The sequence below is a fragment of the Acidisoma sp. S159 genome (assembly GCF_009766125.1).
Taxonomy (GTDB): domain Bacteria; phylum Pseudomonadota; class Alphaproteobacteria; order Acetobacterales; family Acetobacteraceae; genus Acidisoma.
The window spans coordinates 1-41,562 of the sequence record NZ_LMUG01000012.1 but is presented as its reverse complement, the minus strand read 5'-3'; the positions used below and the strand labels follow the sequence as shown (position 1 = coordinate 41,562).

At 59.9% G+C, this 41,562-nt stretch carries 52 protein-coding genes and 1 pseudogene; 28 read left to right on the top strand and 25 right to left on the bottom strand.

The window, feature by feature from the left end; translation table 11 throughout:
- Positions 1-147: 147 nt before the first annotated feature.
- The 3 genes from GSQ92_RS06820 to GSQ92_RS06810 all read right to left on the bottom strand — a co-directional run bounded on the left by GSQ92_RS06820 (position 148) and on the right by GSQ92_RS06810 (position 2,419).
- Entirely contained in the window at positions 148-648 is a 501-nt protein-coding gene (locus tag GSQ92_RS06820) for an SRPBCC family protein (RefSeq protein WP_158805447.1), read from the bottom strand.
- A gap of 10 nt (positions 649-658) precedes the next feature.
- Positions 659-868 (bottom strand): hypothetical protein, encoded by a 210-nt coding sequence (locus GSQ92_RS30015; protein ID WP_216850550.1) that lies wholly within the window; start codon positions 866-868, stop codon positions 659-661.
- Between the two features lie 453 nt (positions 869-1,321).
- Entirely contained in the window at positions 1,322-2,419 is a 1,098-nt protein-coding gene (locus GSQ92_RS06810; protein ID WP_158805446.1) for a glycosyltransferase, read from the bottom strand.
- Positions 2,420-3,001: 582 nt separating this feature from the next.
- Here GSQ92_RS06810 and GSQ92_RS31605 point away from each other — a divergent pair.
- Positions 3,002-3,541, top strand: a complete 540-nt coding sequence (locus GSQ92_RS31605) for a nitronate monooxygenase (RefSeq protein WP_371418069.1) — start codon at positions 3,002-3,004, stop codon at positions 3,539-3,541.
- A gap of 492 nt (positions 3,542-4,033) precedes the next feature.
- Here GSQ92_RS31605 and GSQ92_RS31400 read toward each other — a convergent pair whose 3' ends face one another.
- Entirely contained in the window at positions 4,034-4,159 is a 126-nt protein-coding gene (locus GSQ92_RS31400; protein ID WP_256367081.1) for a hypothetical protein, read from the bottom strand.
- A gap of 1,152 nt (positions 4,160-5,311) precedes the next feature.
- Between GSQ92_RS31400 and GSQ92_RS06800 the strand changes: the two genes are divergently transcribed.
- The 12 genes from GSQ92_RS06800 (at position 5,312) to GSQ92_RS06745 (ending at position 13,201) form a co-directional block, all read left to right on the top strand.
- Positions 5,312-6,553, top strand: a complete 1,242-nt coding sequence (locus tag GSQ92_RS06800; RefSeq protein ID WP_159013234.1) for a site-specific integrase — start codon at positions 5,312-5,314, stop codon at positions 6,551-6,553.
- A 78-nt stretch (positions 6,554-6,631) separates the two neighbouring features.
- On the top strand, positions 6,632-7,468 hold the full coding sequence (locus tag GSQ92_RS06795; protein ID WP_159013233.1) for a hypothetical protein: 837 nt from the start codon (positions 6,632-6,634) through the stop codon (positions 7,466-7,468).
- A 101-nt stretch (positions 7,469-7,569) separates the two neighbouring features.
- Positions 7,570-7,758, top strand: coding sequence for a helix-turn-helix domain-containing protein (locus tag GSQ92_RS06790; protein ID WP_216856761.1), 189 nt, complete (start codon positions 7,570-7,572; stop codon positions 7,756-7,758).
- A gap of 119 nt (positions 7,759-7,877) precedes the next feature.
- The gene (locus GSQ92_RS06785) at positions 7,878-8,072 is read left to right on the top strand and encodes a hypothetical protein (protein ID WP_159013232.1); all 195 of its coding nucleotides are present in this window, start codon (positions 7,878-7,880) and stop codon (positions 8,070-8,072) included.
- Positions 8,069-8,539, top strand: coding sequence for a hypothetical protein (locus GSQ92_RS06780; protein WP_159013231.1), 471 nt, complete (start codon positions 8,069-8,071; stop codon positions 8,537-8,539). The genes GSQ92_RS06785 and GSQ92_RS06780 overlap by 4 nt, the downstream gene beginning before the upstream one ends.
- Positions 8,536-8,895: a hypothetical protein gene (locus GSQ92_RS06775; RefSeq protein WP_159013230.1), complete on the top strand. Its 360-nt coding sequence runs from the start codon at positions 8,536-8,538 to the stop codon at positions 8,893-8,895. The genes GSQ92_RS06780 and GSQ92_RS06775 overlap by 4 nt, the downstream gene beginning before the upstream one ends.
- Complete coding sequence (locus tag GSQ92_RS06770) at positions 8,885-11,278, top strand: hypothetical protein (RefSeq protein WP_159013229.1); 2,394 nt, start codon at positions 8,885-8,887, stop codon at positions 11,276-11,278. The genes GSQ92_RS06775 and GSQ92_RS06770 overlap by 11 nt, the downstream gene beginning before the upstream one ends.
- A 215-nt stretch (positions 11,279-11,493) precedes the next feature.
- Positions 11,494-11,802, top strand: coding sequence for a hypothetical protein (locus tag GSQ92_RS06765; RefSeq protein WP_159013228.1), 309 nt, complete (start codon positions 11,494-11,496; stop codon positions 11,800-11,802).
- Positions 11,802-12,269, top strand: a complete 468-nt coding sequence (locus GSQ92_RS06760; RefSeq protein WP_159013227.1) for a DUF5681 domain-containing protein — start codon at positions 11,802-11,804, stop codon at positions 12,267-12,269. The genes GSQ92_RS06765 and GSQ92_RS06760 overlap by 1 nt, the downstream gene beginning before the upstream one ends.
- A complete protein-coding gene (locus GSQ92_RS06755; protein WP_216856760.1) occupies positions 12,253-12,504 on the top strand; it encodes a hypothetical protein in 252 nt (83 codons plus the stop codon). Before GSQ92_RS06760 ends, GSQ92_RS06755 begins: the two co-directional genes overlap by 17 nt.
- Before the next feature lie 251 nt (positions 12,505-12,755).
- Entirely contained in the window at positions 12,756-12,953 is a 198-nt protein-coding gene (locus tag GSQ92_RS06750) for a hypothetical protein (protein ID WP_159013225.1), read from the top strand.
- Positions 12,953-13,201: a hypothetical protein gene (locus GSQ92_RS06745; RefSeq protein ID WP_159013224.1), complete on the top strand. Its 249-nt coding sequence runs from the start codon at positions 12,953-12,955 to the stop codon at positions 13,199-13,201. Before GSQ92_RS06750 ends, GSQ92_RS06745 begins: the two co-directional genes overlap by 1 nt.
- 708 nt (positions 13,202-13,909) lie before the next feature.
- On the opposite strand, the gene GSQ92_RS06740 is transcribed toward GSQ92_RS06745, so the two are convergent.
- From GSQ92_RS06740 to GSQ92_RS06730, 3 genes are all read right to left on the bottom strand, one after another.
- The gene (locus GSQ92_RS06740; protein ID WP_159013223.1) at positions 13,910-14,146 is read right to left on the bottom strand and encodes a CsbD family protein; all 237 of its coding nucleotides are present in this window, start codon (positions 14,144-14,146) and stop codon (positions 13,910-13,912) included.
- Between the two features lie 81 nt (positions 14,147-14,227).
- Positions 14,228-14,740, bottom strand: coding sequence for a phage holin family protein (locus GSQ92_RS06735; RefSeq protein WP_159013222.1), 513 nt, complete (start codon positions 14,738-14,740; stop codon positions 14,228-14,230).
- 12 nt (positions 14,741-14,752) lie between these two features.
- A complete protein-coding gene (locus GSQ92_RS06730) occupies positions 14,753-15,064 on the bottom strand; it encodes a hypothetical protein (RefSeq protein ID WP_159013221.1) in 312 nt (103 codons plus the stop codon).
- Positions 15,065-15,720: 656 nt separating this feature from the next.
- On the opposite strand from GSQ92_RS06730, the gene GSQ92_RS06725 reads away from it, so the two are divergent.
- On the top strand, positions 15,721-16,140 hold the full coding sequence (locus tag GSQ92_RS06725) for a hypothetical protein (protein WP_159013220.1): 420 nt from the start codon (positions 15,721-15,723) through the stop codon (positions 16,138-16,140).
- A 55-nt stretch (positions 16,141-16,195) separates the two neighbouring features.
- Here GSQ92_RS06725 and GSQ92_RS06720 read toward each other — a convergent pair whose 3' ends face one another.
- Positions 16,196-16,555 carry a hypothetical protein gene (locus tag GSQ92_RS06720; protein ID WP_159013219.1) on the bottom strand — a complete coding sequence of 120 codons (360 nt, stop codon included), beginning with the start codon at positions 16,553-16,555 and terminating at the stop codon, positions 16,196-16,198.
- A gap of 516 nt (positions 16,556-17,071) precedes the next feature.
- On the opposite strand from GSQ92_RS06720, the gene GSQ92_RS06715 reads away from it, so the two are divergent.
- The gene (locus GSQ92_RS06715) at positions 17,072-17,308 is read left to right on the top strand and encodes a 4-fold beta flower protein (RefSeq protein ID WP_159013218.1); all 237 of its coding nucleotides are present in this window, start codon (positions 17,072-17,074) and stop codon (positions 17,306-17,308) included.
- Between the two features lie 135 nt (positions 17,309-17,443).
- Here GSQ92_RS06715 and GSQ92_RS31395 read toward each other — a convergent pair whose 3' ends face one another.
- On the bottom strand, positions 17,444-17,566 hold the full coding sequence (locus tag GSQ92_RS31395) for a hypothetical protein (RefSeq protein WP_256367080.1): 123 nt from the start codon (positions 17,564-17,566) through the stop codon (positions 17,444-17,446).
- Positions 17,567-18,004: 438 nt separating this feature from the next.
- Here GSQ92_RS31395 and GSQ92_RS06710 point away from each other — a divergent pair, with 438 nt between their 5' ends.
- From GSQ92_RS06710 to GSQ92_RS06690, 5 genes are all read left to right on the top strand, one after another.
- Entirely contained in the window at positions 18,005-18,220 is a 216-nt protein-coding gene (locus tag GSQ92_RS06710; protein WP_159013217.1) for a hypothetical protein, read from the top strand.
- Between the two features lie 102 nt (positions 18,221-18,322).
- Positions 18,323-18,511, top strand: a complete 189-nt coding sequence (locus GSQ92_RS06705) for a hypothetical protein (RefSeq protein WP_159013216.1) — start codon at positions 18,323-18,325, stop codon at positions 18,509-18,511.
- Between the two features lie 128 nt (positions 18,512-18,639).
- Entirely contained in the window at positions 18,640-18,942 is a 303-nt protein-coding gene (locus GSQ92_RS06700) for an AlpA family transcriptional regulator (RefSeq protein ID WP_159013215.1), read from the top strand.
- 18 nt (positions 18,943-18,960) lie between these two features.
- Entirely contained in the window at positions 18,961-19,356 is a 396-nt protein-coding gene (locus GSQ92_RS06695) for an AlpA family transcriptional regulator (RefSeq protein ID WP_159013214.1), read from the top strand.
- A 73-nt stretch (positions 19,357-19,429) separates the two neighbouring features.
- Positions 19,430-19,846 (top strand): hypothetical protein, encoded by a 417-nt coding sequence (locus GSQ92_RS06690; protein ID WP_159013213.1) that lies wholly within the window; start codon positions 19,430-19,432, stop codon positions 19,844-19,846.
- 67 nt (positions 19,847-19,913) lie between these two features.
- On the opposite strand, the gene GSQ92_RS06685 is transcribed toward GSQ92_RS06690, so the two are convergent.
- The 5 genes from GSQ92_RS06685 to GSQ92_RS06665 all read right to left on the bottom strand — a co-directional run bounded on the left by GSQ92_RS06685 (position 19,914) and on the right by GSQ92_RS06665 (position 22,735).
- Positions 19,914-20,285: a response regulator gene (locus GSQ92_RS06685; protein ID WP_159013212.1), complete on the bottom strand. Its 372-nt coding sequence runs from the start codon at positions 20,283-20,285 to the stop codon at positions 19,914-19,916.
- A gap of 946 nt (positions 20,286-21,231) precedes the next feature.
- Positions 21,232-21,651, bottom strand: a complete 420-nt coding sequence (locus tag GSQ92_RS06680) for a hypothetical protein (protein WP_159013211.1) — start codon at positions 21,649-21,651, stop codon at positions 21,232-21,234.
- A complete protein-coding gene (locus tag GSQ92_RS06675) occupies positions 21,648-22,031 on the bottom strand; it encodes a hypothetical protein (RefSeq protein ID WP_159013210.1) in 384 nt (127 codons plus the stop codon). Before GSQ92_RS06675 ends, GSQ92_RS06680 begins: the two co-directional genes overlap by 4 nt.
- Positions 22,028-22,246: a hypothetical protein gene (locus GSQ92_RS06670; protein WP_159013209.1), complete on the bottom strand. Its 219-nt coding sequence runs from the start codon at positions 22,244-22,246 to the stop codon at positions 22,028-22,030. Before GSQ92_RS06670 ends, GSQ92_RS06675 begins: the two co-directional genes overlap by 4 nt.
- A 156-nt stretch (positions 22,247-22,402) precedes the next feature.
- Complete coding sequence (locus tag GSQ92_RS06665) at positions 22,403-22,735, bottom strand: hypothetical protein (RefSeq protein WP_159013208.1); 333 nt, start codon at positions 22,733-22,735, stop codon at positions 22,403-22,405.
- Positions 22,736-22,806: 71 nt separating this feature from the next.
- Here GSQ92_RS06665 and GSQ92_RS06660 point away from each other — a divergent pair, with 71 nt between their 5' ends.
- The 4 genes from GSQ92_RS06660 to GSQ92_RS06645 all read left to right on the top strand — a co-directional run bounded on the left by GSQ92_RS06660 (position 22,807) and on the right by GSQ92_RS06645 (position 24,799).
- Entirely contained in the window at positions 22,807-23,076 is a 270-nt protein-coding gene (locus GSQ92_RS06660; protein WP_159013207.1) for a transcriptional regulator, read from the top strand.
- Positions 23,077-23,154: 78 nt separating this feature from the next.
- Positions 23,155-23,526, top strand: a complete 372-nt coding sequence (locus GSQ92_RS06655) for a hypothetical protein (RefSeq protein ID WP_159013206.1) — start codon at positions 23,155-23,157, stop codon at positions 23,524-23,526.
- A gap of 112 nt (positions 23,527-23,638) precedes the next feature.
- On the top strand, positions 23,639-24,421 hold the full coding sequence (locus tag GSQ92_RS06650) for an MgtC/SapB family protein (protein WP_371418541.1): 783 nt from the start codon (positions 23,639-23,641) through the stop codon (positions 24,419-24,421).
- Positions 24,422-24,532: 111 nt separating this feature from the next.
- Positions 24,533-24,799: a hypothetical protein gene (locus GSQ92_RS06645; RefSeq protein WP_159013205.1), complete on the top strand. Its 267-nt coding sequence runs from the start codon at positions 24,533-24,535 to the stop codon at positions 24,797-24,799.
- 107 nt (positions 24,800-24,906) lie between these two features.
- Here GSQ92_RS06645 and GSQ92_RS06640 read toward each other — a convergent pair whose 3' ends face one another.
- Together GSQ92_RS06640 and GSQ92_RS31600 are read right to left on the bottom strand one after the other, a co-directional pair.
- Entirely contained in the window at positions 24,907-25,329 is a 423-nt protein-coding gene (locus tag GSQ92_RS06640) for a hypothetical protein (protein ID WP_159013204.1), read from the bottom strand.
- A gap of 942 nt (positions 25,330-26,271) precedes the next feature.
- Positions 26,272-26,571 (bottom strand): Rap1a/Tai family immunity protein, encoded by a 300-nt coding sequence (locus GSQ92_RS31600; RefSeq protein ID WP_371418540.1) that lies wholly within the window; start codon positions 26,569-26,571, stop codon positions 26,272-26,274.
- 153 nt (positions 26,572-26,724) lie between these two features.
- On the opposite strand from GSQ92_RS31600, the gene GSQ92_RS06635 reads away from it, so the two are divergent.
- A complete protein-coding gene (locus GSQ92_RS06635; protein WP_159013203.1) occupies positions 26,725-27,123 on the top strand; it encodes a hypothetical protein in 399 nt (132 codons plus the stop codon).
- Between the two features lie 146 nt (positions 27,124-27,269).
- On the opposite strand, the gene GSQ92_RS06630 is transcribed toward GSQ92_RS06635, so the two are convergent.
- From GSQ92_RS06630 to GSQ92_RS06610, 5 genes are all read right to left on the bottom strand, one after another.
- Entirely contained in the window at positions 27,270-29,897 is a 2,628-nt protein-coding gene (locus GSQ92_RS06630; RefSeq protein WP_159013202.1) for a lytic transglycosylase domain-containing protein, read from the bottom strand.
- Positions 29,894-31,654, bottom strand: coding sequence for a hypothetical protein (locus GSQ92_RS06625; protein ID WP_159013201.1), 1,761 nt, complete (start codon positions 31,652-31,654; stop codon positions 29,894-29,896). Before GSQ92_RS06625 ends, GSQ92_RS06630 begins: the two co-directional genes overlap by 4 nt.
- 3 nt (positions 31,655-31,657) lie before the next feature.
- On the bottom strand, positions 31,658-32,011 hold the full coding sequence (locus GSQ92_RS06620; RefSeq protein WP_159013200.1) for a hypothetical protein: 354 nt from the start codon (positions 32,009-32,011) through the stop codon (positions 31,658-31,660).
- Positions 32,012-32,230: 219 nt separating this feature from the next.
- Positions 32,231-33,394 carry a hypothetical protein gene (locus tag GSQ92_RS06615; protein ID WP_159013199.1) on the bottom strand — a complete coding sequence of 388 codons (1,164 nt, stop codon included), beginning with the start codon at positions 33,392-33,394 and terminating at the stop codon, positions 32,231-32,233.
- Positions 33,394-34,323, bottom strand: a complete 930-nt coding sequence (locus GSQ92_RS06610) for a GNAT family N-acetyltransferase (protein WP_254066582.1) — start codon at positions 34,321-34,323, stop codon at positions 33,394-33,396. The genes GSQ92_RS06615 and GSQ92_RS06610 overlap by 1 nt, the downstream gene beginning before the upstream one ends.
- A gap of 511 nt (positions 34,324-34,834) precedes the next feature.
- Between GSQ92_RS06610 and GSQ92_RS06605 the strand changes: the two genes are divergently transcribed.
- Complete coding sequence (locus GSQ92_RS06605) at positions 34,835-35,035, top strand: hypothetical protein (RefSeq protein WP_159013198.1); 201 nt, start codon at positions 34,835-34,837, stop codon at positions 35,033-35,035.
- Between the two features lie 814 nt (positions 35,036-35,849).
- Here GSQ92_RS06605 and GSQ92_RS31595 read toward each other — a convergent pair.
- Positions 35,850-36,176 (bottom strand): annotated as a pseudogene (locus GSQ92_RS31595) (IS3 family transposase); the annotation flags it as partial.
- A gap of 378 nt (positions 36,177-36,554) precedes the next feature.
- Here GSQ92_RS31595 and GSQ92_RS06600 point away from each other — a divergent pair.
- A complete protein-coding gene (locus GSQ92_RS06600; protein ID WP_159013197.1) occupies positions 36,555-37,064 on the top strand; it encodes a hypothetical protein in 510 nt (169 codons plus the stop codon).
- A gap of 29 nt (positions 37,065-37,093) precedes the next feature.
- Here the strand turns inward: GSQ92_RS06600 and GSQ92_RS06595 are convergent, their stop codons facing one another.
- The 3 genes from GSQ92_RS06595 to GSQ92_RS06585 are packed head-to-tail and all read right to left on the bottom strand — an operon-like array spanning position 37,094 to position 39,796.
- Positions 37,094-38,086: a RimK family alpha-L-glutamate ligase gene (locus tag GSQ92_RS06595; protein ID WP_159013196.1), complete on the bottom strand. Its 993-nt coding sequence runs from the start codon at positions 38,084-38,086 to the stop codon at positions 37,094-37,096.
- A 1-nt stretch (position 38,087) separates the two neighbouring features.
- Positions 38,088-38,753 (bottom strand): hypothetical protein, encoded by a 666-nt coding sequence (locus GSQ92_RS06590; RefSeq protein WP_159013195.1) that lies wholly within the window; start codon positions 38,751-38,753, stop codon positions 38,088-38,090.
- Between the two features lie 44 nt (positions 38,754-38,797).
- Complete coding sequence (locus GSQ92_RS06585; protein WP_159013194.1) at positions 38,798-39,796, bottom strand: glycoside hydrolase family protein; 999 nt, start codon at positions 39,794-39,796, stop codon at positions 38,798-38,800.
- A 472-nt stretch (positions 39,797-40,268) separates the two neighbouring features.
- Here GSQ92_RS06585 and GSQ92_RS06580 point away from each other — a divergent pair, with 472 nt between their 5' ends.
- Complete coding sequence (locus GSQ92_RS06580) at positions 40,269-40,889, top strand: hypothetical protein (protein ID WP_159013193.1); 621 nt, start codon at positions 40,269-40,271, stop codon at positions 40,887-40,889.
- Positions 40,890-41,562 lie beyond the last annotated feature (673 nt).

Below are 41,562 nucleotides of genomic sequence, written 5' to 3'. Positions count from 1 at the left end.
TCCTGCGCTGCCAGGAACTCAGCGAATCATAGCCACGCGAAGGTGTCTAGTTATTTCTCGGCCAGGACACTAGCGACAGTTTGGCACCACTCGGCATGGAACTCTTCGCAATCAACCTTCAATTCTCGCAGTCCGACGGCGGGCACGCTAGCGTGTCAGGCGTTTCATGCTCGCGCCCAGGGTGACGAGAAGCGCGTCCAGCTGCTCGAACGTCTCGCTAAACCCACCCTGCATTCCGGAGGCGATGGCACCGTCGAGAGCTTCCTTCGAGGGATATAAGTCGTGCATGGCGACCAAAGTCTCGCCATCCCGTTCTTCGAAGGTCACCGTGGTGACGGCCCCACCTTCACCAGCTTCGTCATTCGTCCAGACGAGGCGGGAGTGCGGCGTCACCTCGATGTACCTACCGAAGAACTCCATGGGCTGCTCCGAGGCAGGGTGGCCGAACACGAAGCGGTAGCTACCCCCCGCACGAACGTCGGCCTCACAGAAAACGAATGACACCCCAAACGATGTCGGTGCCCACCATCGCTTGAGCAACTCGGGCTTGGTCCAGGCCTCGAACACGATGGGCGCCAGGCCATCGAAGGTTCGCGTAAGAACTAGCTCACGCTCGGACTTCCGTTCCACCGTCGTGCGGTTCTTCATGGGGGTACGCTCACGCCCTTTTCCTGCGTCCAATGACCTTCTCCTCCCGTTTCAGTTCTGCGACAACCTTATCGAGCTCGTCGAAGCGCGCGTCCCGGAGCTGGCGGAAACTCTCGATCCATGCCGCTTCTTCCTCCAGTCGGCGGAGGCCGAGTTTGCAGGTCTGCACGCGCCCAACCTTTTCTGTGGTGACGAGCCCCCTGCTCCAAGACGGCGACATGCTTCTTCATGCCCGTGAGGGTCATGTGAAACTTCTCGCCAAGGTCCGTGATCGAAGCATCTGCCCGCCCGAGTTGCTCCAGAGCTCCGCGTCGGGTGGCGTCCGAAAGCGCGGCGAACGAGGCTTTGAAGCCTTCCCGCCGCGCCGCTGGCCTGGTGCCCGTCACCTGTTCGGCGGAGATGACCGCCGTCTTTCCCTAAGCAAGCGGCACCAATATTGCCGCATACCTGGTTCGTCCCCTAATTTCCAGCCAGATCGGTCGTCGAGTGCGGCCACAGTCTCTGAAAAACCGATGACGAACCCGCAGCTAACCATGCTGCAGTTAAGTCATTGCTCCAGCGTCGCTTAGGGCCGCTAGAAGCGGCCGCCGCGAGGAGCTTGGCCTTGCCGGCAGTTCACGTGACGTCGTCATGGAGGTCGTGAGTCCAAAGAGGATTTCGGCTGCGTCGAGTATTAGCCCTGTAAGAATCCATATGATGCAAACATCTCATTGTAATATCGATATCCCTCCACGTTTTTTGTCAGAAAATGAGCTATTGTATCATCACCGAACTGCTGAGATTGCAGACGTCGGCTTATTTCAAGAGGCTTTGGCCCATGATAGTGGATGATCTCCGCAGACTCATTTGCTCCCCAATATGGTTTCCAGTTTTGCTGTAATTTGAGTCGATTCCATTTCATCCAAAAAATTGCATTCATCTCGCCCTGTTCATGTACTGCGAAAAGTCCGCTCCTGAGGCGAAGTGATATTATTCTGATCATCCTGTCATAGATTGAGCGAAGAGCTGGAACGTTCATCACTAGGACACCATTGTTGAACCAACCCCAGTTGCTCTGATCCGTCTCTGGAGCGGCGGCTACGAATTGAATTCCGTCCGCGCTGATGTCAGGATCCCGGGCGAATATGCAATCATAGTCTGCATAGAGCACGAACTCGTCATCTTTCTCGATAACTGGAATCATCAGACGTAAATACGAGCCGTGCGCCATGGCGCTTGAATAGTCTGTCCGGCCTGCAAGAGTTTCATCGAGATCCTCCGTCAACGGAAATGACGCGGGAATCATCGTCACTCCGTGACGTTTTAGAAAATCCTCAACCTCAGTTGTCATTCCGGAGTAGATGCATATGGGCCGGAGCGACGTGCGGCCTAGGGCAGACATCACGGATGTTTTGATTAGATAGGATTGCCGTTCACACCCCTCTCGGCCGACGCAGAAATACCATTTTGAAACTCTTGCCTTCGGGGAGGGAAGATTGGCGAGGGTTGCGTGCTCCTGCTTTGCATCCGGATCGCGAACACTCCAGTGTGACTTAAAGGCATACGAAAGGTTCGCCGGCACAGGCGTGCCGTCGATTGTGGCATCCGCAATACGCCAAAAGCATTCCTCCGAACCGAACAGTCGAGCATGAAGCTTCGCGCCCGGCACGACAGCCAGTTTCTCGTCCTCCGAAAGTTCTCTGGAATGATCAGGGGAGGCCTTCAAAAAAGTATGGAACAGCGAGATCCATTCGTTTCTCGACCCGATTTTCGCCTCGAATTTGACTGCCACTCGATCTCTCTTCGGTTGCGCCGAACGCCGATTGTGGACGATTAGCGCCGAACAGAAAAGGAATCCCACCCATGATGGCTAGTTTTTCTCGATCACCCGGCGCCGACGCGTGATCAAAGTCTCAACGATTCGCATGGCGAGTCGCAAAGAGCGGGCGCCCTTGGCCGAAAAGGTGCGGCTCGAGCAGCCCAGGAGGTTCCAGGCGCCAACGCCTCGGCGCTCGGAGTATGGCGTTCCGCAGCAGACGTAGGTTCGAACGCAACCGGACACCATATATCCTTGGCGGACAGCATTGCGGTCGACTCCGCGCGACCCAGAACAGGACATCATGACCGGCCTCACCCATGACCGTTCCAAGCTTGCATCCGCTGCCTCCGGCGCCGAGGGGTCCTGATAGGCGGCCCATGTGTATGCCCAACCCGTTGCAACTGCTAGACGAGATAGTCCGGCGTTGGCTTGGTAGCTGAGATCGGGCCGCCGGTTGCTCCCGCGGGACGTCATGCGACGCGGTGATGGGTATTTCCCTCATCCAGCGTCAGCACCACTCCTCGGATTCAAGGAAGGTGTATCCGTCGCCTCGAGATGTGTCACAGGGGCTATCGATCATCAGACGCCACTCGCGGCGCGTTAGCTGCCGTGTTGACACTGGGAGCCCCAGGCGCATGGTTAGGCACGCGCTTCCTGATGGCAACCGAAGCCAACATCCACGCCGATTGTCTAGCAGCGCTGGTGCGGGCGGCTGCAGCCGACACATTCGTCGCGACAGTTTTTGGTGTCGGGTGGGAAGATGCGCCAGGTCGCGCGCTGCGAAATAGCACTGCGCGCTCGTGGCAGGCGGCAGGGCGGCCTGTTCGCGACCAGCGACCACGCGAGGGCGAGGTCCTGTATCGCTCTCCTACCAGCGGTGCCGTCGTGAGCTACAAGGCCAGCACGCCGCCAGCGGACGCCTTGGGTAACGTTGAGGCAGCCTCCCGGCCGGCCGGGGTGTCGGCCTGGTCGCGCACCGCTAACCAGCCATCGAGATCATCGCGGAAGCACGTAGCGTGCCCAAGCTCCTTGCCGCGTCGGCAAAAGAAAACACCGCCTGGTGAGAACGGGGCTCCGCGCCGGTGCTGGAGTTGAGCGGCTTACTATTCGGGGCCCCTGCCCTCTTTTCGATGCCGCATTCGCTTGAGGCAGTTGTCCATATCGAGGAAGCTGTGGTGAGTGGCTTGGATTTTTCTTTGGCCCAATACCGTATGGCGTTCAGCCCATAAAGATCAGCGGCGAAGAAGAGATTTGTGATCGAACCTATCAGAGTGGCGATCGATTTGATGCTCTCTGCACCAAGGCTTTAGGCTCTCCCCCGAATGTCACGAGCGAGGGACACCGCCGCGGCTCAGCAAGGTTTGGTCGGATCGGCCTCAGCTTCGAGCTCGATGAGCATCATCCTAGCATTTGCCTACAGTCCGTCTGGGGTGTGGACCTTCAGTTCTGCCACCTCTTCGCGGATCTCCCAACTGCGTTCCAGCAGTGCCCGCTCCAACTTCCGGACCCCCCCATGCGCAGAGGGCTAGGTCGGGGTCTTCTGTCTCGTCGTCCCAGACTATGAATTGCGCCTCCCGCTCCTCGAACTCACGACAGAGCGCCAATAGATTGCCGTCCTGTTCCTCTACCTTCGCCCTGTCGCCGCGGCCCCGCGACGAGCAGCGAAGCTGAGCCGGCGATCAGGCCGCGCCAGGCGACGTGACGCTCGCTCATGCTGAAACTCCCCTGATAACGTCTTTAACAGTTCTAACCCAGCTCCCCATGTGGGGAAGACCTTGACGCCGATCTTTCCAGCTCGCGCTGCCCCTTTAACAATATGCCGAGGACGACGAGAGCCGTCATCTGGAGGCCGTCGATTGTCTTCGGTTGAAGGCCAGCAATCGCGTCGGCGGTTCCCAATAGCGGTCCCGCGCCGCACTTTTATAAGCTCGTTCGTGATGAAATGCCTGCACAGATTGCCGGTCTCGGCGGAGCAGTTTGCAGTCCCGCCTGAAGCCGTCTGAAATGAGACACGCTTTGGCGGCGAAGCTGCTGGAGGAGTTGCTTGACGCGACCGACCCCGACGAGGTCAAAGCAGAGTTCGCTGACCTTTTGGAGGTTATCCGCGCGCTCGCTGATTTACGGGGGCAGCATGGAGCGAGGTGGAAACCACGGCTAGCGACAAACGGAGAAGTCGTGGCGGATTTTGCTCGGGCGCTGTGTCGGTCGGGACAGCATGGCTCGTGGCAGATCGTGCGGTCACAAGGCACCTGATGAAACTACGCTGCGCAGCCTACGGAAGCTCAGAGTAGAAGAAAACGCGTCAGGGTCTCCTACAATGCTCTTCTAGCATCGATCCCAGAACGTGGGGAAATCGAACTGGTCGGACGCCGAATGAAGTTATATTTGACACGTGAGGGCATCGTCGTCCGCGGACGGCGGCCTCGGTACCAGCCGACCCAACTCAGCCCGCCACTTGGGAGCGACGGCTAGCCGACCCGCCGTGCTCATACGGACCACCGACAGCCGGGTGCCAACATTCATCGCGCCTATCATCAGCGTCTGGCCGTCCCTTGGCGTTTGCCCCCGTTCGGCTGTCACCGACCTCCGCGTGGGACAAACGAGGGAATTTCCCGGGTGTCACTCGATGATTATGTTTGGCCAAAATGACTTAGGTTGCGCGATTGGCGGAGGGGATGTCCGCCGAACTAGAGTCCGCTCTCGTTCAGTGTTGTCCAGCCTGCCTTCCCATAACCCTCTGATAAGCATACGCTCCGACTGCTTAGCGTTCCACATCGTCCAATTGCATTCATCCACGATCGCGTGTATTTCTAGGGGACGAATTAGGGGATCGTCGGTTCGACTCCCGACAACTGGGAAATTGCTGTGGCTCGGGGCGCGACGGGACTGACAGCGGCCAAGGTTCGGACGGCGAAGCCAGGACGCTACGGCGATGGCAACGGCCTCTATCTGCTTGTCCGCGCACCAGAGGCTCGCTTCTGGCTGTTCCGATACACCCGGGCCGGACGCATGCGAGAGATGGGCCTGGGTCGAGCCGGCGCGGACTCTGCTGCCGTTCCGTTGGCTGATGCTCGCCAGCGAGCTGCTGACCTGCATCGTCTGGTCAAGCTGGGCATCGATCCTCTGGACAAACGGGAAGCCGACGCGGCAGCGGCAAAGGTCGCGGAGTTGGCGGAGGCAGCCCGAGCGAAGACTTTCCGGACGGTCGCCGAGATGTATGTGACGGCCAACGAGGCCGGATGGAGAAATGACAAGCACCGCCTCCAATGGCGGAGCACGCTCGAAACCTACGCTTATCCGATTATGGGCAACCTCATGGTGGCCGCGATCGAGACCTCTCAAGTGATGACCGTCCTCGAGCCTATCTGGCAGACCAAACCCGAGACCGCTTCGAGGCTCAGGGGGCGACTCGAGGCGGTGTTGGATTACGCCTCCGCGCGCGGCTGGCGGACCGGTGAAAATCCCGCGCGCTGGCGGGGGCACGTTGCCAACATGCTCCCTCCTCGCAGCAAGGTGCGCCGGGTGGAGCACCATGCCGCGCTCCCGTGGCAGGAGATCGGCGACTTCATGGCTGAGCTCGAGACCATAGAAGGTACAGCGGCCCTCGCCCTACGTTTCACGATCCTGACCGCCGCCCGGACCGGAGAGGTCATTGGCGCGAAGTGGGAAGAGATCGATCTGCGCAGCGGCACATGGACAGTGCCCGCACAGCGCATGAAAGCCGCCACGGAGCATCGGGTGCCCCTTCCAGAATCATCGCTCTCCATCCTCAAAGCGGTAGCTCAGTCAGAAGCAGCGGGAACCGGGTTTATCTTCCGCGGGAGACGCGACAAAGCCCCCCTCTCGAATATGGCGATGGCCATGCTGCTGCGGCGCATGCAGCGCGAGGATCTCACTGTGCACGGATTCCGGTCCACCTTCCGCGACTGGTGTGGCGAGGCGACCAACTACCCTCGCGACGTTGCCGAAGCTGCCCTGGCTCATACACTGAGGGACAAGGTAGAGGCCGCCTACCGGCGCGGGGACCTCTTCGAGAAACGCCGGATGCTCATGAACGATTGGACGCGGTTCTGTGGCACAACGTCCGCGCCGATGATCGCATCATGATTCTTCTCGACCAAAACATCCTGCCGTTCTTTCGGCTGGAGAGAACTTATCCGCACCAGGCCTGCAGGATCATCCGCCATGGGATTTGATAGAGAGGACTTCGGCAGTCTCTCGCGTGACCAGATAGCCGAAATAACGCGCGCCCAGTCGGCGTGTTGGGACGAGCTTGGAGCGAAACCGTCCATGGATTGGTGGCCGGCCATTTGGCTCGAGAAGGTCGAGCACGTTTACCCCCAAGCCAATGCGGCTCCGACCGGGCGCACCATGTCAGCCTGCGAAGTGCTGTGTTGGATCGCGTATCGACGCGCGGTCCCGAAGGGACTCTACTTCGCGCCGCTGACACTGCTCAACCGCCTCGGAACGTTCCCTCATGAGCGGCTGTTCCATGCCTCAATTCCGCCAAGCGATTTCGGTGTCCAAAGTATGGACGAGGCCGAGCGTCTACTGATGGAAGGTTGGCGTGCGGATTGTGTGCGGCCCATGGACAACGAGACGAACCTCGCGGTTCCTGGAAGAGTTGGCTCATATGCTGTCGCGATCAGCGCCCGCGGCTTTCTCGAGACAGACAACGGCGCGACCGCCGCTGATCAGGAACGAGCCGACAAGCTGCCACGCTATGGCGTCCATTTTCTTACCTCTGAGGTTCTTCTAAGGTGGCCGCCATGCGCCATCGGTGACCGTGCTCGAAGTAGGGGTGGGCGCCCCAAGAAATACGATTGGGAGAGGAAATGGCCAGCTATTCTCAATTATCTTGAGGATAACGGATCACCGCATGAGCACGGAGATGCGGCCAAGCTAGTAGAATTCATCTTGCAGCAGTTTCCACCAGACGCCGCGCCAAGTGAGACCCAGACTAAGGAAAAAGCGAAAGAGTTCGTCAGGCGATTCGAAGAGCGTCGAAAGGTCGGTAACTAGTTTCCGACCTGGTTTCCGTCCCGACCGTCTGACAGAGCGGTCGCCGTAGACGATTCTCCAATTGTCCGAGGCCATTCCGCCGGACAGTGGAGAATCAAATCATGACCCCCATGGCCTACAGGGTGCCTGACGCAACTGTCGCAAGCGGCATCGCGCGCACTCGTCTCTATGAGCTGATGAAGGAAGGCAAGCTGGTCGCCGTTAAAGACGGGCGCCGGACCCTGATCTTGGCTGACAGCCTCAAAGCATATCTCGAGAGTCTTCGTCAGATCCAGGCACGCGCAGCTTAAACGCAAACCGCCGATCCCTTGAAGGACCGGCGGCGTAGGTAAGCTGTGGTGCTTGGCGGCACCGAGAGTATACGGCACCTCGCTGCGGATTTCTAGAGGGACCGGCATTGGAGATTTCAATGTCGCCCAAAAATTCCTCTACCACCCATCACTACAGCTTCGAGGCCGGTCCGCGCTTCAATCGCGGCTGGGACCATCTTGCCATTGCGAATCAGCTTGATCGCGAGGCGGATGTCGAACTCGCCCACGGGCATCACCTACGCGCGGAATATCTTGCTCGACATGCCCATTCCCTCAGGGAGCGTGAGCAATGAGACCGGAGGACCGCTCCCGCTTCGACCGAGGTATCGACATCCTCCAGCGCGCCGGGGACTACTACCATGTTCCGCTGCTCGAGGCGACGAAGGCGGGCTTGATTGATCTTGTGTTCACGGCAGACCGCACCGCCCGGCTACCTCTGGACCGCATGCGCAGAAGCCTCCGCCCCGTACTGTTTCTGCTCGGGGACGATGACGAACGCTCATCGGGGCCTGACGGTTGGCGGTGCGCACAGCAGCTTACGCGATGGGCCCGCGGCGCAATCGTCCACGGCAGCGGCGGCAAGGCAGAACACTACAAGCTCGCGATTTCTGGAGCCCTCACGGTGGGTAGGTTCCTCGTGGTCGACACGGCTAGTCGGCACGTCGACGCCTGGATTGCTTTGCTCCCGCGAGTCCAGGCCTTGGCGATCGTGCCGCGACAGGGCTCCCATCCGACAGATGAGAGGGAGACCGTCCATTGACCCCCTCCGAACGTCGACGCCTGGTGGGTGTCCTAGGTCTTCTGTCCAGCGAACACGACGGCGAGCGAGCTGCAGCGGGTCTTCTCGCGACGCGACTGCTGAAATCGGCGAACGTCACCTGGGAGCAGCTGCTTTCGAATAACGCGCCGGCTCGGCTTGCTTCCGCTCAGCCGCGTCCTGGATTGGGGTGGCGTGCCGAGGTGGCGTTCTGCCAACGCCATCCCACGCTGCTTACCCCGTGGGAACAGAGATTCATCAACAGCCTCGTAGCGTGCGTCTCTCTGTCTCAAAAGCAGCAGGCCGTGCTCTCGAAAATCGCGCGTGTCGTGCGGGAGAAGTCGGTCAATGAGCGATAGTTTACTCACGCTCGGCGGCCTTGCGACCCGCCCGCTATGGGTTGCCTGGCAGCAAGAAGACCGACCCGATGGCAAGCCTACAAAGATGCCGTATGCGCCGGACGGGCGGAAAGCTAGGGCCGACGATCCCGCGACCTGGGGAAATCGCGCGGCTGCGGAGCAGCGCGCAGCGGTACTGCCGAAGCCGTATGGGATGGGCGGCGTGGGGCTGGAGTTGGCCACGTTGAAAGACGGCCGCAGCCTCGGTGGAATCGATTTGGATTCCTGCCGCGACGCCTCTACCGCCGACGTCCAATCCTGGGCCTCGGATGTCGCAGGCAGCTTCGACAGCTATGCCGAGGTCTCCCCCTCCGGCACCGGAGCCAAGCTATTCTTTACCTACGATACCGATGCGCTTCCCAGTCTGCAGGCGGCCATGGGCGGGTCAAAGTTCGGGCGGCAGTTCAAGCGCGGCGGCGGCGACCATCCACCCGCTATCGAGCTGCACCTGGGCAACCGCTACTTCGCTGTGACCGACGACTTGCTGCCCGGTAGCCGGGCTAACCTCAGGCACATAGAAGCCGATAGGATTCTCCAACTCCTTCAGTACGACGGGCCGGCATTTTCCCAAGCCAACCGAGAACAGCAGCAAGGCACCGGACGTCGGAAGCGCGGTCCCATCAGCGGTGCCGATCAATCCCGGAGCACCACCGCATTTCGGTTGGGCAAACGCCTCGTGCTGGACGGCGCGACGTTTGAAGAGATGTGCGAGGGCCTTCGCAAGGATCCCGACACGGCAGACTGGATGCGAGAAAAGGGAGACGCCGCGGGCCAGCGTGAAGCGCGGCGCATCTTCGAGAAGGCCAAGGAAGCTGGCCCGATCATTCGTGTAGTGGCGGGCGAGCTCCACAACACCGCGACTGCAGGCGAGGCCGCAATTATCTCCTCGGATCTGGCGATCTTCCAGCGAGGCACCACTCTGGTGCGGCCGGTTGTGCAAGAGGTGCCCGCCGCGAGAGGACGCACGACCGTTTCAGCCGCTCTCCACACGATGGACAGCATCGGCATGCAAGACGTCCTGAGCGGTATCGCAAGTTGGGTGAGATTCGACGGGAGATCAGAGGACTGGGTGCGGATCGACCCGCCCCGCAACGTGGCCGACATTATCTTGTCGAGGTCCGGCCTGTGGACGCTGCCCAAGATCGTCGGCGTCATCACCACGCCAACCATTCGGCCGGATGGATCGATACTATCAGCACCTGGCTACGACTCTTCGACTCGGCTTTACCACGCCGCCGATCCTGCACTGACGCTCTCGAAGGCGGCGTTCGACCCCAGCCGCGACATCGCGCTAAAGGCGCTTGGGTTGCTCAATCAATTGCTGGACGAGTTTCCATTCGTCTCGGATGTCAGTCGGTCTGTCGCGCTCTCGGGGCTCATCACGCCTGTCGTGCGCGGCGCCCTGGCGGTCGCGCCGCTCCATGCTTTCCGCGCCAATACGGCTGGGACAGGCAAATCATACCTGGTGGACACCGCCAGCTCGATCAGCAGCGGCCGGCCATGCCCGGTCGCCGCTGCGGGCGCCGACGAGACCGAGACGGAAAAGCGGCTAGCAGGCCTTCTTCTAGCCGGATTTCCGATCGCCAGCCTCGACAATGTCAATGGCGAGCTCGGCGGCGATCTTCTGTGTCAAGCAATCGAGCGACCCTTCATTCGCCTGCGCCCGCTCGGCCGCTCCGACATCATGGAGGTGGAGAGCCGCGCGACACTCTTCGCCACTGGCAATGCGCTGCGGGTCCGGGGCGACATGGTGCGCCGGACGGTCGTCTGCGATCTCGATGCGGGTTTAGAGCGACCGGAACTCCGGCCATTCCAGGGTGACCCCGTCGCCACCGTCATGGCAAATCGAGGACGCTATGTTTCCGCCTGCCTTGCCATCGTGCGCGCCTATATCATCGCCGGACGCCCCGACTCACTGCCAGCCATCGCGAGCTTCTCGGACTGGTCCGACACGGTGCGCTCAGCGCTGGTCTGGCTCGGCTGCGCCGATCCCGCGGATAGCATGGAACAAGCCCGCGAAGACGACCCCGAGCTCGGTGAACTCCGCGAGGTCATAGTCTCCTGGCGGGAAAGCCTCAGACTCAACGAAGGCTTCACGGTTAAAGAGCTAGCGGATGCCGCAGAGGAGCGGATGAAGACGCAGCTCGGCGAGCCTACCGATTACGCCCATCCCGCATGGCGCGATTGCATCGTGCGCCTGGCAGGAGAGCGAGGAACTATCAATACGAAAAGGCTCGGTAAATGGCTCATGAATCGCGAAGGCCGTATAGTCGACCGCTACAGAATAAAACGCGCTGGCCAAGTCATGGGCGGCCTTTGGCGATGGGCGGTGGTTCCAATGTGAGTGGTTATAGTGGCTGTAGTGGGTTTGCTCTATACGACGCGCGGAAACTGTCATGTTACGATACCGTTATATGACAGTTACGTGCGAGGGGCTGAAACCAACCCACTACAGCCACCACACCCACTGTATGATCATTGTCTGCCGGGAATGCTTTGCGAATTGCCCGCCCGTGATGACGAATCTCAATTGCCCAGCCGCTGTTAGGAGCTCCGCATATGACCGACCCAACCCCTGAGCCCATTCCGCCCATCATAGATGACCAAGGCCGGCGGTTCCTGGCCGAGCATCCTTTACCGGAACTTCACTGCGTGCCGCTGATGGCGTGCGAGCTGCTGGAATTGAGCCGCCGCTGGTCGCTCGCCGCCGCCGAGAACGCCGCAACTCCCCAGGTTGCAATAAACCGGGGCGGCTCGTGGCGCTTCGCCGAGGAGCGGTCGCACATCTACCTGCGTTTGGCGCGGGAGCTTGACCCCACGCTGGACACCCGGAACGAGCCCACGCCTGGCCCGATGGGGTCCGCGTGATGGCTACCGACGATTTGCCGCGGCAACGAAAACCGAAGCCACGCGGACCGGGCAAGCGCTTCCAGCCTGGCAAGTCCGGCAATCCGGCTGGACCGAAACCAGGCACCCGCCACGCCGCGCTCGCTGCGTTGGATGTCATCGGCCAGGACGGCGCGGAAGCGGTGCTCAAGGCCGTCGTAGCGCAGGCGCTGGAGGGCGACACCCGAGCGGCTGACATTCTGCTCCGCCGCGTCTGGCCCGAGCGCAAAGGCAGGCCGGTCACCTTCAACCTGCCGATCATGAAAACGCCCGCCGATCTGACGGATGCGATGAGCGCGGTCAGCGTCGCGATGGCTGCGGGCGAACTGTCGCCGGAAGAAGCTGCATCGGCTGCCAGCGTCATCGAGGTGCATCGCCGGGCGCTTGATACGCACGATCTGGCGGCACGGATCGCGGCGTTGGAGGCCGGCAATGCCCAGAGGGCCTGAACTGATGTCGCCTGAGGAGATGTTCGTGCGGATATTCAACGGATTGAGCCGACGCCTGGAAATGCTGGAAGCGAGGTCGGTTGGAGCACCGCCGCCGGCTGCTGTGTTGGTCGCGCCTCATGGCGCGGCTGAGACGGCTGCCTTCGAGATCGCGCTGGCCGAGCGGAAGCGCCTCAACCCGCGTCAGCAGATCATCATAGTCGATACCGGCATCAGCCGCGGAGCAACACCATGAGCAACCTCATCCGCCGGCTAGAGCGACTGGAGTCATCTGCCCACCCCCAACTGAACCTCGCGGCTGTGCTGGAGCGCGGCAGGCCGCGTCTCCGCGGAATGACCGAGCCCAACGCCAGGACGACGCTGCAAGCCGCCTGGAGGCCCTCCAGCACTGTCACGCCGCCACACCCCTACGCGGGCTTTCCCTGGCCATCCTGCGCGGCCTCGAGCGAGCCAGCCGCATCAACACAACCCAAGGAATTTGAGCCAATGTCTGCATCACTGACACGCCGCCTGGAGGCGCTGGAAGCCAAGGTTCCCGGCGCTGTTCTGCCGCAGGTCTTTGTCTGGAGGCCGCTCGGTATGTCGCCCTCCGAGGAATCAGCCTGGGAAGCGGACCTTGCCGCGCGCAAGGCAGCGAGCCCGCGACAGAACTTCATGATCTTCTCTTGGGGAGACCCGCAGTGATGTCGAACTCATTGGATCGCCGCCTGGCCGCGCTGGAGGCGAAGGCGCTCCCCGACCAGGGCCTGCGGGTGGCCGTAATGCAGGAGGACCTTCAATGGTCGCCAGAGCAGCGTCGGGCAGCCAAGGCGAGATTCTGCGCCGGACTGCCGGAACACCGCGGGATGACCGTCGTTGTTCGGAGGTTCTTCGATGACCGGGCGGCTGATCCGCGAGACGCTAGCCGATACGAAGCGGTGAGCACGGGTTGAGGACCGCCTCTACGATGCAATATGACGGCCCGAGGCGAATCGGACCGTCATTGCTGCTTCTTCCGTCATGCCGGCACTGGGACGGAGATAGTCAGGCCATTGGCCCTCATCCATGGTGCCGTGCCCGTTGTAGGTCGTGGCCAGTCCGCAAGGCACTCGAGTGACGGCATAAGATCCATCAGTGAATTGAATAGCCGACTAGAGTCGTGCTTCCGGGACTAGAGACCGCCCAGCCGCCAATCCGTAAGCTCATGGTAACCGCGCGGCCTATCGCTCGCGCGCACGAGCAGGCCCACGCGTATTGGTGTCGAAACTCCCCCCGGTGAGCTTTCTGGGCACATCGCGCGAGCAGGGAACTCCCTCAGAGCGCGTGTGGACGTATCGAAATTGTGGTAATTAAGCTTGAGGCAAGGAGCGATCCCAAGTGTCGTTCAACGCTACTTCGTTCCGGCGCCCCCGCCGGCAGCACCACCCGCCCCTCCAGCGCCGCCAGCTGATGCGCCTGCAGCCGAACTGGCGCCGGCTCCAGTCGCACCGCCGGCGCCAGTGCCCTGAGTGGCTCCGCCGTTAGTTGGACTGCCACTCGAGGAGCCAAACATCCCGCACCCGCCTAGAGCGAGGGGGATCGCAATGGCCGCCATGCGGAAACAGCGAAGTGTTGTGGACGTCATGCACGTTCTCCTGGGATGGTTCAGAGTCCGGTTTTGCCTAAAGCAGGCGTAGACGTCCCGCCAAATACGCGACACCAAAGATGACCAGCGCTGCTGTCAGAGGCTGCTCGCGGATCAACTCTGCAGCATCCCCCAGTATGCCTTCCGCCTGGCCACGCACCTGATTGGCCTTGCCCCGAATCTGAGTGCTGGTGTCGCCGGTCAGACCGCCAGCAGCGTCCTGCACTTTGCCCTTGATGTCATCGACTGTTCCACTGAACTTGTTCTCGCTCATATGCATCTCCTGGTGAATTCCCCCAGATGGGGCGAATTGCTCTTGACCACGTCCGGCGGTGCGGCGTCGGGCCTATGCGGTTCACCTGCGTCTCCGCCCCCTTTTTTCAATCAGGTACTGCGGCCGAGGTTTCAGGAAGTCTTGGCCCAGCAGTAGGCCTGCCACTCCGGCAGCCAGCAGGGCCGTTCCCTTATTTCGACGAAAAGCCGAGCGGCCGGTCTCAAGCATGGCCTGTGGGGGTGGTAGCGCCGATAGACCGGCAGTTGCCACGGACCTGGGCGTATCGCGTTGTGCCCGCGTCTTCTTGCCGGCCTTTGACTGCAGGATGCCGATCAGCAGCACGATGATTGCGAGCAGAAGCATTGCGGCAGCTGTGATAATGGCAGCCCAGAGTGGTCCAAGTCGTTCCTGCACAAAGATCCAGAGCGCCGCCATCAGGCAGCCGATTGCCGGCAAGACGATCAGACCGGCAATCAGCGCGCAGACGATCAAGATCGCGGTGCGCCGCACCGACGCTAGCGCGTCCTTCACCATCGTCATTGGATTGAACGCTAGAGTGGCGCCCAACTTCACCAAGCTGCCCATCGATGGCATTCAATGCCGTCCTCAGCGGGTGAAGAGTTTGGAGATGGCAAAGCCGCCGATGAAGGCAATCAGCAGACTGGAGACGGGCCAGTCCTGAACATGCTGACCGACAGCCTCTGCGGAACGCTGAGTTTGTTTTGACACCCCGCCATAGATGTCGGATGCGCTCCCGCTAATCTTCTCAGCTGCATTCTGTCCGATCCGACTTCCCTCTCGTATGGCCAGATCCTTCATCTCTTTGATGAGAGCCGCGACGTCACTTTTCAAAACTGCAAGATCATCTGCGACATCTTTGGAAGTCGATGATCCCCCGCCCGCCTGAACGTCGCTCATGTCTTACTTCCTGAGGATAAAATAGACTCAGGAAAATTGGGCGATGCGGCGCGAACGCAATGACCGTGGTCCAAAGTTCCGAACACAAGGACCATCCTGACATAGACGTGATGCAGGTGGAGTTTAGCTGCCACCTCGCAAACGTGACCACCCTGTCCATTGGACGCGGAGCCCTCAAAGCCCAGATCGCTGCTCCGGGCTGCGGCCCATTTCTGAATGGAACATATTTCGAATGCGTAAATTTCGCGCTCTTGCCGTGGCTTCTATTTTCGTTCTGGCACCCGTGTCGGCCAGCTTCGCCGACTCTGGTTCCGACAAGCCACCTGACACAGCGAAGGCTGCGGTTGCGGGCGCAACGTCTAATGGGACGATCGGGACGACCGTGGGGAACAGCACCTCTCCGACCAGCGGAACTGGTGGTGGCGGAATGAGTACCGGCAATGGCCAGAAGGCAGGCGGGCTGGCGAAGAGGAACAAGGCCACCTCGACGACGCCTGGCGGCTAACATTCCCTAGCAGCTTTGCCAACCACCCGGCACCGGATCGCTAGCAGATCCGACAGTCGGGTGGCATTGCTAGCGGTGCCTTCGATGCCGATGGTCGTTCTTTGATGGCCCGCGAGATGTGTGCCGATACGAAGTGGTTGGTGGAGATTGCGTGACGGCTAATCCCCCGAAGGCTGGACGGGCCGCGGAACGGATCCTGTGGGCTTGGACGGCCTGGGTGACTGGCCTGGGCATCTACCAGTCCGGCACCAGCGTTCAAAGCATGGAGAAACTGATCGCTGACCATCTTCCGATGACGATGCCCTTCAATCCCGAAGCGCTCCAAGTGGCCGTGGTTGCGGGCTACGTCGTAACGGCAGGTTTCCTGGCTTGGATGGTGTTGAAGATTGGCGAGGGAAAAGGATGGGCGAGGACTAGCTTGGCGCTGAACTTCGGCTTTGATGTCTTTTCGACAGCGTTGCCCCCCTACCACGGCATCAGCGGCCTGCTGATGGCGGTGGCAGACCTCGGGCCGCAAGCCGTGGCCGCCTACCTGCTTTACACGCTGCCGGGCCGGCTCAGCTTTCAATAAATCTGCCGATGCACCGTTGGCTGACGGTCATCATCCGCAGGTTCAGTGTCGACGGCTAGGGCGGCTGCGTTTCGATTACGGTATTTGGTGTGGGGCGAAGGTTGGGAGACTGAAGCCTAGGATCATCGGCTGCGTAACAGCGGAACATGAAGGTGTTGTCCGCGTTGTTGAACCAGGCATTGCTCTGAGACTGCACGCTGTCTGCGACCATCTGCCGACCAAGCGAGGCGCAGTAGGCGTTGGCACGCTTCGCGCTGTGCTCGACAAGATTCCCAGAGCTGACGATACCGCCCTGCTGATGGGTGCTGACCATGTAGGTGTCTGGCCCCATCGGAACGACTTCGCTGGAGCTGACGCAGGCGGAAAGGCCCAGGGCTATGGGCACAGCCAGCAGCAGCCCGTTACGAATCTGCATGGATCGCACTCTTCTCCTGGCGCAGAAAAGAGTCAACCGTAAGTTGCAATTCTCCCAGCGAGGTTGAGATCTGTTAGAGGAGAGCCGGCGTCGCGTCTTTGGCTATGAAACACTACCCTACTTTCCTGCACCGGCGCCTCCAGCGGACCTCGCCCGCCGGCGCAATGCCGTCCACGCGCCAATGGCGGAGATGACCTCCGCCCGTTGTTATCTACGCTAGTGCTGCCGAATCGTGCGTAGTCCCCTAGTCCGTCCCCGAATTCCCATCGAGTCCGAGCGAGAAAAGGGGCCCGCATTGCTACGTAGCAATGCCTATCCTGCCATCCGTATCTGTGATTTTAAGTGATCGCCAGTGATCGCGCCGCTGAGGCGATTGCCATTCTCACTGGGGATCGCTCCCGATCGCTCAGGATCACTAAATCTAATTCGGCTGAATCGAGAGCTCCTCTTCCCTCGCGCCCGGCCAAACTCAGATGAAGCTGAAGATCGGAGAGCCTGCGGGGGAGAGCGACCTTCATGAAGCCTGAAAGCCTGACGAAAATGCTCATTCACGACGATGAGGGTGCGGCCATCGCCTACACCCGCGATGGCATCGTCTATGACCTCGTGTCAGGGGCGCGGATCGCCAAGCTTCAGGCAGGCCAGATCTATTCACTCGACGGCCAATTCCTCGGAACGCGCCTGCCTTCAGGAAAGGTTCGCGGAGCAGAGGGAAAGCCGGCGCCTTTTCTGAATCTCTTTCGGAGAGAGTAGGCAGTCAGGCCCTTAACGTCATCGGACGGGCTCCGGGCCACATCCGATGACGGCCGGGGTCGTTCGTCCGGCGGGGATAAAATACTGCGGGCGCGTGGCTCTCAACATTCCGCCCTTTGGTTGAGGACGTCAGCTCTAGAAGGTCGCCAAGGCGTGGGCGACGCCTGCCCCCGCCAGCAACAGAGTGACGGTGCAGGTGATCGACACAGCGAAGCGCCACCAGATGGGCGGCGGCTGCGGGGCGGGGATGTCTGTCATGGGGCGCGGGGGATAGCAGGCGGCTCCGTGAGCGGGGAAGAGGGCTCCGCGCTAACAAAACCGTGAGGCGATGACGGACGCGGCCAATCCGTCAGCGACGCTACCCGTGCTTATTAACTCGCCTGCGGCGCTAGTGCCGCGTTCGTGCAGTGCAACCTGGAGTAGCAGGGCGCAAGGTACCAAACTGGGCCAGCGAGTGCGACCTCGCTGGGGTGGGGGTACCCCGTATTCCGGAGTGGCAGATTGGAATGCGAGGCGGTGGTTGCCGCTCTTCCCTTATTAATCCTTTGGCGCCTGGCATTGCGCATCACTGTCCAGGCGCCAAACCCTTTTTAGGAACGCCCGATCGGTTCCAAATCCGTCAGTCATCCGTATCTGGGACTCCACCTGCCGGTCTGTTCGTGCTTTGTTCTCGCCCGCGATAGGGGAGGGCGATCTATGAACGACCAGGACAGGCTCATCCCCTCAGACCTGCAGCCAGTTGATGACGCGGAACTCGCTCGGATCGTTCAGACGAGGGTCGAAAGCATGGGCCGGCGGTCGGTGCACCCGGCCGACAGGATCGCGGCGGCCCATTTAGCCGCGGAGGTCGTGCGCGCCATCCAGGGAGCGAACTACGTCGTCCTGCAGGGGCCTCCCGCTGCTTGCGAATAGCTGCCAGTGCACCCGCCCGAATTCCGCCTCAGCCACCACCTCTCGGACTGGCCCGACTGCCACCTCGAAGCCCAGTGCCCTGGGTGCAAACGCTCCTCAACGGTGCCCACGCGGCTGTTGATGCAGCGCCACGGCGACATGAAGGTCATCGAGGCGGTTAAGCGCATGCGGTGCCAGAAGTGCCGGGTGTCGCCCGCGCCAGCCTACCTCTGCGCCTCGCATCACCGGTCTTTCTGCTACGGGCCGGATCCAGACTGGGCGCTGGAACTGGTGCCGGAGCCGAGGCCCTAGAACTGATCTCCAGGCTCAAGCCCCGGTTAGCGATCACATTGAAGTCAGGTGGACGATGATTGACGATGTCAACGGCGGTTCTCTGACAGACCAAGGCACCCTAGACGGGGGGCTTTGATGGGGTCGGTATGGACAAGGGCAAGCGCTGGCTGAAGGCCGAGGATGCCGCGACCTATGTCGGAGTGCGGGTCGATCAGTTGCGACGCCTGGTGCGCACCGGAAGGCTGCCACCGCCATCGCATAGCCTCGGGCCGCGATCGCCACGCTGGGACCGGCTCGCGCTAGATGCGGTATTCGAGGTGAAGCAAGTTAAGCCAGATCACGTGACGCCATCTGGAATGGCCCATGCGCTCCTCGCAGAACACAACGCGAAGCGTCGCAGGAAGGAACAGGTAGAGGCTTTCAGGCGTCGTGAGCCAGTTCCACGCTGAATGTCGGAGGGCGCCCGATTGGCCTACGAAAAGACGCGCTGGCTGAGCAGGCGGGCAGCGGCCGAATATCTATCGATGGAGGTGGACCACCTGAAGCGCCACGTGAAGTCCGGGAAACTACCGCGTCCCTCCTTCCACCTTGGGCCGAAGACGCCCCGCTGGGACAGAGAGGCGCTGGACGCGGCGATACAGGGCGGACAGGGCCAGGCAGAAAGTTACGAGGAGACGGTGAATGACATTCTCTCGGGCAAATACTCGCGTCGTCGAAAAGCGGATGGCGGACGAGAGCTAGCCCCGCCGAATCCTCAGATTGTCCCCGAGCGGCCGGAACCTGAGCTCGCTCGCCGGCGGCGCCTTCACAAGGAACGGCTGCGCAAGGCGGCAGAAGCTGCGGAGAAGGCGTCCCCGGATTAGGCCGGGGGTTGTTGCAGAACGGCGCGCTGAATGGAGATACTTCTCTCTGTTCTCGGCCGCGAAGGATGACTGCGTGATAAAGCACCCCCGTCTGATGCGCCTTGCTACCATGCTACTTTGCCTTCTCGCCATTGCAATTGCCCCAGCGGCGCGGGCGCAGCGAGTGCTGGAATGCCGCTTCGTTTCGGTGGCGCCGTCCTCCTTCGTTTACGGCCAATGGAGCTTCGCGGCAGATATTTCCGGTGGCTTACTCCATCTCCTCCTGGCCCGGCCGCAGGACTCCGATCCGACCGTGACGACTTATACGCCGCTCGATCATGGCCGATCGGTCCATACCGCGATGCAAGTCGGCTCCGGCGATGGTGCAAGCACAGCGGATTTCGATATGGCGACGCTGGGGCCGGGCGATCTCGTCACGCTTGACCAGTGGCAGTTCGGCGGCACCGAGGAGTATGATCGACTTATCCTACGGTGCCCTTCCCACACCTGATCTTGCCAACCTGACGCCGCGCGCTGCTGGAGCAGCTTGTTAGCGCCGGCGTGGCTCTTGGGCGCGGCTACGCGGCCAAACGCCGTATGCTGCTAACAATGTCCCCCACCCTGTAGGGCTTAGCGAAGAAGACGGCGGCAGGGTCAAAGTCTTTCAGGCGGCTAGTTAGCTGAGGCGCGAAACCAGACGCGATGATCAGAATAATCGGGGGGTGATGAGTTCTCGCGTGCGTAGCGATATGAACGCCGTCCATTTTGCCGGGCATTCTGACGTCGGTGAATAGCACGTCGAAGAACTCCGGCCCGGTGAGGCGTAGGGCGGCCTCGTCGCCGCTGGAGGCTTCTTCAACGTCGAAGCCTTCTTCCCGCAGAGCCTCCGCGGCAGTCAGTCGTATCAGGTGTTCATCTTCGACAAGCAGTATACGCAGTGCCGCCCCCACAGGATTTCCCCCGCTGCCATCTGGCGCCACTTGTAGGCGCTATTTTTATCAATGATTTAGCTCGCCGATTTCCATACACGACCGCGGCATTGGATGCCGCAAAGGCATTCTCAAAAGGATCTCACGAACTCGTGAACATTCCTCTATACTATCCCTTCGCAAGGGACGGTGGGATGCCTGAGTATCGGATTTACGAACTCGATCATGCCGGGGACATCGTGCGCGGACGTGACTTCGACTGTGACTGTGACGATGGAGCGCTGGCCGAGGCACTGGTTGGACTGCGCTCGGCCGAACGAGCTGAGGTGTGGTGCGGAACACGGTGCCTCGGGCAGGTGTGTGGGAAGCATGATCGAAGCGGGTAGCAAGCAAGGCCTACCGCTTGGCCCTGGCTACTTATGCGGCCCCGGGACGTCACCCCAGTTTATCTGCCAGCTCGCTCGTGCTAGGACGTTTAAACAGCCACTCAGAAGAGCAGCTAATTGTGAATTAGGTCACTGCGCAGCGACCGGGAAGTCGCGATCCTGCATCCATGTTGGCAAATCAGAATTTCTCCGAAGAGGCTCAGCTCCGCGCTAGAGAGCGTGAAATTGCCGTTCTGCGGAGGCGCCTCGCTGATCTCGAGGCCGAGAATGGCCGTCTTTGGCAAGCAATGCATTCTACCGGCGACCTGTTGAGGAAGTTCTTGACCGACGACGATTGAGATCGCCCGTTGGCTTTTATGGAGTCGACGGCACTAACCAACTCAGGCGCCGTGACAAAGATAATGGATAAGTTCCATACCCGAATCACGTCTGGTGAATTTACGCTTCGAGCCGGGCTAGTGGTCGAGATATTGCCGGATTGAAGTAAAGCAAAACCCCGCCTGGTGAGGGCGGGGCTTTGTAGTCGAAGCTGGAGCTGGGCGGCCTATTGTTCGGAGCCCCTGCCCTCTTTCAGCGCCTGCTCAGGCCCTCCCCAGAATGTCGCGAGCGAGCGAGACCGCCGCAAGATACTGGTGGTTGCAGGATTCGCGGTTCGGATCGGCCTCCTCCGCGAGCTCGGTCAGCACCATCCTGGCCTTCGCCTGCAGCCCCTCTGGCGTGTGGGCCTTTAGTTCGGCCACTTCCTCGCGGATCTCGTGCCGGCGATTGACCAGTGCTCGCTCCAGCTTGTCGATCTCCTTCGCGCGAGGATGGTCGAACGGCATGAAATCCCGCTCGGCATCCCACGCGGCAAAAGTAGCTTCCGCGTCTCCGAATTCGCGGCAGAGAGCGATGAGCTCACCGTCCAGTTCCTCAGCCTTCGCGGCGCCCGCTTCACCAGCGACGAGCAGCGGTGCGGAGCAGGCGATAAGCCCGCGCCGGGCGATGTGACGACCGCTCATGCGTCAGCCCTCCCCAGCACGTCACTGACAAGCGACAGAGCGACCATGATTTCCTCGTCTTCGCAGCCCTCCTCGAGCTGGGCACTGTGTTGCTGGCGGATCATCTCCTCAAGGACAGTCGCTTTCGCCCGCAATCCCTCGGGCGTGGTGGCGGGTAAATCTGACACGCGCTGGACTGCGCCGCCGATGCGGGTCCAAAGGCCGTCCGGCAGATTGAAGGCGTCCGCGTGCTTATTGCCCGGATCGACCTTGGTCACCTTCCAGAAGGCTTTGTCCTCGGCGCGCATGCGGTGAAAGTCGCCGGCTGCCGCCAGTAGTTCGCGGTCCGGGTGTTGATCCCTTTCCGTCTGCGCGCTGACGGCGATCTGAGCGGTCTTCATTGGCCGCCTCCCGCCTGGAGCTGGTCACGATCAGACATCGCAACGCACGCGAGCGCCCAGCAAACCCACCAGCAGATGATCGGAGTAGCCGAGATGGCGCCTCCCTGGATGAGCGCCGTAAGTATTGTGATGAGCCACACCGCCAGCGTCGCCATCAAAGCGATGAAGAGCAGGTTCGGGGCTGATGGGGTAGTATTGGTCTTAGCCTCAGACATGGTTACAGGACCTCGTCAGGGGTCAGGCACAGGTGGGAGCTGGAGTCCTGCCTGTGCCGACCTTGCCCAGCCTCTCGGCCGGACTCACCGGGAAACCGTCCCGGCGCGGATGGCGCTGGAGCTCGCTGTGCGGCCTCAGCGCAATGGGGTGGGTGGTCAGTGCGCCAGCGCGAGCAGCTGGGCTTGCAGCGCTACGATCGCCCTGCGGCAGGCGCGGACGCGGGCGCGCTCCGCGTTGATCCCGCGCATCGCCCTGCCCTGCCAGAAGCGGCGCATCGGCTTCTTCATGCGGTTCGCCTCGCCCAGCGCCTTGCAGGCGTAAGCGACGCCCTCGATCAGGTCCGGCAGATACGAGAGTTCCTGCGCTAACTGGATGCGCAGGCCCTCTTCCTTGGTCGGCCCGAAGACCTCGGCGTGGGTGCGGAACATCGACACCGAGCGCAGCGGGTTGTGGGCGGCGAGAGGATGGCGGGAGCCGACGTAGCGCATCTAGGAAATCCTTGCTGCGATTCGTGTCTGGTGATATGAATAGTATCACATGAGGCGGGATGCAACTATTAATGTCGAGAGATACTAAAAATATCTATGCCACGGCGGGACAGATGAAGGCGGCACGGGCGCTGCTTGAACTGTCGGGCGAGAAGCTGGCCGAGCTTTCAGGGGTCAGCCTGGTCGCAATCCGTCGCGCGGAGGCCAGTCGCGGCCTCGCAGGGATGATGCGAGCCAACGCCGACGCTATTAGAACCGCCCTGGAAGGTGCGGGGATCCAATTCATTCCCGAGAACGGCGGTGGTGTTGGCGTGAGGCTGCGGGAGCCTGGAAAATCGTGACTGCCAAAAGCGACGGCTCGCGCGCCGCGCGAATCCTATCGATATCGCTATTTATGATCTCGACGCGGACATCCTGAGATGGCGGGTCCAAAGGTTCTGATAATCGATCCGCTCCCTCCGATACCCGATGATCCCGATGATCCCGATGACTGGGAGGATGAAGGGGAGGAAGTCGACACCCTGGACGATAACGACCCTGACCAACACTTCCGGCTCACGCTGCCGCCGAGAGGGTCCGACGACGAGGAGGTGCTGGCAGCACTTCACTGGGCCGCGACGGAGTTCCCCGGCGAGCCAGTGAAGACGATCAAACTCGTCAAGCTCGCCAGTGTTCCGTGGTCAGTCTTCATGGCGATGCTGGATAAACTGGTAGCCGAAGGGCAAATCACCCGAGATGGCGATCGGATTGGCTGGCCGGAGAGCCCCCAAGAAGGAGAACCGGTTGCATGAGTTTTGACAAGCAACGGACGGCCGGGCAGCACTCGCGTCCGCCTAACCGCAATTCAAGGCCACGCGTCGGGACCAGTCTCAGCGTGAGCTGACTGTTCAGGAGTGGGGGCGCTTGTCGAGTTTTTCGAATCTCATAGGCCAAGGCTGGCTGCAGCTGGCAGAGCTCGCGCTTGCTTTTGCATTGTCTGCCCTAATCGGGCTCGAACGTGAGATTCGTCAAAAGAACGCTGGGCTGAGAACATATACCCTCGTTGGTGTCGCCGCCGCCCTGTTCATGCTCATCTCAAAATACGGCTTCATGGACGTGCTCGCTCCTTACCGGGTCGTGCTCGACCCTTCCCGCGTCGCCGCTCAGGTCGTGTCCGGAATTGGGTTCGTGGGTGCCGGTGTAATCTTCATGCGCCGCGACGTCGTGCGCGGCCTAACGACGGCCGCGTCCGTCTGGGTCACCGCTGCTCTTGGGATGGCCTGTGGCGCCGGCCTGCCCGTGCTCGCCATCGCGACGACGATCGCCCATTTCATCGTGATGCTGGTCTTCCCCAAGCTGGTGGAACGACTACCCCGCCCACGCCGGATCGCAAACGACATTCAAGTCTCTTACGAAGATGGCCGCGGGCTGTTGCGGCTGATCTTGATTAGGTGCACCGAACTTCGGTTCGCTATCGATCACGTGCGGATCGAACGAGAAAATCGCTTAACAAGAGCCCGGGATGACGCCGAGGACGCTGTTCATCATCTTGGGGCGGCGAAAGAGCCGCCGGAAGGCCGAGAGCCCGTTACCCTCAGCATGCAGGTCAAAGGGAAAAGACCCATCGAGCACCTCATCGGTAGGCTTATAGAGATCGAGGGTGTTCTGCGGGTTGGAACCACGAATGACGGCGCTGACCTGGAGTAGCTGGCCCAGAGGATTGGCGCGGTGGAATTTTGGAAATGGAAACGCAGGGCGCGACTGAGCCCTCTTTTGGATCCCTAGGCTCCGGCTTAAGTCCCAGCAAAAGGTCTGGTTATGACTGATGACATCGAGCATCCAGATGCAGATCCGACGGTCAGGCAACTGGGCGAGCAATTCGGTCGAGGCTTAGCAGAGGCCGACCTAACCACGTTCGAAGCAGTCCTCCTTGGTGCAGCGGACTCACTTCTGCAGGGAATGGCCGAGGCTGGAGAGGACGAAGATGTCGCGCAGGTGGCGGTGGATCAGTTCCGCAAGGGGGCCCGGGATGAGTGGACGCGGGTATCTATGGCTCTCAAGAACGCCACGCCTGGCAGAGCTTAGTGGAGGTGCTGGAGCTCGCTTGGCGCGGACTCTCACGGTGGAGGAAGACCCCGTTGCCTCCGGCTGAACGTCAGTAGGCTCGGAACAGAGGCCTCTAGCGATTGACTTCACTCGGCCTCATCAGGGCCCGCGTTGTAGGGCTTAGCAAAAGCCAGGCTTGCAACTGGATCGATGCGGTCGGCCTCGCGCAGCGCCCAAGTTGACCAGGCCTCTATTTCGACCGCGGAGACAGGTGTCTCCAGGTTTGCATTGGCCATGCGGACAGCCTCAACATAACGGCGGATTTCCTGAGCACGTGCTAGGGCTGATGCCTCGCCTAGAAGGCGATCCACCCGGGCGCGTTCCAGCTCTGCTTTAAGCTCCCGAGCTCGCCGTTCAGACTCTTGCTGTTGCTGCCGAGCCTTTTCCTGGAGTTCGGCCTTCCGTTCTATCAACCACTCCCGTTTCCTCACGACACTTTCGCGGTACTGCATCTCTCCCCGCACAATCACCTCGACCGCAATTTCTGAGAGCTGATCCTCGAGAGGCACCTTTCCGTCCTCCCAGGCCCTCGGAGAGGCTGAGCTGCGAAAGCCTGCGCCGACGGCCAAGCGGATGTGCCCAGCCTTCACGGGAGGGTCGGACGGCCTCGTCCGCGGCTCCATGAAAGTAGCTTCAAAACTTACATACTGGTGGCCAACAGTGACGGAGAACACCTGCCCGTCATTCACTTGACCCTCCACTCGGCATTCGCATCGCACCAGCGTTGAGAAAAGCGCCGACAGAAGCCTGAGCCGCCGACGTTCGATGGGGGAGTCATATTTTGGTCGGTCCCAGTGGTAACCGGTGGCCTGAGCTTTTCTTCGTCGGTCCTCGTCCTTTGCGAGAAGGTCGGCAATGGCTCGGGGAGGTTGTTTGAGACTTCCGCTTGCGACCACTTTCCCAACCGCTCGCCTTACTCGGCTTCTGACCGCTTCCAGATCCTCCTCGTAGACGGGTTCCGGCGGAATTGGCATTGCCGAAATCTCGGCCGGTAATAGCGACTGCCTGAAGTGGGCATAGGCGCCCCCTCCGATAATTACCTCATTGTCCTGCCCAGGAAGCCTAGGATTCAACGGTGCCTGCGGGGGCGTGGGCTTTCCCGCGGTCTTGCGTGCCCACCAGCCGCGAGGCGGCACTGGAATATGGGCCCGGGCACACGCTTTTGCCAAAGCAACGTCCGAGATCTCAAACCGTTTAGAGAGCGCTGAGATAGGCTGGGACCAAACCAGCTCGTAAAGCTCGTTGCGGCTGATACGATGAGGCATGGTGCAGCACTGTCCTCCGGAAGGCTCGGATCATCCGTGGAACATCGCGTAAAGTTGGGCAACGCACGTTTGGCCATCCAACGATTTGTCGGAAGTAAGGTCCGCCTAACTATGCTCTTGCGCGTGATGGGTTCTCAGATCAATCCCCTAGTCTGTCCCCTAGATCGACGGCTATTCGGGCAGCAACTAGCCGCCGCCTGCGTTGGTCCGGCTCGACAGGTTCGCCTGATCCGCCGCGCAGGGGTATGAGCTGCGAAGCGCTTCGAGAACCAGTTCTGCGGCCGAACTCGACCGAAAACCGGGCTTCTGCCGAATGTAGCGCTGAAACGATCGGACCACGTCGAACCTAGTCAGTGAAGCCGGCAGGCAGATGCCGATACTGGGATCGTTCCCCCCAAGGGCGAGAACGTCCGCGACGCCTATTACGTAGGCCGTGCATACCGGGCTATCGTCAGCACAGTAAGCGGCAAGACGACCGCCTGTCATGAAGGCCTGCGCCGTCGCAGCCTCGGTCTGATGAGAGCAAAACAGGGCCAGAAATAGCGCCCCAATCCATAATAATTGCTTCAAAGCCTTATCGTCCTGCCAACAGCCGCATCAATCAATTCGGGTGCTCCATGACCTGTTCAAAGCTCACCCTTGAAAAAATTGTTCCCCTCGAAGGGCGCGGCCACTCCAGCGCTAGATCAGGCAGCGACGCTGAACATCACCCTTGAACAGGGACTCGTCAAAGAGCAGAATCGCAACGAAAGGGTCGGGCGGCATTTGCGCGCCCCAGGGATCAAGCCAGTGATCTACGCAGTTGTCAGCCTGGTCGTTCTTTGTTTTTGGCTGAGGGCGAGCCTCTGGGGCATCCCAATGATGTTCTTGCTCGAGGCGCTGTTCCTCGGTCCGATTTTCGTCACCTGGGATCTAGCCTCCCAGTCGAGCGGTGCCGAGTATTTCGCGCTCCTCGCCGCGATTGCGGTCGCCCCGGTCCTCATCAAGACTCTCACGATCTACGCTCTGAGAACCAGGACTCCGGCGCGCGCTCAATGATGGCTTTGCTCGGCCACTATCCCGAGATGCTCCTCGTCGGACTGGGCGCTGGTGTCGTGCTCCAGCTCTTCCTCTACCTGGACAAGCTGATCATCTGGTCGCTGTGGAAATGGGGGCGCCTCTGTTTCGAGAGAGACGCCCGCAGATCATGGCGAAGGCAGGCGGTCTTTCTTCGCAGCCGCTACCCCGAGGCCTCCAGCGTTGCCCGCGTAGGTCGTCATGAGCCGGTTCACGACACCTGGAGCGGCGGCCGGGTTGAGCCCAGCCTGAACAAGCCGGTTCGCTAGCAACTGACTTCCGAGGTAGGCGCGAGCGCCCCGTGCGGCGAGTGCCGTGCCTCCAGCTGCTGCAGCCAGGTAGGCCGCATCGACCGGGTTGGCAGCGCCCGTAATCACACCTCCAACGATACCCCCTGCGCGCGTCATGGCGTCGAGCGTAGCTACTCGATTGGCCGTCCCGCTATCTGGCGGCTCTTTCAGAAAGCGCTGGCCGATGCGCGCCAGATCAACGATATCTCCGCCACCGCCGGCATAGGCCGTGCTGCTGCCATAGGTTTTGCCCACAGCGCTGGCCAGCCTCGCGGGGCTGATGTCTCCGCCTGTGGCGCTGCTCACCAAGGGCTCGATCGTCTTCAGGTTCTTGTATTGCAGCCGGGCCTGAGAATAGGCCTGGGCGTCTTGCGGGCTGAGGCTGCGGGATAGCGCGTCCTGCAGAACTCCCTTTATCTGACCGGCGAAGTTGGCGACGTTGCTGTCCCGGCTGTTGATGGCGGCATCGAGCGTCGATCCCTTGTGGATCAGGTTTCCAAAGGTCTGCCCCGTGATCGTGTCGCCTGGCTGGACGTTCTTCATCACGCCGGCAAGCTGACGCTGGACCACGGCGTATTCCGAATCAGTCAGCGACGACTGGGCTTTCGCCTCGATCCCAGATAGGTCCTGCACGAATTGCGGGTCGAAGTTCACGTCGTTGTTGTTCTCGACGTGATCCAGTGTCGCGCCGATGCGCAGCTTCGCGTTCGTCATGACCTGAGGCGTGACCTTGGGGGTATCTTCGCCGATCTGGTTCGAGACGGCTTTGTTGAAGGCCGCCTGCTGGGTCGCAGATTCAGCCGTCGCGCCTGAGAACGGCACCTGCTTGGTAACCGCGTCCACCGTGCGCACGGCCGGATTTGTGCTGAGCTGGCCAAGCGTGATGGGAATGCCGAGCTGCCTCGCCTTTGCTGCCAGAGCCGCCGTCTCAGCGTCCGTCGATCCGCCGAGGGCTGCCTTGACGATGCCCTTCCCGGCGCCAATGACTGCGGGGACGGCGCCGCCAAGAACACCACCGAGTTCCGCGCCCTGCTCGACCTGCGGCAAGAGCGGATTGTTGGAGCCCCCGGAAGTCGCCGCGGCGACGCCAGCTCCTTGCGCCGCTCCCTTTGCTGCATTGGTGCCCAACGCAACGAGGGCGTTCCCGCCGGGGATAGCACGCACCCCGTTCGCCACTGCGCCAGCAACCCGGCCCACGCCTGGGATCGCATCCAACACAGCGCCGACGCCAGCGCCTCCAGCCGCCATCATGGGAATAGCCTGGGCGATATTCCCGCCGACATTGCCCGCGAGATAGAGCGGATTGTTTCCGAACTGCTGCTGGTTGCCCTGGATCGCGGCCATCAGATCGTTCGAGACCTGATCGGGATGCAATCCGACCGAGCTGTCCAGGGATTTGAGGAACGGAACGTTGTTGTCCACGTAGTTTGCGACGTTGGCGAGCGTGCGCGCCGTGCCCCGGTAGGCGTCAGCTGCGCCTGCGCCAGCGGCCTGCATCCAAGTCGGGATCGTTGCGCCACCGGGGGAGCTGATCGGAGTTGGATTAGGACCTCCAGCGGCGGCCGGATCGGGGGTTGCCCCGCTGACAGCGATTGGCGCCGAAGCATCGGCTGGCCCATCAGGCGGTGCCGCTTGCTGGAGCTTGAAGCGGTAGTAATCGGCATCGCTGAGGTTCGTGGTGACGCCTGATCCGTCCGGCGCAGGATGAGGTGCGACCGTCGCGAAAGCGGCTGGAGGCGCCGCGGAAGGCGCTCCGGGCGGGGTAGAGGGCGGCGGCGTCTGCGGAGGCGCCAACGTAGCTGACGGAGCGCCAGAACCACCTGCAGCCTGAGGAGGCGATCCAGAGCCCGTAAGCATCTGCATCATGGTCGCGTCGTCTGGACGGCCAGGAATGGGTGCGGCCGAGGGAAGGTTGCCTGGAGCTGCGGCAGAGCTGGAGGCCGGTGGCGGGCTCGATCCGGAGCCGCCGGTCAACATCTGCATCATCTGGTCGTCGCTGGGGCGACCGGGGATTGGCGCCGAGCCCGGCGCGCTGCCGGCATCGGTAGCGTTCCCAGTATCGGCCTGCGCCACCTTGATCCCGCCAGCCCGCAGGATGTCCTGATAGGCGGCCTGGACCTTGCCGACGTAGGCTTGCGTCTCGGGGTTGTTGACGTTTCCGTTTGGCCCCGCGTTGTAGTGCATCAGCGCATCCGGCACGTTGCCGAACTGCGTCAGCATCTTGCTGAGATACTTCGTGCCGCCGTTGATGTTCTGACCGGCGTCGGAACTGTCCTTGACGCCCATATCAGAGGCCGTGCCGGGCTCAAGTTGCATGAGGCCGTGCGCGCCCGTGGGGCTTGTGGCGTTCGGATCATAGCTGCTCTCGACTGCGGAAACGGCAGCCGCAAGGTTAGGATCGACGTTGTTTGCCTGCCCCGCCTGCGCGAACAGCGAGTCATAGGGCGTGACGCTCATGCTGGTCATGGCGTGATCCCCGGCGGCAGGCCCGTCGCTGGGTCATAGGGTGCGGCTGGAGGCGGCACGCCAGCCGGAGCCCCGGCGGGAGCAACAGCCGGCGCCGACGAGAAGCCGAGCTTGCTGCCATCGATGAAGCCGTTCTGCGAGGCCGACCACACTTGGTTCAGGAAGTTGGTGCGCGCCGATCCGGACAGGCTTTGCAGCACCGTTCCGCGCTGCTTCGGGTTCATGAGATCGAAGGCATAAGCGCGAGGATCGACAGACTTGTTCCAGTTTGCCGACCACTGGTCATAGTTCGATGCCGGCAGCCCGGACTGCGTGAACGCCTGCGCCTGAGCCTGCTGCATCCGCTCCAGCCCCATCGTGGCCTTCACCACGTCCGTGGCGGCCAGATTGCTGATGTGCGTGGAGGCGTTGCTCGTCAGCGCCGTCGCGAGCTTGCTGTCCGTGCCAGGGCCCATGGCCGAGGCTTGGTTCGAAGCATAGGCCGTCAGGTATTTGTTCGCCTCGTCGTAGCTCGCGATGCTGTTCGGGTCGGTGCCGATGATGTTCCGCACGTAGGGGACCGAATTGAGGTAGCTCGCGACCGCCTGCCGGGTATCGGTGCCGGGACCAGTCCCGGTGGGGCCGAGATTCTGGAGAGCAGTGAGCGCCTTGTTGAGCTGGAAGATGCGCGAGCCCGATGTTGCTACCGATTGGTAGAGATTGTGCGCGTCGTTGGCTGATCCCGTGCCGGCGACAGTTGCTCCAGCCGATTGCGCCGGCCCGATGCCGGTCTGGATTGCACCAGGAGGCGCGCCAGGCGGTGGCGTTGGCATGCCTGGAACGCTGGAGGCCTGCGGCCCGGAATACGGCGCCCCACGGCCTGGAAGCCGTCCAGTGCCGAAGATGGAGGGCGTCGATCCAGCGCCACCGCCGGGCACGAGATTGCCCTGGCCTTGGCCCACCGCGACTGTCGCCGCCGGGAGTGTATAGGTTGAACCGTCCGGCGCAGTGATCGTCCGCTGAGAAACCTGCTCGCCGGGCGAGAGCGTCTTCTGCAGGTTCATGCCGACCGCGTTGGGATTGGTCGTCGGATTGGTATCGACACCAGTGATCCCTCCGCCCGTGTCGGTCAGGGATACGTTCGGCCGGAAGATCTGCGCCTGCACACCGTCGCTGAAGGATCGGCCTGCCTGGTTCGTGACCCAGCCCTGAAGCTGCTGCCCATAAGCCTGCTTATAAGCCGGGTCATTCATCTTCGTCGGATCCATCACCGGCATCGACGCCGCTATGTCTCCCGCAATCTCATCGGTGGGCAGGCCGGCCGCATGGAGACTGCCAACCACGCCATACACATCGCCCGGCGTCACGTTGGGGCCCAGCCGCATCAGCGGCGCGAACGCCTGATTGTATGGCGACATCCGATTCAGCGTCTGGCTGAGTCCGGATTGGTTGAGTTTGTATTGTTCCTCTTGGCGCTGCTGTGCCTGCGCCGCGACATCGCCGGCCAAATAAGCAGCCGCAGGATTCCCCGCCACGAGCGACATCAGCTTATTGCTGTCTAGCTGCCCGGTGGTTGGATCGATCGACTGACTATATGCCTGACCGATCGCCTGGCGTGCCGCTAGCGTCTGCTGAGCAGTCTGGTTCTGAAGCCGCTGGCCCTGGATGTCCTGAGCCTGGCCATACATTTGCAGCAGATTGTTTTGCTGCGGCGGCTGGTAGACGGGCGCGCGCGCTTCGAGTTCTGGGTAGGGAGAGCCGAGAACGTTGCCTGACATTTCCTACGCTCCCGGCGCCGCTGGTGCAGACTGCACCGATTTCGCCATATCCTGCAGATGCACGGACCCGAGGATAGCGCCTTTGAAGCGCTGGACTATGAAGCTGCGAAGTTGCGCCGGATCCTTTGGAAGTCCGGCGAGAGTCTGCGATGCCTCCTCGACCGTCGTCTTTCCGTCCTTCACGCCTTGCGCTGCGGTGGACACCACGTCCTGCATCGTTAGCTCAGGCTTGCGTGCCAGCGTGCCATAGGCGTGCACCCAGTAATTCGACCGCTGGATTTGCCCGGCCAGGTTTGTCGGATCCGGATTCTGAGGGTGGAAGGCATTCTTGATCCGCTGCTGAACGATGTCCGACATCTGCCGGCCCGGCGGTCCTGCCATCTGCCCCGGAACAGGTGCGGGACCTGGAGCGCTCGCCGCGCTTCCCCCAACAGCGGCGGGAGGAGCGAATCCCTGCATCAGGAGATTGGTTCCAGGACCAGGCGGCTGCCCTGATTGAGCAGCGAACTGCGCACCGAATTGCGCGTTTTCCTGGGCACGCTGAGCGTGAGTCTGATGAATTGGCATGATGTGCGATCAATCGTAAGCGATGCCGGGGGTTGAGCCAAAGCCACCGTAGTTTGACGCTTGGTTGACGGCCTGAGCGGAAGAACCGAACAGGCCGCCTGTGATGCCGTTGGAATACTGGTCGCCGCCGAGGAGTCCGCTAAGCAATCCCCCACCGCTGCCGCCGCCGTTCAGCTGGTTCAGCAGCATGTTTTGCTGGAGGCTTCCGCCAAGCCCAGAGACAGCGCCGCCAATGTTGCTCAAACCCTGCGCGTTGGCATTGGCCGAGCCCACCGCGCCTGCTGCGCCTGCTTGCCCGACGCCCGTGAGGCCGGCGTTGACCTGTCCAGCGGTGTTCGTCGCATATGATCCGTAATCGCCCGCAGCCTGCAGGCCAGTCTGGTAGGGCTGCATCAGCATGTTGAAGTTCTGCTGATTGGTGTTCAGAAGTCCGGCTTGCTGGTTGATGCTGTTGGTCGCAAGGCCGCCGTAACCCTGGCCCTGGTTGAGGTAGCCGGTGCCGACGCCAGTATAGCCCTGCCCCTGGTTAAGGTAGGAATTGCCGAGGCTGTTATAGCCCTGTGCGACCTGCGCCATATCGTTGAAGTCATTCTGATACGTGCTGTTGGCGAGACCGGTGGCGTAGGCGGCAGCGCCCTTCAGGGCTGCCCCTGAGTTGCCCAGACCGCGAGCAGCAGCGCTGTTCTGCGTGCTCTCCAATCCTTGGTTCAAGGTGAACTGGTAGCCCGGCGTCGCGGCAAGTTGCGCCTGCGTCGGGCCGTTCTGCAGCGTGCTGTAGAGATTATTCGCCGCGCCGAATTCGTTGCCCGCCTGCCCATAGGCATTATTGGCCGCGCCGAATTCGTTCCCCGCCTGTCCATAAGAGCCAGCGGCCTGTCCGGTGTAGCCGGATGCTTGGCTCAGAAGATTGGTATTCGTATTGTAGGTGCCATTGACCAGAGCATTGTCGAGACCCTGATTGGCTAGCTGGCCCGTGTTCGTATAGGGCTGCAGCGCGGTCGCAACGTTCCCAAAGGTATTGTTGGAATTGTTGACCGCGTTCTGCTGCTGCTTGATCTGGAGCTTGGCCGCGTCGGCCGCCCCACCCGCAGCAGTGCCCGCAGCACTGGCGCTTAGCGCCCCCGCCGCAACTGTTCCGACGCCTGCAGCGATGCCGCCCGCTGCGAGGCCCATTAGTGCAATACCTTCAAGTTGAGAGAATAAATCTGACCGAATTCTTCGGCCCCGAGCCGGCGATAAAGGGCGCCCATTCGGGGGCCGGCGCCGCGAGTTCCAGCGCGAAAGAACACGTCATCCACGCCTTGCTCGCGCAGATGCGCGATGGATGCCCGCTGGAGCTTGAGCCCCAGCCCCGGCGCGTTTGGAGATGTGAAGAAGCTGGTATGAAGCGCCTCTGTGCGATCGTCAGACTGCAGAGAGGGCGCGGTAATCGCCACGAGATAGCCAAACATCCGCCCATTCTGCCGAGCCGTCGTGATGTGCAGGATCCCGACATCCTCCAGCTTTTGGAGCAGGGGGATGTTCTTCATTGCGATGGCGTCCGGAGGCTCGCCGACCATAATGAGATGCTCGCCGATCAGCCCCGCGCCGTCTCGCAGCAGCGCTTCGAGCGGTTCCTGCGCAAAGGTGAATTCGTTCGAGACGACGGCACGGGACATGAGCTTCGTGCGAGTGTGCTGGCCGACACTCCTCGCCGCTGCCTGCAACTGCCTGGCGTTCGCCGCGTAGTAGTGCATCTGGGCCGGTAGATTGATCTGGAGGTTCAGCGGAGCCGCGCGGGCATACCAATCCGGATCATGCGGGAGCGACAAGCAATGCTCGAAGATGCGGGCGCAGGTAGCCTCATCATTCAGCTCCGCGAAGGTGACGGAGAGAGCGCCTGGCACGCGCGCGGAGATCTGCTCCAGCTTGCGATCCAGCGCCTCTAGGCCGCCCCGCAGCGCCTCTGGATCGGCAATCACGCCAGTGCGGCGCAGGCTATCCACAACCTCATCCACAGGCCGCCGAATCACGACCGTCTTGATCTCGGGCCGCAGCTCTTGGACCAACCGCCAATAAGGCGCCGCTGCGGTCTCCACGGTGCCATGGCGAGGCAAGCCCAACCATGATTTGACATCCTGGAGACTGCGAACGTGCCGCGCTTCATTGTGCCCGCAGGTCCAGCCGTTCGCCGACAAATATCTACTGATCCAGAAGGAGCGACCTCTGGGAGAGGTGTAGACTATGAAAGGCGAAATTGCGGGCATCGGCAATCCCAGCGCGAAGGGCTATTAGCCTTGATCGGCGCTGGTTAGGGCGAAGTCGCCCGCCATGAATGGCGTAGTTCCAGCGCTGAGAGTCATCCCCTAATGGGGCGGCCGCTGGAACGAGCGCCGGTGCGCTCGCCATGTGAAAAGTATAGCATGGGCGGGGTTAGGTTGTCATTCCTTGGTTCGCTCGCAAAACCGAATTCATTAGACGACGAGCCTGAAAGCCCTTCAGATTGTCCGGGGGAGCATGCAGGTCTGCAACCCGCAGCACGAAGATCGACGTGGTGCCGCTCAACCCATCGTGCATTTTCGTCGCGCTCTATCGCTGTCTAGGATGCCTGCCTAAATTCGGAGGCAGCTCGCCATGAAACCTTCATCAGACGCCGTTGCCTCGGAATTGTGGGAACTGGTGCACGTGGACAAGGTCCCCATACGACGCGCTGCGGCACGCCTGAAGCTATCGGTCGCCGCGGCTTACGAAATGCTCGCTCGGGAGAAGCTGCGGCGGGAGGAGAGAGTTCTGCAGCAGCCGGTGCAATTCTCGTCCTACTCCCTCCAGAAGTAATTGCCCCAGCACGGGTTAGGAGACAAAAAGGGCTGTTCGAGCTCCCGGTTGCGCGGCTGCGCTCGGTAAAACTCCGCCCGTCATATTCACATCCTCGAGTGGAGACCGGTGGCTGCGCATCCAAGTCGGCAAGATGCCCGCAATAGCGTCAGGCCCGCCGGCTCAATCACCGATTAGCGGGCGACCGTTAGGAGGGTCGTGCCGAATGGAGGAAGCCACACATTATTCGTTCGTATCGGGGGAGCAGAATATCCTCCTGACGCTATGGCCGACGGATGCGAACGCTTCCCCTCTCTACCTAACATTGGACACGCGGCGAGCGTACAAACTCGCCTCGTACCTAAAGCGGCTGGCCGAGTTGCTTGGGGAAGATCCTGCTGTCCCCCGCCGTTCGCTCCCATTCGCCAATGACCGCGCGTCTGACTAGGGGATGAACTAGGGGATCAGATGATCCGCCTTCCGAAATTCTATGCCAATACAATGACTTAGGATGGCGTTCTGGCGGAGGGGATGTCCGCCCCGATCGACTGTATAACTATGAAGTCTGGAGATTTCTGAACTGTCCCACAAATTGTCCCAGCAGGGTCGTTTTCGCTGGGTTGGTCATGCTCTATCAACTCGGCTCGCGGCGTGCCGAAACGGTCGTCGAAAATTGTTGTCTTGGCTACAACATCAACGACTCAGTCTTGATTGCTCTGCCTGTCCAAGGGCCGAGCACAGAACGGGAGCGAGGTGCTGTTGCGTTGCAGCAAATTGAAATTGGCGCTCGGCTCTCACGGCCTGATCTGCACGCCTTCAGGCGAAACCGACGTCCGAAGACCGCGACCTTTCCTTCGGCCGTCCAGGTCGTGGTCATGTCCGTGCCCCACATCGTGTCGATAGTGCGATAGTGTCGGGAATGATGGTGCCGTCGTGGTTGCGCGATCCACGGGTCCACGCGGCTGACCGACCCGGCCGGGTGCCAGCAAGTTGTTTTTCGCGCATAAGCCGCAACACACGCCGCCGTGGGAACGCCGGCGATCGGCATTCGGGCCCAACCTTCCGGTGACTCTAGCCGTGGAAGGGGCTTTTCGGAGAGGATCTCTCGGACCCTGTCGAGCAAGGCTCAATCCGGCATGGGGCCCGCGGGACCTGGTCTCTGCCGCCGCTGTCTCGGATGGCGCTAAAGGTCCTGGCCTTTGATGTGGCTGAATGCAACCTCCGATAATGTGGCTAAACCACCGCTCGCACAAGGGCCAATTTGGCGATATGGTGAATGTGCGTGGCCATGCTGGACCTATTCCGCACTCCTAGCACCAACGCAACTGCCCGCGCTTCAAGCTGCCGATGCAGTTCGAGGTCCACGCCGTTAAGAAGGTGTGGCAGATTGGTCTTTTAGCCTCATCACGGAGACGATCTGCTAATCCGCTTCGCGCACCATCCTCCCACACGAAGATATTGTGGTCCGCTCGACCGAACACTAAACTCTCGCAAGCTGGACCGCTGATCGAACACCTGTTAGGCTTTTAGGGAGTCGGCAATGTTTAGTCGCAGAATGCTAATCGGCAGTGTGTCGGTCTCACTATTAGTCAGGCCACTAGAGGCGAAAGCAGATCGCGTCAAATCGCCACCGGTTGTGGTGCATCAGCATCCAACGTTTTCCCGAGATCTCGTTGAAGCTTATGATGCCCTCGGATACGACATCGAGGACGCCTATCAGAAGTTTGAGCAAGTCCGAGACGCTTACTTGAGCAAATCTCCGGAGAAATTCTGCAAAGTCTTAGCTGCCCGCTTTACAATGAACCTTAACGGCTACTCTGTCATCGTGTTGCGAGGGCAAGTCCAACCTCTGATAAGATACAAATCCCTTCTCTTCAATCGCTTTGCACTTAAACGGATCGAAGAAGCGGATTTTCTTTCAGTTGAGCCCTCGGTTGATGGTCTTTCATTAGGTCACGGCGATCTCTGGCTTACGCCTCAATGCCTCGATGATGCTTGCGCACGATCATCTCTTTCTCTCACAGTCTTCAACCTCTGGAGTGATAAATAAGGCAATTGCATTTATCGACTGGATGACGTCTAAAAAGTCAAGTTTTGAACGCGACTCGCCTCAATGAATGGCTCAAACGACGTGGATTTTACATGCTTGCTCATATTATATTGCTGTCCTTTGCTTGTGCTGATCAAGAACTTCAAAATTTTTTCTGTGATACCGAAAGGGCCGAAGCTTTCGAAAAAATCAAAGGCCGGTGAAGGGTTTGCCTCCAAGCACCACCATTTATTATCTTCAACCACAAAATCAAATCCACAAAAGTATAATTCGTTATCGTAACAGTAATTTAGGCATTTGGCCACTATTTCCTCAGGCGCTTCGATAAGCTCCATCCTCACCGAGCGTGGCGATCGCCTTGCTTGCTCACGATAGTCAGGCTCGGGAGATGCGATGCTGACCGCGATGGCCTCCAAACCGATCATGTGCAACCTAACCTCATGGCCTAAAACGCGACGCTGAAAGAGAGCCGGCGCGAAGTGCAGATAGTCGAAGCGGAACATGTCAGAGCGATCGACCACGGTTGCAGTCGTTCTATAAGACGAAATCCCTTTTGAAATCCAGGTTCCGTTGTATTTCAGGTGATGCTCAGCAACTTGCCGTTCTGTCGTCACGAAGTGCTGCGGTACCAGGAAGCCGTAGTTCTCTAGCACTCTGTAGTGGAGCGGTTTTGAGAAATTTGACCAACCAGCATGAGGTCGATTAACCACAAAACCCGAAGACCCCTGCAAAAAGGAAGTAATTGGGGCAGTCGCGGTGTCAAATTCGTACTGTTCCGAGTTCGACTTCCAGGCCCTTGCCCTGAACCTATTAAAAATACAATCTACTTCCGGTACAGCCACCTCCGATTCCTCACTCGTAATGACAAGATGTTTTCGCTCACGATCCCACAGGATCTTCTTCCAGTTACGGAAATCTGATGGACTAATGACGTCAGCGAGATGCCCCGACTGGGAAAGGGCACTGATTAATTGAAGGGTAGTTCGATCGCTCCTCGAACCAAAAACAAAGACCTTACTCATCTTACTGTCCGAGCATCTCATTGATAAATAGAATCCGACGCTCCACTGTAAGCGCCCAAGGAAAACCGCAGTTTAATTCTACGCATATGATCTTATCTCCCCCTACATCAAAAATCACGTTGACCCAGTCGACATTTTTTATCCACAACAAACTTTGAATTGTCGCGACGGGTTCTAGAAGACGGCCCCTGTCCCAGATCTCGCGGGCTCGGCCATCGAAAAGGAATATACTGCGGCGGGTTATCGTAAAACCCACCAATAGCTCGGTCGCCGTCTGTATCAAATCTTTGCTCTGCCAAAATAGCCCCGGTATTCGCGTGGGCACTTCTGACGATTCAAGGATATCTCTTATTGAACATTGCAAGCTGGTGTCAAAGGTGAGACTCGCATAGGTCTGAAATGCATTTGCGTTTAGCAGCCTCTCGCTGCTGCCAAGAACGAGTGTCATCGCTGCCGCCCACTCCGACCTCACGAAGTTCACATACTCCTCTACCATCAAGTTGGAAATTGAACACTGAGGGTATCCGTCGAACAATACCGTGGTTTTACCGACACGAGACGCTCCCCCTTTTTTGCGGCCCAGATTAAGCGAGAGGTGGCGATCCAAGAGTGTCAGGTCATCTATCAGAAAAAATGAAGTTCCAGTCCCATCAAGAATGCGCTTCAAGCTAGCGAATTCATTCGACCGATTTGAAAAGAACAAACCGCGATTCATATGACCCTCAGTATAGAATTTAGCCGTCTTGCGATCAATATGATATTCTGCCCCGAGTCACCGGATTTCAACGGAAGCTCAACATCCTTTTCCTCTTCCTTGCTCTCCTTGCCCTTTTCCTCTTCCTTGCTCTCTTTGCCTTTTTCCTCTTCCTTGCTCTCTTTGCCTTTTTCCTCTTCCTTGCTCTCCTTGCCTTTTTCCTCTTCCTTGCTCTCTTTGCCTTTTTCCTCTTCTTTGCTCTCTTTCTCCTTCTCGTCCTCCTTCCCCTTTTCGCTCTCTTTTCCCTTTTCGCTCTCTTTTCCCTTTTCGCCCTCTTTGCTGTCTTTCCCCTTCTCGGTCTTTTCTCCCGTGTCCTTCCCTTTGTCCCCCTCCTTGCTGTCTTTTCCCTTTTCCGTTTTCTCACCGGCTTCTTTTAGTTTTTCCGCAAAATGCTTTGGGAACGAGCCGACCTTTGATGGCAAACTACCTGAAGTAATCGCCGCCACTTCCCGCGGGCCGCGGCTGGAGACTTGCTTATACCATTTTGAATCCTTCAATTCGCTTCCTGCCTTTGACCAGTCACCTGCCCGAACGGCCGCCACAAATTTCTTAAATCCCAGGAGTCCGTTCAAACCCAAGTTGAAACGAAGGCTAATAAGAGTTATTTGGCGACCTTCAGAGTATGCTTCGAAGTCCGGGAAGGCTACCGCCAGATCAGCAGTCGCCGTCTCGATGTCGTGATTAAGAAGAGCGAATGCATCGCTCGGACTAAGACTTTCCGTTCCGGCTTTGACTTTTGAGCTGTTTCGTCCAAGCGCCGCAAGTAGATCGTCGGCGTCAGGTCGCCGAAGGTTAAAGCCCACTCCAATAGTTCTGATCTTCTTTGTATCATCATAGGCTGTGAGCTTGTAACCTTCGCTCATAACTAGATAGCGACGCAACAGGATCTCATCCATCTCGTCCTCCCCGACGCTTCTCATCAAGGCTAAAGAGATAACTAGAGCTTCTTCAGGCATCGTTACACATTGATGCAATGCCAGCAAGAGGTGCTACACGAGTACCATCACCGATGGGCTGCCAGCAAGAACGATGGTTGGCCAACGCAACCTACTTGCGAAACCAGCGGAAATGACGCTCGTGAGGAAGGTCGCCGGTATCCAAGACCCCAGTTGCTTCTTTATCCGAATGTGTCGGCCATCCAACCGTCCAAGCCCACGAGGGTTTCGAGTTCACAAACTTTTTCTGCTTGACATCATCCAAACCAATGCGATGCTCAGTAATTCCGCAGCATGACACGGATATGGATCCTTGTTCCGAATTCACTATCCCGCCAAAGGAGGCGACAGGTATGAAAGGGTTTCGTTCCGAGGTTATCGAAAGCCGCATTGGTTTTAAGTTAGTCTCATCATGCTAATGGCGGAGGGGATCCCACTCTGTCAACACGATATGTTAACTCCGGAAGAGTGTGCCGAGATTGGCCGCAGCGTTATGAAGAATCGCTCGCACTGGGTGCCACGATCGGACGGCGGCTTCTACACGCTGGGAACGGCGGCCTATCTCGACGCGGTGACTAGCATCGATAAGTATCTTCTATCGGCTCGGTGCAGTAACGAAATCTTAATTAAGTCCTTTCCTAGCCTATATGATCGTTTAGGCCTTCTGTTGTCCTCGCAGCTCGAAGAGACAGTCATTTTAGACAAATTGAGGGCGATACCCGGCTTCCACATCTTCGAGGTCGGCGGCCAATCGTTCGAAAAGGAAAGCGTAGCACAGCGATCTCATTTTGATCTCCAATGGCTTTATGCTTATCCGAATGAAGATGTGGTAGGGACATTTTCTTTCACACTCCTTATTGAGGCGCCAAATTGTGGAGCTACAATGGCCGTTTGGGAATTGACTTACAAAGACGCTCTATTCGGCGCCAACCCACGCAAGCACGCGAAGCATTACATTCCCCGCCTAATAAACTACGCACCTGGGCGTCTGCTAATGCATGACGGTCTCATTCTGCATGCTATTGGCCCGACCGGATCAGGCCGGGCCGGCTTGCGTATAACGCTACAGGGGCATGGCATTCGCTTTGACAAGCGCTGGCGGCTATACTGGTAGCTGTCACAATAGTGTAAGCGTATCCTTCCGGCCACAGCCGTCTTCCGATATTTGAGGGACTAACGAGACACTGCCGGGCTTGGTGGGCGGTGGCAAAAGTGCGCTCAGACGATCTGATCGATGCAAGTATAGTCGTCAGTCGGCGGAACAAGTTGTAGCCCGAAACGGCACTTTGACGTGAACATACCCCTTTCTCAATGAGAACAAGCATTGCGATGACCAGGACGCAGCGCGCGGCCAGGTTACATCCTTGGTCTCAGGGTGAAGATGAACAACATCGATCCGCTGGCCTAGCTGGCAGACACACTAGCCTGGGCCCTTACTCTGCTATCGCCTTCGAGCGGCTGCCATGAGACTGAACGTCGGCGAAATCTGCTGTAGAAGAGCAAATGCTAGACCGATACCAAAAGTCGCATTCGCCGCAGGCTTCTGTAGGTTGCGGCGATTTTCATGGGTCATCCGGGTGTTTCCTAAAATGCGTTTAGTACTTCCTTTCTCTTCGACCTTTCAGAGACGCAACACTCGACCGGGAAGTTTCACCGTGCCTCCACGTTCGCGATCTTACGACTGTTTAATCTCGCGAGATGGTGAGGCATGCTAGTGTCCTGATTCCGAAGTTTCTATCCACATCTCTGCTGGACGTCGACGGTTCTTTGGCAGAAGCGCTGGATTG

Excerpts from the sequence above, each read along its gene's own strand:
- GSQ92_RS06730 (WP_159013221.1), bottom strand. The coding sequence starts at position 15,064 with ATGAGCGACGTTCAGGCGGGCGGGGGATCATCGACTTCCAAAGATGTC.
- GSQ92_RS06620 (WP_159013200.1), bottom strand. The coding sequence starts at position 32,011 with ATGTCGGACATCGTTCAGCAGCGGATCAAGAATGCCTTCCACCCTCAG.
- GSQ92_RS06740 (WP_159013223.1), bottom strand. The coding sequence starts at position 14,146 with ATGAGCGAGAACAAGTTCAGTGGAACAGTCGATGACATCAAGGGCAAA.
- GSQ92_RS06665 (WP_159013208.1), bottom strand. The coding sequence starts at position 22,735 with ATGCGCTACGTCGGCTCCCGCCATCCTCTCGCCGCCCACAACCCGCTG.
- GSQ92_RS06670 (WP_159013209.1), bottom strand. The coding sequence starts at position 22,246 with ATGTCTGAGGCTAAGACCAATACTACCCCATCAGCCCCGAACCTGCTC.
- GSQ92_RS06680 (WP_159013211.1), bottom strand. The coding sequence starts at position 21,651 with ATGAGCGGTCGTCACATCGCCCGGCGCGGGCTTATCGCCTGCTCCGCA.
- GSQ92_RS31395 (WP_256367080.1), bottom strand. The coding sequence starts at position 17,566 with ATGACAGACATCCCCGCCCCGCAGCCGCCGCCCATCTGGTGGCGCTTC.
- GSQ92_RS06600 (WP_159013197.1), top strand. The coding sequence starts at position 36,555 with ATGTTTAGTCGCAGAATGCTAATCGGCAGTGTGTCGGTCTCACTATTA.
- GSQ92_RS30015 (WP_216850550.1), bottom strand. The coding sequence starts at position 868 with ATGTCGCCGTCTTGGAGCAGGGGGCTCGTCACCACAGAAAAGGTTGGG.
- GSQ92_RS31400 (WP_256367081.1), bottom strand. The coding sequence starts at position 4,159 with ATGAGCGAGCGTCACGTCGCCTGGCGCGGCCTGATCGCCGGCTCAGCT.
- GSQ92_RS06625 (WP_159013201.1), bottom strand. The coding sequence starts at position 31,654 with ATGTCAGGCAACGTTCTCGGCTCTCCCTACCCAGAACTCGAAGCGCGC.
- GSQ92_RS31600 (WP_371418540.1), bottom strand. The coding sequence starts at position 26,571 with ATGACAGGCGGTCGTCTTGCCGCTTACTGTGCTGACGATAGCCCGGTA.
- GSQ92_RS06750 (WP_159013225.1), top strand. The coding sequence starts at position 12,756 with ATGTCTGCATCACTGACACGCCGCCTGGAGGCGCTGGAAGCCAAGGTT.
- GSQ92_RS06715 (WP_159013218.1), top strand. The coding sequence starts at position 17,072 with ATGAAGCCTGAAAGCCTGACGAAAATGCTCATTCACGACGATGAGGGT.
- GSQ92_RS06760 (WP_159013227.1), top strand. The coding sequence starts at position 11,802 with ATGGCTACCGACGATTTGCCGCGGCAACGAAAACCGAAGCCACGCGGA.
- GSQ92_RS06660 (WP_159013207.1), top strand. The coding sequence starts at position 22,807 with ATGTCGAGAGATACTAAAAATATCTATGCCACGGCGGGACAGATGAAG.
- GSQ92_RS06790 (WP_216856761.1), top strand. The coding sequence starts at position 7,570 with ATGACCCCCATGGCCTACAGGGTGCCTGACGCAACTGTCGCAAGCGGC.
- GSQ92_RS06765 (WP_159013228.1), top strand. The coding sequence starts at position 11,494 with ATGACCGACCCAACCCCTGAGCCCATTCCGCCCATCATAGATGACCAA.
- GSQ92_RS06710 (WP_159013217.1), top strand. The coding sequence starts at position 18,005 with ATGAACGACCAGGACAGGCTCATCCCCTCAGACCTGCAGCCAGTTGAT.
- GSQ92_RS06645 (WP_159013205.1), top strand. The coding sequence starts at position 24,533 with ATGACTGATGACATCGAGCATCCAGATGCAGATCCGACGGTCAGGCAA.
- GSQ92_RS06770 (WP_159013229.1), top strand. The coding sequence starts at position 8,885 with ATGAGCGATAGTTTACTCACGCTCGGCGGCCTTGCGACCCGCCCGCTA.
- GSQ92_RS06700 (WP_159013215.1), top strand. The coding sequence starts at position 18,640 with ATGGACAAGGGCAAGCGCTGGCTGAAGGCCGAGGATGCCGCGACCTAT.
- GSQ92_RS06785 (WP_159013232.1), top strand. The coding sequence starts at position 7,878 with ATGTCGCCCAAAAATTCCTCTACCACCCATCACTACAGCTTCGAGGCC.
- GSQ92_RS06780 (WP_159013231.1), top strand. The coding sequence starts at position 8,069 with ATGAGACCGGAGGACCGCTCCCGCTTCGACCGAGGTATCGACATCCTC.
- GSQ92_RS06735 (WP_159013222.1), bottom strand. The coding sequence starts at position 14,740 with ATGCCATCGATGGGCAGCTTGGTGAAGTTGGGCGCCACTCTAGCGTTC.
- GSQ92_RS06720 (WP_159013219.1), bottom strand. The coding sequence starts at position 16,555 with ATGCAGATTCGTAACGGGCTGCTGCTGGCTGTGCCCATAGCCCTGGGC.
- GSQ92_RS06655 (WP_159013206.1), top strand. The coding sequence starts at position 23,155 with ATGGCGGGTCCAAAGGTTCTGATAATCGATCCGCTCCCTCCGATACCC.
- GSQ92_RS06595 (WP_159013196.1), bottom strand. The coding sequence starts at position 38,086 with ATGAGTAAGGTCTTTGTTTTTGGTTCGAGGAGCGATCGAACTACCCTT.
- GSQ92_RS06605 (WP_159013198.1), top strand. The coding sequence starts at position 34,835 with ATGAAACCTTCATCAGACGCCGTTGCCTCGGAATTGTGGGAACTGGTG.
- GSQ92_RS06630 (WP_159013202.1), bottom strand. The coding sequence starts at position 29,897 with ATGACCAGCATGAGCGTCACGCCCTATGACTCGCTGTTCGCGCAGGCG.
- GSQ92_RS06745 (WP_159013224.1), top strand. The coding sequence starts at position 12,953 with ATGTCGAACTCATTGGATCGCCGCCTGGCCGCGCTGGAGGCGAAGGCG.
- GSQ92_RS06675 (WP_159013210.1), bottom strand. The coding sequence starts at position 22,031 with ATGAAGACCGCTCAGATCGCCGTCAGCGCGCAGACGGAAAGGGATCAA.
- GSQ92_RS06615 (WP_159013199.1), bottom strand. The coding sequence starts at position 33,394 with ATGGGCCTCGCAGCGGGCGGCATCGCTGCAGGCGTCGGAACAGTTGCG.
- GSQ92_RS06585 (WP_159013194.1), bottom strand. The coding sequence starts at position 39,796 with ATGCCTGAAGAAGCTCTAGTTATCTCTTTAGCCTTGATGAGAAGCGTC.
- GSQ92_RS06580 (WP_159013193.1), top strand. The coding sequence starts at position 40,269 with ATGAAGAATCGCTCGCACTGGGTGCCACGATCGGACGGCGGCTTCTAC.
- GSQ92_RS06795 (WP_159013233.1), top strand. The coding sequence starts at position 6,632 with ATGGGATTTGATAGAGAGGACTTCGGCAGTCTCTCGCGTGACCAGATA.
- GSQ92_RS06755 (WP_216856760.1), top strand. The coding sequence starts at position 12,253 with ATGCCCAGAGGGCCTGAACTGATGTCGCCTGAGGAGATGTTCGTGCGG.
- GSQ92_RS06820 (WP_158805447.1), bottom strand. The coding sequence starts at position 648 with ATGAAGAACCGCACGACGGTGGAACGGAAGTCCGAGCGTGAGCTAGTT.
- GSQ92_RS31605 (WP_371418069.1), top strand. The coding sequence starts at position 3,002 with ATGTGTCACAGGGGCTATCGATCATCAGACGCCACTCGCGGCGCGTTA.